This is a genomic window from Clostridium sp. (genome assembly GCF_036569345.1).
GTDB lineage: Bacteria > Bacillota > Clostridia > Clostridiales > Clostridiaceae > Clostridium_AD.
Genome location: NZ_DATCQT010000106.1, coordinates 1 through 47,664 on the forward strand (window position 1 = coordinate 1; position 47,664 = coordinate 47,664).

The 47,664-nt window shown below is 28.4% G+C and carries 48 protein-coding genes and 1 tRNA gene; 36 read left to right on the forward strand and 13 right to left on the reverse strand.

All coding sequences use genetic code 11. The annotated features are described in order from the left end of the window. The first annotated feature begins 644 nt into the window (after window positions 1-644). The 5 genes from VIM70_RS10615 (at window position 645) to VIM70_RS10635 (ending at window position 3,434) form a co-directional block, all read left to right on the forward strand. Complete coding sequence (locus VIM70_RS10615; protein ID WP_331945732.1) at window positions 645-938, forward strand: hypothetical protein; 294 nt, start codon at window positions 645-647, stop codon at window positions 936-938. A gap of 84 nt (window positions 939-1,022) precedes the next feature. Beyond that, window positions 1,023-1,208, forward strand: a complete 186-nt coding sequence (locus VIM70_RS10620; protein WP_331945733.1) for a hypothetical protein — start codon at window positions 1,023-1,025, stop codon at window positions 1,206-1,208. Between the two features lies 1 nt (window position 1,209). Then, window positions 1,210-1,518 carry a hypothetical protein gene (locus tag VIM70_RS10625; protein ID WP_331945734.1) on the forward strand — a complete coding sequence of 103 codons (309 nt, stop codon included), beginning with the start codon at window positions 1,210-1,212 and terminating at the stop codon, window positions 1,516-1,518. Between the two features lie 22 nt (window positions 1,519-1,540). Continuing rightward, window positions 1,541-1,762 carry a hypothetical protein gene (locus tag VIM70_RS10630; protein ID WP_331945735.1) on the forward strand — a complete coding sequence of 74 codons (222 nt, stop codon included), beginning with the start codon at window positions 1,541-1,543 and terminating at the stop codon, window positions 1,760-1,762. Between the two features lie 454 nt (window positions 1,763-2,216). Beyond that, a complete protein-coding gene (locus VIM70_RS10635) occupies window positions 2,217-3,434 on the forward strand; it encodes an HNH endonuclease (RefSeq protein ID WP_331945736.1) in 1,218 nt (405 codons plus the stop codon). A gap of 79 nt (window positions 3,435-3,513) precedes the next feature. On the opposite strand, the gene VIM70_RS10640 is transcribed toward VIM70_RS10635, so the two are convergent. Next, window positions 3,514-4,527 carry a helix-turn-helix transcriptional regulator gene (locus tag VIM70_RS10640; protein WP_331945737.1) on the reverse strand — a complete coding sequence of 338 codons (1,014 nt, stop codon included), beginning with the start codon at window positions 4,525-4,527 and terminating at the stop codon, window positions 3,514-3,516. Between the two features lie 293 nt (window positions 4,528-4,820). On the opposite strand from VIM70_RS10640, the gene VIM70_RS10645 reads away from it, so the two are divergent. The 3 genes from VIM70_RS10645 to VIM70_RS10655 all read left to right on the forward strand — a co-directional run bounded on the left by VIM70_RS10645 (window position 4,821) and on the right by VIM70_RS10655 (window position 7,922). Further along, on the forward strand, window positions 4,821-5,660 hold the full coding sequence (locus tag VIM70_RS10645; protein ID WP_331945738.1) for a hypothetical protein: 840 nt from the start codon (window positions 4,821-4,823) through the stop codon (window positions 5,658-5,660). Between the two features lie 470 nt (window positions 5,661-6,130). After that, on the forward strand, window positions 6,131-6,523 hold the full coding sequence (locus VIM70_RS10650) for a hypothetical protein (RefSeq protein ID WP_331945739.1): 393 nt from the start codon (window positions 6,131-6,133) through the stop codon (window positions 6,521-6,523). 283 nt (window positions 6,524-6,806) lie between these two features. After that, a complete protein-coding gene (locus VIM70_RS10655; RefSeq protein ID WP_331945741.1) occupies window positions 6,807-7,922 on the forward strand; it encodes a hypothetical protein in 1,116 nt (371 codons plus the stop codon). A 1,307-nt stretch (window positions 7,923-9,229) separates the two neighbouring features. Here VIM70_RS10655 and VIM70_RS10660 read toward each other — a convergent pair. The 3 genes from VIM70_RS10660 to VIM70_RS10670 form a co-directional block, all read right to left on the reverse strand. Continuing rightward, entirely contained in the window at window positions 9,230-10,246 is a 1,017-nt protein-coding gene (locus VIM70_RS10660) for a restriction endonuclease (RefSeq protein WP_331945742.1), read from the reverse strand. 142 nt (window positions 10,247-10,388) lie between these two features. After that, window positions 10,389-10,661, reverse strand: a complete 273-nt coding sequence (locus tag VIM70_RS10665; protein ID WP_331945743.1) for a hypothetical protein — start codon at window positions 10,659-10,661, stop codon at window positions 10,389-10,391. A gap of 53 nt (window positions 10,662-10,714) precedes the next feature. After that, window positions 10,715-11,344 (reverse strand): hypothetical protein, encoded by a 630-nt coding sequence (locus VIM70_RS10670; RefSeq protein WP_331945744.1) that lies wholly within the window; start codon window positions 11,342-11,344, stop codon window positions 10,715-10,717. A 333-nt stretch (window positions 11,345-11,677) separates the two neighbouring features. Here VIM70_RS10670 and VIM70_RS10675 point away from each other — a divergent pair, with 333 nt between their 5' ends. From VIM70_RS10675 to VIM70_RS10685, 3 genes are all read left to right on the forward strand, one after another. Further along, window positions 11,678-12,316 carry a recombinase family protein gene (locus VIM70_RS10675; RefSeq protein ID WP_331945745.1) on the forward strand — a complete coding sequence of 213 codons (639 nt, stop codon included), beginning with the start codon at window positions 11,678-11,680 and terminating at the stop codon, window positions 12,314-12,316. A 306-nt stretch (window positions 12,317-12,622) separates the two neighbouring features. Beyond that, complete coding sequence (locus tag VIM70_RS10680) at window positions 12,623-14,020, forward strand: KAP family P-loop NTPase fold protein (RefSeq protein WP_331945746.1); 1,398 nt, start codon at window positions 12,623-12,625, stop codon at window positions 14,018-14,020. A gap of 317 nt (window positions 14,021-14,337) precedes the next feature. Beyond that, window positions 14,338-15,168 carry a hypothetical protein gene (locus VIM70_RS10685; RefSeq protein WP_331945747.1) on the forward strand — a complete coding sequence of 277 codons (831 nt, stop codon included), beginning with the start codon at window positions 14,338-14,340 and terminating at the stop codon, window positions 15,166-15,168. 857 nt (window positions 15,169-16,025) lie between these two features. Here VIM70_RS10685 and VIM70_RS10690 read toward each other — a convergent pair. Next, the gene (locus tag VIM70_RS10690; RefSeq protein ID WP_331945748.1) at window positions 16,026-16,334 is read right to left on the reverse strand and encodes a hypothetical protein; all 309 of its coding nucleotides are present in this window, start codon (window positions 16,332-16,334) and stop codon (window positions 16,026-16,028) included. 558 nt (window positions 16,335-16,892) lie between these two features. Between VIM70_RS10690 and VIM70_RS10695 the strand changes: the two genes are divergently transcribed. Both VIM70_RS10695 and VIM70_RS10700 read left to right on the forward strand, forming a co-directional pair. Beyond that, a complete protein-coding gene (locus tag VIM70_RS10695) occupies window positions 16,893-17,300 on the forward strand; it encodes a 3'-5' exonuclease (RefSeq protein ID WP_331945779.1) in 408 nt (135 codons plus the stop codon). 39 nt (window positions 17,301-17,339) lie between these two features. After that, window positions 17,340-17,603 (forward strand): zinc ribbon domain-containing protein, encoded by a 264-nt coding sequence (locus VIM70_RS10700; protein WP_331945749.1) that lies wholly within the window; start codon window positions 17,340-17,342, stop codon window positions 17,601-17,603. A gap of 142 nt (window positions 17,604-17,745) precedes the next feature. Here VIM70_RS10700 and VIM70_RS10705 read toward each other — a convergent pair whose 3' ends face one another. The 3 genes from VIM70_RS10705 to VIM70_RS10715 form a co-directional block, all read right to left on the reverse strand. Then, complete coding sequence (locus VIM70_RS10705; protein WP_331945750.1) at window positions 17,746-18,090, reverse strand: hypothetical protein; 345 nt, start codon at window positions 18,088-18,090, stop codon at window positions 17,746-17,748. Between the two features lie 14 nt (window positions 18,091-18,104). After that, entirely contained in the window at window positions 18,105-18,305 is a 201-nt protein-coding gene (locus tag VIM70_RS10710; protein WP_331945751.1) for a hypothetical protein, read from the reverse strand. 233 nt (window positions 18,306-18,538) lie between these two features. Continuing rightward, window positions 18,539-18,736: a hypothetical protein gene (locus VIM70_RS10715; protein ID WP_331945752.1), complete on the reverse strand. Its 198-nt coding sequence runs from the start codon at window positions 18,734-18,736 to the stop codon at window positions 18,539-18,541. A 328-nt stretch (window positions 18,737-19,064) separates the two neighbouring features. Between VIM70_RS10715 and VIM70_RS10720 the strand changes: the two genes are divergently transcribed. The 5 genes from VIM70_RS10720 (at window position 19,065) to VIM70_RS10740 (ending at window position 25,543) form a co-directional block, all read left to right on the forward strand. Beyond that, window positions 19,065-19,364 (forward strand): hypothetical protein, encoded by a 300-nt coding sequence (locus VIM70_RS10720; RefSeq protein ID WP_331945753.1) that lies wholly within the window; start codon window positions 19,065-19,067, stop codon window positions 19,362-19,364. 126 nt (window positions 19,365-19,490) lie between these two features. Continuing rightward, the gene (locus tag VIM70_RS10725; RefSeq protein WP_331945754.1) at window positions 19,491-21,515 is read left to right on the forward strand and encodes a cell division protein FtsA; all 2,025 of its coding nucleotides are present in this window, start codon (window positions 19,491-19,493) and stop codon (window positions 21,513-21,515) included. 102 nt (window positions 21,516-21,617) lie between these two features. Then, a complete protein-coding gene (locus VIM70_RS10730) occupies window positions 21,618-22,775 on the forward strand; it encodes an amidohydrolase (protein ID WP_331945780.1) in 1,158 nt (385 codons plus the stop codon). 173 nt (window positions 22,776-22,948) lie between these two features. Then, window positions 22,949-23,902: an RluA family pseudouridine synthase gene (locus VIM70_RS10735; RefSeq protein ID WP_331945755.1), complete on the forward strand. Its 954-nt coding sequence runs from the start codon at window positions 22,949-22,951 to the stop codon at window positions 23,900-23,902. Window positions 23,903-23,914: 12 nt separating this feature from the next. Continuing rightward, window positions 23,915-25,543 carry a polysaccharide biosynthesis protein gene (locus tag VIM70_RS10740; protein ID WP_331945756.1) on the forward strand — a complete coding sequence of 543 codons (1,629 nt, stop codon included), beginning with the start codon at window positions 23,915-23,917 and terminating at the stop codon, window positions 25,541-25,543. 68 nt (window positions 25,544-25,611) lie between these two features. On the opposite strand, the gene spoVB is transcribed toward VIM70_RS10740, so the two are convergent. Continuing rightward, window positions 25,612-27,123: a stage V sporulation protein B gene (spoVB, locus tag VIM70_RS10745; protein WP_331945757.1), complete on the reverse strand. Its 1,512-nt coding sequence runs from the start codon at window positions 27,121-27,123 to the stop codon at window positions 25,612-25,614. Between the two features lie 222 nt (window positions 27,124-27,345). Between spoVB and VIM70_RS10750 the strand changes: the two genes are divergently transcribed. From VIM70_RS10750 to nadC, 8 genes are all read left to right on the forward strand, one after another. Continuing rightward, entirely contained in the window at window positions 27,346-28,644 is a 1,299-nt protein-coding gene (locus tag VIM70_RS10750; protein WP_331945758.1) for a hypothetical protein, read from the forward strand. Between the two features lie 85 nt (window positions 28,645-28,729). Next, complete coding sequence (locus tag VIM70_RS10755; protein WP_331945759.1) at window positions 28,730-29,431, forward strand: zinc dependent phospholipase C family protein; 702 nt, start codon at window positions 28,730-28,732, stop codon at window positions 29,429-29,431. A gap of 100 nt (window positions 29,432-29,531) precedes the next feature. Then, window positions 29,532-30,050, forward strand: coding sequence for a class I SAM-dependent methyltransferase (locus VIM70_RS10760; RefSeq protein WP_331945760.1), 519 nt, complete (start codon window positions 29,532-29,534; stop codon window positions 30,048-30,050). 99 nt (window positions 30,051-30,149) lie between these two features. After that, window positions 30,150-31,838, forward strand: a complete 1,689-nt coding sequence (locus VIM70_RS10765) for a B12-binding domain-containing radical SAM protein (RefSeq protein WP_331945761.1) — start codon at window positions 30,150-30,152, stop codon at window positions 31,836-31,838. Between the two features lie 149 nt (window positions 31,839-31,987). Beyond that, window positions 31,988-32,458 (forward strand): peptide deformylase, encoded by a 471-nt coding sequence (gene def / locus VIM70_RS10770; protein WP_331945762.1) that lies wholly within the window; start codon window positions 31,988-31,990, stop codon window positions 32,456-32,458. A 175-nt stretch (window positions 32,459-32,633) separates the two neighbouring features. Further along, window positions 32,634-33,542 carry a quinolinate synthase NadA gene (nadA, locus tag VIM70_RS10775; RefSeq protein WP_331945763.1) on the forward strand — a complete coding sequence of 303 codons (909 nt, stop codon included), beginning with the start codon at window positions 32,634-32,636 and terminating at the stop codon, window positions 33,540-33,542. A gap of 4 nt (window positions 33,543-33,546) precedes the next feature. Next, window positions 33,547-34,872 (forward strand): L-aspartate oxidase, encoded by a 1,326-nt coding sequence (locus VIM70_RS10780; RefSeq protein WP_331945764.1) that lies wholly within the window; start codon window positions 33,547-33,549, stop codon window positions 34,870-34,872. After that, window positions 34,853-35,689, forward strand: coding sequence for a carboxylating nicotinate-nucleotide diphosphorylase (gene nadC, locus VIM70_RS10785; RefSeq protein ID WP_331945765.1), 837 nt, complete (start codon window positions 34,853-34,855; stop codon window positions 35,687-35,689). The genes VIM70_RS10780 and nadC overlap by 20 nt, the downstream gene beginning before the upstream one ends. Window positions 35,690-35,900: 211 nt before the next feature. On the opposite strand, the gene VIM70_RS10790 is transcribed toward nadC, so the two are convergent. After that, window positions 35,901-36,737, reverse strand: coding sequence for an NAD(P)-dependent oxidoreductase (locus VIM70_RS10790; protein ID WP_331945766.1), 837 nt, complete (start codon window positions 36,735-36,737; stop codon window positions 35,901-35,903). A 343-nt stretch (window positions 36,738-37,080) separates the two neighbouring features. Here VIM70_RS10790 and VIM70_RS10795 point away from each other — a divergent pair, with 343 nt between their 5' ends. Continuing rightward, window positions 37,081-38,256, forward strand: a complete 1,176-nt coding sequence (locus VIM70_RS10795) for an FprA family A-type flavoprotein (protein WP_331945767.1) — start codon at window positions 37,081-37,083, stop codon at window positions 38,254-38,256. Window positions 38,257-38,475: 219 nt separating this feature from the next. Next, window positions 38,476-38,874, forward strand: a complete 399-nt coding sequence (locus VIM70_RS10800; protein ID WP_331945768.1) for a hypothetical protein — start codon at window positions 38,476-38,478, stop codon at window positions 38,872-38,874. Between the two features lie 29 nt (window positions 38,875-38,903). Here the strand turns inward: VIM70_RS10800 and VIM70_RS10805 are convergent, their stop codons facing one another. Beyond that, window positions 38,904-39,080 carry an aspartyl-phosphate phosphatase Spo0E family protein gene (locus VIM70_RS10805; protein WP_331945769.1) on the reverse strand — a complete coding sequence of 59 codons (177 nt, stop codon included), beginning with the start codon at window positions 39,078-39,080 and terminating at the stop codon, window positions 38,904-38,906. A gap of 337 nt (window positions 39,081-39,417) precedes the next feature. Here VIM70_RS10805 and VIM70_RS10810 point away from each other — a divergent pair, with 337 nt between their 5' ends. The 3 genes from VIM70_RS10810 to VIM70_RS10820 all read left to right on the forward strand — a co-directional run bounded on the left by VIM70_RS10810 (window position 39,418) and on the right by VIM70_RS10820 (window position 42,132). After that, on the forward strand, window positions 39,418-39,585 hold the full coding sequence (locus VIM70_RS10810; protein ID WP_331945770.1) for a DUF896 domain-containing protein: 168 nt from the start codon (window positions 39,418-39,420) through the stop codon (window positions 39,583-39,585). Window positions 39,586-39,651: 66 nt separating this feature from the next. After that, entirely contained in the window at window positions 39,652-40,575 is a 924-nt protein-coding gene (hprK, locus tag VIM70_RS10815) for an HPr(Ser) kinase/phosphatase (RefSeq protein WP_331945771.1), read from the forward strand. Between the two features lie 120 nt (window positions 40,576-40,695). Beyond that, window positions 40,696-42,132 (forward strand): aminopeptidase, encoded by a 1,437-nt coding sequence (locus VIM70_RS10820; protein WP_331945772.1) that lies wholly within the window; start codon window positions 40,696-40,698, stop codon window positions 42,130-42,132. A gap of 302 nt (window positions 42,133-42,434) precedes the next feature. On the opposite strand, the gene VIM70_RS10825 is transcribed toward VIM70_RS10820, so the two are convergent. After that, the gene (locus tag VIM70_RS10825) at window positions 42,435-43,268 is read right to left on the reverse strand and encodes a PHP domain-containing protein (protein WP_331945773.1); all 834 of its coding nucleotides are present in this window, start codon (window positions 43,266-43,268) and stop codon (window positions 42,435-42,437) included. Window positions 43,269-43,579: 311 nt separating this feature from the next. Here VIM70_RS10825 and VIM70_RS10830 point away from each other — a divergent pair, with 311 nt between their 5' ends. The 3 genes from VIM70_RS10830 to folK are packed head-to-tail and all read left to right on the forward strand — an operon-like array spanning window position 43,580 to window position 45,779. Further along, window positions 43,580-44,062: an HD domain-containing protein gene (locus tag VIM70_RS10830; protein WP_331945774.1), complete on the forward strand. Its 483-nt coding sequence runs from the start codon at window positions 43,580-43,582 to the stop codon at window positions 44,060-44,062. 58 nt (window positions 44,063-44,120) lie between these two features. Then, the gene (gene folP / locus VIM70_RS10835) at window positions 44,121-44,927 is read left to right on the forward strand and encodes a dihydropteroate synthase (protein ID WP_331945775.1); all 807 of its coding nucleotides are present in this window, start codon (window positions 44,121-44,123) and stop codon (window positions 44,925-44,927) included. 33 nt (window positions 44,928-44,960) lie between these two features. Then, window positions 44,961-45,779, forward strand: a complete 819-nt coding sequence (gene folK / locus VIM70_RS10840; RefSeq protein WP_331945776.1) for a 2-amino-4-hydroxy-6-hydroxymethyldihydropteridine diphosphokinase — start codon at window positions 44,961-44,963, stop codon at window positions 45,777-45,779. 112 nt (window positions 45,780-45,891) lie between these two features. Here folK and VIM70_RS10845 read toward each other — a convergent pair whose 3' ends face one another. Further along, on the reverse strand, window positions 45,892-46,377 hold the full coding sequence (locus VIM70_RS10845; protein ID WP_331945777.1) for a DUF4883 family protein: 486 nt from the start codon (window positions 46,375-46,377) through the stop codon (window positions 45,892-45,894). Window positions 46,378-46,563: 186 nt separating this feature from the next. On the opposite strand from VIM70_RS10845, the gene VIM70_RS10850 reads away from it, so the two are divergent. After that, window positions 46,564-47,376, forward strand: a complete 813-nt coding sequence (locus VIM70_RS10850) for an SGNH/GDSL hydrolase family protein (protein ID WP_331945778.1) — start codon at window positions 46,564-46,566, stop codon at window positions 47,374-47,376. A 99-nt stretch (window positions 47,377-47,475) separates the two neighbouring features. Next, window positions 47,476-47,562 (forward strand) — tRNA-Leu (locus VIM70_RS10855). The last annotated feature ends 102 nt before the right edge of the window (window positions 47,563-47,664 follow it).

Here is a 47,664-nt window from a genome sequence, read left to right on the forward strand (position 1 = left end):
TTGTTCATCACAGTCATTTATTAGTCTTTACCGGCCCAAGTTACCGATTAACACACTCAACCATGAATCCCCAGTAATGGGAATAAGGTGCTGGAAAAATTAAGTTCCGCAGTGCATGGTTTTTAGCTTGCCAAAAACAAATTATACATTTGGACTATTCATTACTAAAATTAAATCAAATATTTACTACGAAAACATTATAGGAATAAATGACTAATAGATAATAAGACAGTACACCACATAACGTACCTAAGTCTAACTTTGATGAAATCAATTAAAGTGTGAGGACGGCGAGTACGACAACTTTTGGGGCAACGCACATTTTGAAATAAAAAAGTGTGACCTCAGGTACATATAACTTTAGTATTATTATGACTAAAGTTATAGAATTATCTTAAAATAGTCAATAATGTTTTGAGTATGATTAACAATTATGTTACTTTTTATGTCTTATTTATCCCTATGCGAAACAACTGAAAAACAGGAGTGAAGACGTAGTAGTCTTAATCTCAGCAGAATAAGTTAGATTAGTTTAGAAGATGAGTAAAGTATCATATATAAGTTTTATATAATAGTTAATTGTAATCTTAAAATATTTAGAATAATCATTTATAAAGATAATTACTAAAGAGGAGTTGTTATTAATGAAAACATTATTATCATTTTTATTTTATCAAAAAATAACTAAAAGTAGCACTAAAAAATTTAAAAAGAACTTCAAGAAAAAAAATGCATCAAGCCTAATAATTTTAACAAATCTAGGAACAATAATTTACCTTGTTATCGAATTTATATTTAAAACAATTAGCTCTATTATTTCACCAAAAAAGATTATAGTTGAACCTAAAAATGTAGTTAATTTTAATAAGTATAAAATAGAAAAACTACAGAAGAAATCAAATGTCATTCAGTTTCCTAAAAAAGTTTCAAAAATTTAATGCATAGGTAACTCTATGCATCCCAAAGGATATATAAATAATGTAATCTTTGGAATGTGTAGAGTACCAGAGGAGGTATATTATATGGGAATAATAATAGGAATGGGTAGCTTATCAATAGCGAGTCGAATAGTTGCTATGATTCTCGGAAAAATGAATAAAGTGGACGATGCAAGTATGGTTGAAGTAGTTACAACAACACTCATGGTTGGAACAGTAGTAACAGCAGTCACAGGAGCATTTGCACAAGTTGCTAAATTAGGTAGATAAAATGGGACTAATATTATACGGAATGCTTATGGCTCATTTAGTTGGGTACAAGGATGAATATATGAGAATTGGAACTACATTTGCTACAACAATGATGGTTAAACTAGTAATAAAACAGGCAAACAAAGACCATGCAACAATGATTGGTCTTGGAGGGGGATTTTGTGTTATAAAAGATGTAGCAATATTACTAGAAAAAGTTACTAAAAAAGGATTTAATGTGTTAGGAACAAATAATGTTGGTGGGCAGAATGGAATAGTTGGAGATATGCTTAAAAATATCACAGAATTATTAGCACATGAGGAGTGATATATAGAGGAGTGATATATATATGAAGTTATTTAAAAAAGATAAGAGATTCCCACTTACAACTAAAGGAATAGAAGATATGTTTAAATATGAGAAAGATATAAAGATTAAAAAAATAAATGGTTATACTGGAATAGCAGTAATATTAGTATTATTTGGATTAGGCTTTTTAAGTAAAGAAATTTTTATGATAATGATAGCCACCAAGGGGTTAAATGGAATCACCGACATAATATTTAGATGATATTAAGGATAGAGAAATCTATCCTTTTCCTATTTAACTACAACATTACCTAATAATCGCTAAAGTGTTTTAGAAGGCACATATGGACGTCTGAATAGTATTATAGAAGGCTAACAATTGCATAAATATGGAATAAATCAATAACCATATGAACAGAACACTTTAAAACCAATTATAAGGCACTTTAATATTCCCATATAAACTTATACCTAGAAATTAGTTAGAACGATTTAGGGGGTAATTTGAATGCGTAATATTGATGATTTTTTAATAATGTTTTATTTTTTGAATATAAAAATACTTTAATATAAATAAAGGATATAATTGAATTTAGGTTTATATTCTTTTATAACGTTTAACGAGCCATTTATCACATATTTTATAAAGATGATACATAATACATAATAGTGATATATAATATTATTATAAATAAATGAGAGTAAGTGGTGAATATATGAATAATTATGCATTTAATGAATTTACAAATATAATTTTAAAGTTTACAAATGAACCCGATATAGAAAAAGCACTATATGTTTTAGCTAGAAAAGGACAAGTTGGGAGATTGAGCATGTCTAAAATAGACAATTCGAAATTTGCTGATGCTATATTGCGTTGCTTAGGAGATAGTGAATTTAATAAAGAAATTTACGATAGAAATGGTGTTGCTAAATATTTAATAAAATTTTTTAAAAATGAAGTTAGGTTTGGTGGGGGTGGGTTAGAAGGTTTTATGAAGCCGATAATTGAAGAAACAAAAATTATGGTTGAAGACTGCATAAAAAAATATGAAGACTACATGTATTCCGAATTTACTGAAAAACAAGTTAAAGAAGTTTTTATTAATAGAGTTATTTGGACAAAGGGAGAATACTCGGATTATTGCTTTGATAATCTTAATTTGAAAAACTCTAATGCTATACATAATACGTATGCATATAATATCTTTATAGATGAGTATAATAATAAGTTTAATACTACAATGGGAAAAGCCAGTGAAAGAACTCAGAAAAAAATAGAATTTGCAAATGAGAAATTTGATTATAAATTAGAGAAAATAATTTTAAATTTACAATTTAAGCATAATCAAAAATATATTGCCGAATATTTATACATACCGATTAGTTTATATAGAAGTATATTGAAAAATATGGACTTATTACGAGGACATAGGAAAATAAATCAAAGTAATATTGAAACATTAATATTGCTTGATAATGAAAATGCAATTATTAAAATACACATTGATATTACTCAATATGAAATAAGTGAAGTTGAAGCTTTAAACACAGAGATGTGTGAAAATATATCTGTAAAAGAAGGCATTAGAAAACAATGCATGCATAATAAAATTGAAAGAAATCCCAAGATTGTACAATTAGCAAAAGGCTATTTTAAAAAAAATAATGGGGGGATTTTATTCTGTGAAGTATGTGGTTTTAATTTTTATGAAAAATATGGTGAACTAGGGGAAGGATATATAGAAGCACATCACACAGAACCCCTAAATGAGAGAGAAGGAGAAACAGAAACGAATATAAGAGACTTTGACATGCTGTGTTCGTGCTGTCATCGCATGTTGCACAGGAAGTATCCATGTATAAAAATAGAAACTCTTAAAAAAATAGTAATGAAACAGAAAATAATAAAACAACAAAAGGTAGAAGGATAATTTAGTCCTCTACCTTTTCTTTATTTTAATCTCTACACAATATTATTGGCAACGCCTAAAGTTTTAATTTATCCTTTTATTAGAGAAGAAAATCCTCTTCTTTAGGTTTGCTATATTTATCAATTAATTGTCCTACATCATCAATAAACTCTTTTTTTCTAGCATTTGATAAATCCTTTAATTTAAAATATTCTAATTTCATAAGAGCATAAGTTAGGCTTTTGTTTTCAACTAGAGATTTACTCATGTTGGAAAATACGTCCAGACCATAGGGGCAGTTAAAATCTCTAAGAGTAGCAAAATGTTTAATAATTTGGATTATATATTTGTTGCAATCAGAATCTTCTTTTAATATAAGCGTATCAAGATCAATATTTTCAGACTTAGATTTTTTCACCCACTTATTTCGTTCTTCTAGTGTAAAGAATTTAAACTCTTTCAAATATTGGTCTGCTTTAAATAGAGCATCTGTAGAACTCATTTTTTCGATTTTGCAAATATTATATAATATCCCTCTCATATTTATTTTATTGATACTCTTTATTTTATTGTTTAATATATCATCAATGTAATTTTCTTTAAAAACAAATTTAATTGCAGTATGAATTCTTCCATCCTCGTAAACTTGAACCCATACCTTATTGTCTTTTAATTTAGTAAGTGTTTCAGTCGGAACATCTTCATTACTATTTATTAATTCACCTAACTGCCTAGTAGTTATATTCAATTCAGAAAGTTTAGTATTTAAAAAGTCTATTATTTGAGTTGTCATAGGAAATAACCTAAATTGGTATTCTAAATTAATTAACCATTCCTTTTGTTCTATATCTTGAGATGATAGTTTTATTTTATTCACATCAATTAAAGACATTAGGTAATCAAATATATCTTCTTCGGGTAAATTTATTATGCTTTTGAATATAGCATATAAAACACTTACGTCCATCGAGTTTATGGAACCACTTTCTATTTGTGATATATATGAAGCACTTTTATTAATATCTTTAGCTAATACATTACCTTGAATACCTCTCTTTTTTCGTTCTTCCTTAATTACATTTCTTAAAGTGTCATTAACTTGGATTATTGGCATATATTTTCACCTCTTAATCTAATTTATATTATTTATGTATATAATATCATCATATTCCAATAGTTAAGGAAAGTCAAAGTATTTTATAGAAAAATTCATAAAATAGTTATAACAACTATATTTTAACTGTTTAAAACTATAATTAATGAAAATAATTATATATTATTATAATTTTACTTAATTAAGTGTTGTAATTATAAAATATAGGGTGTATTATATGAATATGGAAATAAATCTAAATGTTTCCATAGTTTGGTCAACAAAAGTAAATTAAAAAAGGAGAGACAATAAAAATGAATAATGATTTAGTAGTTAAAAGTGAACATCAATCACAGATAGGGTTTTCAGATGAATTTAGTTATGGAGATGCTTTTATAAGGTATGAAATCACTAAAGACAATAAGCTTAATTTATATGTGGAAGATTGTGCAAAAGCATTAGGTGTTGTTAAAAATAGTAATTTAAAGGGTGGTTCTGAATCTGTAACTGTTAGATGGGACAGAGTTTATGATGACTTAGTGGGTGTAGAGAGAATTCCCACACTTGGGAATTTTACAAGTCTATCAAATGAAGAGAAAAAGACATTAAGAAATGAAATAAAAGCTATGACAATAACTGAAACACAATTGTATCTGTGGAGTTTTAGAGTAGATAGTGAACAAGGTAAAAAATTTAGAGAATGGTTGGCGATAACCGTTCTTCCCAATTTAAGAGAACATGGAATATATGTAGCTGGAATGGAGAAGATGACTCCTGAAGAAATAAAAAGAGTCACTGATGAAAGAATTGAAATGTATGTATTACGTAAGTTTGGAATAGGAATACGTAAGAGTTTAACTGATACAATAAAGAAAGTTTTGAACCCAGCCACATATGAAGGATATATTTATGCTAAATATACAAATATCGTCTATAATTCTTTATTAGGAATGGATTGTAAAGAATATAAAGAACTATTAGGACTAGATAAGAAAGATAGTTTAAGAGATAAATTTAGAGACTCTGGAAATGAAAAAGCTTTAAATAATATAGCTAAAGCTGAAGATTTTATGGGAAACTTAATGATGTCGGGAATAACAGATGAGATGATGTTAAAAGATTTAATAACTAATTGGTATTCAAAAATAGCATAAAAAACCAATGAAAACAGAACTAAGGGGGAAATAAAAATATTAACTGCAACTTTTTAAAATGAGGAACTTACTTTTATAATTGGACTAATGGAAATTAAGGAGGGAATATAAGAGAGTTGTTAATATTAATTAGTACAACACAAAAAAGCCAAGCATATATCCTTGACGAAAATTAATAAAAGTATAGACATATTTAATACAGGAGAGAATTGCAGTTCTTTCCTTATTATTACTATCTTTTAATTATAACCAAAATTCTAAACTTTATTCAAAACTACGAAAGGAGGTGAACAAAAACATTAATACATATACATAAGTGTAAAACAATAATAATGTATTGTCAATAAAATGTGAGTTTTAAATACTTATAAAAGGCTTAACTTGGTAATAGCAGTGACTTAAAGGCTTTGGAACGCTGGGAAACAGATTATTAAAATCAAAAATAAAATAAGGGAGGAGATTAAAATATTATGGAATTTGAATTTGTGAATATATGTAGAACTTCACCTGCAAAAAAAAGTGGAGAGCTTAAACTAAATGATATTATCGAAGTAAAGAAGGAGGATGGAGTATGTTATAGGATTTATTTAAATAACTCACCTCATTATGCGGAAGTTCCTACAAATAATATTATGCTATTTGAATTAAAATCTATGACTTGGACTTTAGATAATAAGGAAAGGAGCAGTAAGCTTGTAAAAAGCAATAGTGTCGAAAAAGGAACTGTTTATTTAAGTGATGTTTTAAAAAGGTTTGGTTATGACAATTTAGCGTTTGAAGTGTACCTTAATGTGACCAGTATTAGTAGAATATCAAATGACATGTATTACGAAAAAAGAAAAGAATACAAAGAAGTTTCCTAATAATAAAATGGATTTTAGAAGTAAGTAGGTATTATTGTAGATGTTGTAATTAGACATTAGAAGATTAAATACTACTTGATCAAGGGGAAGGTTAACTTTCCCCGTAGTTCATATCTGAAGTAAAAATAATATTCAACCATTTGGGGCAGTAGTTAACTAATTTTATTAAATATGAAAGGAACGTGATTAATAATGATAAATATAAAATATTATGGTGGGGGTGTAAACAATTACGAAAAATGAGAATATAGAATTAAATTTAAAGTATAAAAGTTATAAAGAGGTGTGTGAGGTATTAGATGAGAAAATTAAAAGTGGTTGCTCTAAGACTTCACAAATTGAAGAATGGAGCAGATATTTTAAAATAGAAAGAGATGGTAATGGATATATATTTACTGAAAAATATGACGTAGCTTTGAAAAAGATTGATAATCGTGGTTTAGCAGAAGGAAGTAGAAATAACAATAATTTATATGGCAAATACATTGAAAAATTAGTATTAGATTTATTAGTCCAAAAGTATCAAATCACAAAAGAGAGAAAAATATATTCAAGTAGAGATAAAATGTTAAGGTCGTTAGAAATGGTAAATGATAATTATTCCTTTGGCAAATTTAATCGAGCAGTATTAGGTAATTATATAAATGTTGATACTGATAATATTAAAGAATTTTATATGCTAAACAATAGAAATATGCTTGACTCAGTTGAAAGAGCATTTAATCAATTAGCAAATAAATGTTTAGTAAGTTGGAATATAGTTATGACAGTTGCCATTGACGTAAGTGAAGATGATATAATTATTCTTAATGAGGATAATCTATCCATAAAAAAGAATGAAGAACATAGAACAGCTAATGCAGAAGAAAGAGACACTATATTACATATGGAAAACAAGGTATTAGAAGAAATGGAACTGGAAAGTAAACAAGATGCAGTTCTGAAAGATAGATATAAAGAATTTAATGATAGAGTATGTGCTTTACTAAGAGAAAATACTAAAATATTATATTATTATAAGTCTTACGATGTGATATTTCATGAAAAAGTAATCCAAGAATTAGACAAAATTAACATTTGGATACTAGAGCAAGAGGAAAGGAGAGAAATTAAAATAACATTAAATGGTATTATATCTAATAATATAATTGAGAATGCAGAACATAGAAAATTAAAAGCATTAGAAACAAAAGAAACACTTACAGGAGATAAAAAAGAGAGATATATAGAAATGAAAACTGACCGTAGAATTGAAGATACATATGTTGAGGATAACAGTAAAATTATTGATGCTGTAATTAATTGTAAAAAAAAAGATATAACTAAACAAATGATTCAGAGTAATAAAGAAGATAAAGAAAGTAGACGTTTAGGAATAAAAAAAATTATGGATTTATAATAAAACTATATAAAAAAATTTGCCTATTATCAAACACCCTATATAATAATATATATTGGTAGGTTTGAAAATAGCCAACTTAATAAAAGAAAGTTTAAAGCTCTTGTTGGCAAACCCCTCCAAGATTATAAATATACGTAAACTTCTAAAAAATAAAATAAATTAATGTTATAGGACACCCTTCTTTTGGGTGGACTATAGCCATTGGTTACCTTGTGGCAACAAGGTAAGGTCTTGCTTTTGAACTTTACAAATATTATATACAAAATAAATACCGTTTTAATACTGACAAGATGACAATATAATGAAAAAAAAATTTATGATTTACAGCGTAGATAAGGTATTACTTTTTTGAGTAATGACATAGAGTTTAGATAGAATATGACGATATATCATGAGTTTCTTTAAGCATCTTAACATAAATATATGGAATTTTTAAAGGTGCTGTATGGTTGTAAAGTATAAAGCAATTAAAACAATACTTTTATTGTGAAGAGTTTCTTATTTTTAATATCGTATGCAATAAAGGAGAACTTGCAGTGATTTTAACTGTAGGTTCTTTTTTATTTTAGATTTGTTAGCATAATGATGTGGTCAAAATGCATATCTGAGTTATACCACGAAACAATTAATATAAATGCTATGATATAGGCTTAAAGTGCTGCTATGTAACGGTTATAAAGATATAATCAATATTATAATGATTAATATGAAATGTCCCTTAAATGGCTATATATAAGGTATACGTAATAATATTACGAGATACAATACGAGATGAATTTTTGTTTTGATTAGTTTATGAGAGTGTGAAGGAACATAAAGGTAAAAGAATATTGATGGAGAATATACCCGATCTTTCAAAAGAAAACAAAATGAATGTAAAAATAGAGGATATTTAAGTATTATATTTAATGTATAATAAAATAGTAATTTATTACAAAATTGAACTAATTTATTTGTAACTATTAAACGTTGAATTTAAGTATAAATTATTATTTAATTATTAGGGGGTAATTTATTTTGAATAAGAAAATTATAAGTTCACTTCTTACTGCTTTAATGATAGCACTCCCTCTAATATGGTTAAAATAGATATAATTTTCAATTTTATTCCCCCCTTATTTCCTTATAATAATAAGACCTCCGTAATCCTTTGTATAGTTATATTATACCATATTATTCTTGCTTTATAGCACCATTTAGTCTCACTGGGGTGTTACTTTGTAGCATTTAATATTAGGATTAAAAGTCTATTATGTTTTCTTAAAGTCCAAGTTTAGATATTATACATAACTTTGATATTAAATTTAGTTATTAGTATGTCTAAAACCGAGTCTCTCAGCCTCTTCTACTGTCCTAACATAACATTCGCCTTTGCCTTTCTTATTAACCTTAGTTCTGTCATATAGACCATCAAAAGGAAGATGATATATCTTATTTCCATTATTAGAAACATTGCATTTTATTGATGGATAGGTTCTATCTAATAGCTTCCCTTCTATAATTTCCACTTTTAAACTTCTTGCTACATCTTTTGCTACCTCAGAAAGTTGAGTTGATGTAATAAATACTGGATGAAGGAATATTTTTTTCTCCCCCTCTATCAGACTTATTTCATTATTTTTATCATTTTGATTTTTGTAGTAATTGGTGGATCCATTTAGGTGTTTAATATGTTTCTCATAGATTGTTTTCTCTTTACCCCAATACTTACATTGTATTAGCTCTATTAGATTTCCTTTCTTACATATTAGGTCAATTCCTTCGTCTTTAAGTCCCAAATTAATACCATGATACTCAACCTTAAAACCATTTTCTTCCCATAAGAATCCTATATAACGTTCATAAATTTTCCCTATCTCTTTATTATCTTTCCATTTACCGTTCCAATAAATATCAAGCATTTTCTGCAATCTTTCAGTTTCAGATATTTTAATATCTTTCAACGTTTTATTAATTATATTATGGTTATGCTGTACGCTTTGATTTTTAGATGTATTAATTTCTTTTGAAGATATATTATTTATATTAGGGTTTTTATTAAACTCATAATCCTTATTATTCAACATGAATTCATCTATATCTTCTACTCTTATAAAATTTCCGTTAAGGTCTTCTATAATTACAACTTTCCCAGTTACATAGTCTACTCTTGGTTTAGTATTTGAATATCTACTGGACTGTGGGTTTAATTTTTTAACTTTAGTAGCACATTTTTTAAAAATAGATTCTCTTATAAATATTATCCATAAATATATTAATACAGATATAATAAAAAAGAAAAAGATATTTTTTATAATAAAATCAATAATAACCATCCCCATAATAATAATTTTATAGAATAAAGTAGAGTTTAAGTATTTTACTTGACTCTATTATTCTATCATAAATTTCATCCAAATTTATCCTTTATTTATGATTTATGAAAATTCTATGCTTTTATTATCTACTTCACCTAACACTATATTAAATTTTGGCTATTTGTAATGTACCTAATGCCATTTTATTTAAAGGAATAAAATCTAAAGATAAAAAAGCATTAATTGTTGGAGTATTATCTGTAATGTTATTTTTTACAGGTGTGGGTATTTCTCCAAAAGCCCAAGTAAATTCAACTAATAAAAATTTTATTGTAAAAACAAATAAAACTGTACAACCTGAGAAAACTAAGGATTCTAAAGCAAGAAGTAAACTAATACCTAAGGCAGCGAATATCGCTATCAAAACAAGAAAAGCCACATGATGGATATTGCTTCCACTATATAGCTGAAGAGTTAATATTTCATCTTTAATTAATATTTAAATTCTTTAATCAACTTATCCATTGTCGTTCTTATATCCATTGCGTTAAGTCTAGATGTATAGTCTGTTTTGCATCTGTTGGAATGAACTAGATTTCTTGTATTTCTTGTATCATTCATAATCTTAGCTGTTGTTTCGTCAATATCCTTCAGACTAAGAGCAGATTCTATCAATGTGCAAAATTTATCATTTTTATTATATTTTGAAAATAGTATTCCTTCAAATATTGCTCCACACATTAACGAGTATGGTAACCAAGCATTATTATCAAAACATTTTTCTGAATCTTCATAAAACTCGCCTAACCTTTTTGCAAGAATTGAATCGCTTATTTTAGGGAAAAGCAAAGTATAATCTCGTATACCAAAGTAGTTAATTAATAAAGTATTCTCTTGCGACTGAGCCTGTTCAATACAAGTAGAATAGTCATAAGTAATAACCAACCTTGAATTTTCTATATCTAACTTATAATTGATGCCTTCTGTATGCGATAATCCACCAATAAATAATTCTGTGTAATTTATTGCGTAAGCAGGCAATAAATCAATTTTATATTCACAAGTACCATCATGTAAATCAATAAATTTATTTTCAAACAATTTAAATGTTGAACTTTTCATTATATCCACCTCAATTCTTTTTATATAATTACAATTATGTAATTATATAGTACACTTCTATAAATTCCTTCAAAGTCCTTTAATTTAATTAATAAACAAAATATTCATTTGGAGCATCTCCTATAAAGTATTTTATCTATCACAACAATTACCATTTATTTATGTCTATAAATCATATGATTTCATAGACATAAGAAAAGCAGAGATAACCATAGATTGAAGTAGCTAAATCATACTAATTTACTCTAACAAGTGTCTACGAAACTTGTATATGATTTCATAGACAGTTATAATGTAATCATAAGATAAATTAATGAAAGAGAGTGATTATATATGATATATGGATATATGCGAATAAGCACACAAAAGGAAAAGCAGACCACAGATAGGCAAAGAATAACACTTGTATCATATGCAAAAGAGAATGATTTTAAGTTTGATGAAATAGTTGAGGAGAGAGTAAGTGGAACAGTAAAGGCAGACCACAGGGAAGTGTTTAAGGATTTAAAAACTAAGACATTAAGAAAAGATGATATACTTATTATTACTGATTTAGATAGATTGGGTAGAGATGCAGATGATGTTATTGCAGAATTAAAGGATTTAAAATTCAAAGGCATCAGGGTTATTGCATTAGATATTCCATATATGAATGAATTTAAGAAGGCACAGGACAGTAGTATATATAACATGGTTGTTGATATTGTAATTACTTTAAAAGCACATATGGCACAGCAGGAGAGAGAGAAAACAGTTTCAAGAATTAATCAAGGACTAGCAGTTGCAAGAGCCAAGGGTACAAAATTAGGCAGACCACAAGTAGAACTACCAAAGGATTTTATTAAAGAGTATGAAAGATTAAAAGATGGTAAATATGGGGATATGACAGCAACAGGATTTGCAAAAATGATAGGAATAGGCAGAGCTACATTATACAAATATATAAAAATTCATGAAGCGGGAGAGGAATAAACCTCTTCTTTTTTTATTGATTATAAGGGGGGGGATATAAAACATTGCTGATTTATTAGACGTACACATATATAGGGTGAGTAGGTCAATCTCAATAAGATATAATTTCCGCAATAAAATAAGTATTTTAAAACTAATAAAAAGTTTTGAATTTTCCATAATTCAAAATGAAAATTCTTGGTTTTATTCAAAAATAAAAATTTCAATTATTAAATTTTCTATTACCTAAAACATTACTAATTTATGATATAATTACACATGTGTAAAATAATTATTATTTAAATGGTTAGGTAGGGGAGGACAAAGATGAGAATATACAAAGGTATAGAAATACCAGAAGATGATCCTTTTATAAATGATAAATTTCATAGAGAAGAATTTATTAATAATTTAATGTCAGTATTACATACATATGATTCTGGTTTAGTTTTATCTATTGATTCATCATGGGGGACTGGCAAAACTACTTTTATTAAAATGTGGGAAACTCATCTAAAAAATGATGCTGATTTCAAACCGATTTATTTTAATGCATGGGAAAACGATGATAGTCTAGATCCTTTAGTACCGCTAATTAGTTTAATGTCAGATGAATTAATTAGTGAAAATGGTACTAAATTTAAGGATTCAAAGTTATTTAAAATTGGTTCTAAGATAATAAAAAAAGGAGTTCCATCTCTTTTAAAAACAGCTACACATGGATTATTAGATTTATCTGAAATTAGTATAGGTAAGGATACAGAGAAAGAAATAGAAGGCTTTTCAACTAAGATTGGAGAAACAATATTTGATGACTATAAGGAAAAAAGCAGTTTAAAAAAACAGTTTAAGAAAGCTCTTATGGAATATCAACAAAGTATAAATAAAAAAGTTATAATTTTTATTGACGAGTTAGATAGGTGTAGACCTTTATATGCAATAGAAACATTAGAAAGAATAAAGCATTTCTTTGATTTGGACAACTTTATTTTTATTCTAGCTATGGATAAAACTCAATTGTCTCACTCAGTAAGCACAATATATGGAAATAACATGGATAGTATTGGTTATTTAAGACGATTTATTGATTTGGAATTTACACTTCCAGAACCAAATTTAGACGTGTATATAAATTATTTAATATCAGAATATAATTTTACCTTTATTAATATTGATTATTTTTGGAATCTATTGAAATCGATAAGTAAAAGTAAGAATACTTCATTGAGAAACTTAGATAAGCTATTTATTAATCTGAAAATTTTACTTCCTTTAGTAGATATTTTCAATAACGATAAAAAAACATTCACGGAATCTTATATATGTTTGGTGAGTAACATTTATATTTTCTTTATGCTTATAAAAATGCTTGAGCCTGATAGCTACAAGATTATTTTAGAACGAAAGTATAGCACTGAAGATATTCGTAACCTAGTTAATTTAATTGAAATTAATAAGCAACATTTTGAGATAAATAACTATAATGGGGATTTGATGCATCCATTTTATATAAATACAATATCTAAATTTTTGCTAATTCATCTAGCAGATGTAAATAATTTAAGTTTACAATCTGATAGAAATTCACAAAAATATATTATTGAATTTAATGTCGACCCATATACAGATATACCTAGAAAAATTAATTTATTATGTTTATGGAATAGTAAAAATCAATGTTCTATTATAAATAATTTTATGTTCACTAATAATGTGAAAATATAGTTTTAATAGAAATAAAAAATGTAGACCTGCTAAGTACACAGGCTTTATATGTTCAAAAACAAAATAGCAGGGCAATATTGATAGGAATGTAACATGAGGAGAATAAATCTTTTCTTTTTTATTTATTTTAATGGGCTTAGAGTTCATTTATTAATTAATTAGCATAGACATATATACCAGGAGTAGGTCAATCACAATAAAATATTGATTTTAAAGTAAATACCCATAAATGTGGTAGAATAGTAATAATAAGTTAAAAATTAACATTAAAAATTAGAAATGTAAATAGGAGCTACTAGTAAAAGGGGGAATCTTAAATGCCATATGATTTTGTGGGAGAAATTAAAAGCGTATTAAATTGTAATATATTTGATGAAGATGATTTTTTAATAACAAATTCAATTTCTGAGGATATTTATATAAAATATATTTATAGTAATAATAATTATAATTTTCATTTTAAAATACCTAGTAAAAAAGAAGAGGTCGCTGTTAATGATGGATTGTATAATACAGCGTTTCGACGGAGAAATGAATGGATTTATGTTTTTAGAGGTTCAATATCCCCAGGTAGATATAATATAATTGAAAACTTTAGCTTCCATGGTTTTGAAGATGTTAAAAAGGAAATAAAGTTATGGAAAAATTATTTACATGAAGAACTTGAAAAATTAATAACTAATTTTAAAAATACTGATACAACTCCGCATAAGAGCAATAAAGAATTTGATATATATATAAGTAGGTTTGATGATATAGAAAAACAAATAGATGAACAAATAGATGATAATGAAATGTTTTCACAAGAGGAAAAGGAATCTTTTAATGATAAATTAAATGAAATGCAAATTAAATTTGAGGAACAGTTAAAAGCTATTATATTAGATAAAAACAATTTAAAAATAGAGATAGATAAATTAAATGAAGATTTTTTAAAACTTAAAAGTTCATTAGAAATTATGTCAAAAAAGAATTGGTGTAGAAAGTTTGTTAGGAAAACAAAAGACTTTCTTAAAGATCCTAATAAGAGGGGTATTATGATTACGTTATTAAAATTCGGTGGAAAGTTTCTTGAACAGTTCAATATTAATATACCTCTTTTAGGAGAAGGTATAAAAGCAATAGAACAGATATCAGATTCTAAATAAAGAAGGCTGTGTATGTACCTATCATTTTGAGGGACTGCTAAATTTGGATTTAGAGACATTTAATAAAATATTGTGTAGTAAGAGAAGAACATGAAATTAAAATATAAGGGGTAACATATGTTTCTATTCACAGAAGAATTTCCAAGTTTACAATCGTATTGGCGTTCAATAATTCCTACCATCAACCAACGAAATCTATTATAATTTCCAAATAAAATGGTAAGATATAGCATAATTATTACTAAAACAAGTATATATTTAATAATAACATAAATATTATTGAAGTTATTTTTGTTAAAAAAAAGGTGGTTACATTATATGTAATTTATTAAAGATGGAAAATTAAGTGATACTATTCCTTCACTATTTGAATCAAAAATAGAAGATTTCAATCATATACTGAAAGGAAAAATTGAAGAATTATTAAGTTACATTGCTGAAAGTCATAATTTTTATGGAAGTGTAGTTGAAAATTTTAATTTATATTGGGAAAAGAACGGTAGTGACGAAAACCGTATCTTTTATTGTCAATTAAAGTAAAAAGATTGCAAAAAAACTTTTATTAAAAAATTGTGATGGTACGGGAGAAAAATGTGGGGGTTTTAGTAATTTCGAAAAATGTATGCTTCCAATTCCATGTCAAATTGATGATAATGGTTATAAATATTTTGAAGCAAAAGATGTACGATCTATAGATCAAATTATTAATGGTCTGAAGAAAATGGAAGAAGCTCCTGAATAGTTTAAGAAAGATTACGCAGAAGAAATCATATCTTTTTTGATATTTTAAATAACATGGTGAAATGTAATATAACAATTTTATAAAGACTGAAAAAAATGCAGGATATTTCCCTGCATTATTTACTAAATCCACTATAGTGATTAGTAATTAATAGTTTTCCAGACTTTGTGATAAAATATCTTTTTTCTGTTTTTTTACATTTACTCTTTAAAATTTGAATTAAGTTGATTTTATCAAGTTGAGTTAATGCTTTTCTTATGAATACTATATTTTTATTTTCAAGTTTGTTATGTAATTCTTTAATATTAAACCCTTTTTCAGTATTAACGTACAAAGTATCAAGAATTTTAAAAGCATATGGTTTCAATTTTTCATCAATATTATAAAATTGTTGAGTAAATAAATCCTCTTGTATTCCTTTCAAATTAAGCTCCTTATTTCTTGTTTAGATATTAATAAATATTCTTATATACTTTGTCCTAGTACAAATAAATACGTATATCTTATAAATATTATAAAAGAAGTAGATGAAATTCTACTTTATTTGTTCTTATACACTTGAAAAAGCCTATGGATTGGGATACACATATGGTAGAATACGGTTTTAGAACACTGTAGATGATAATAAAAATAGAACTTTTAAGAGGCGTAATATAGTAACTCAGTAACTCAGTTTTAAAGATACTTCATGGAAAGAAGTTTTTAGTTTTAGTTTTAGCAGAAATTTTGAATAATTAATAAAGTAGTGGATTTATAGATAAACAAAATTAACCTCAACTTAATGTTGGTTTTTTTCTTTTGTAGAATAAATGAAATATAGTTATATATATAAAACAATTCCAATAGACCATACATCAATTAATATGATATAATTTCAATTACAGATGAATGTATGGAGTAATATCTAGTTAGATAGATTGTATGTTTTCTAAAGCTAGCCATATCAAGGCTTGATGAGGCTTATATATCACTATAAAAACCAATTCATGGAGTAAAAGGTATGGAGTTTAAAAATGTATTCCTTATTAATTGTAATGAGGAGAATATCCCTCATGCAAATAGCATAGAAAATAACTTAGAGGAAGAAAGAAGACTATTCTATGTAGGAATTACAAGAGCCATTGATAATGTTTGGTTATGCATTTCTAAAAGTGTAAAAGGGAAAGTGAAAGAAACCTCACGATTTATTAAGGAATGTAATATTATAGGCGTAACTGGAATAAACTTACCTTTTAAAGAGGGGGATACGGTGCTTCATAAAAGTTTTGGAAGTGGAATAGTAATTTCCATTACAGATAAAGATTTAGAAATAAAGTTTGAGGGAGATATTATAAGGAAATTTGATACTAATGTATTGCATAATAACTCTTTGATTTCAAAGGTGGAATAAGGTAAAACGTAAGGAATAAATATTGGGAGGAAATGACCTATGCAAAATGATTATAAAAACTGTCAAAGTTGCGGAATGCCATTAAAGGGCGATAAAAAAGGTGGAGGAACTGAAGCAAATGGTAAGAAAAGTGGTATGTATTGCAGTCATTGCTACGAGAATGGAAAATTTACTTTACCCAATATAAATGTAGATGAGATGAAAGAAAGAGTAATTAATAAAATGATAGATATGAAATTTCCTAAATTTATGGCAAAATTTTTTGCAAGGAATATAGATAAATTAGAGAGATGGAAAAATTAATAACTTAAATAATTCTTATTAATGTGTTACCAGATCAACTTTAAATAATCCGTATCCAAGTAAGAAAGGATACGGATTTTTATATGCATAAGTTAATAAAGTAGTTTTATATTGAAATGATATGTGATTATTGTATAATCAATTATTTTGATGTATTATTTTTAATTTTATCTAACAAAACAATAACTTCTCCGAAACCTAAGAATGTAACCCCACTTACAAAAGAAGATACCATTATAGCTATGCCATATGTCCACCTTAAAGGATTTGGTTCTGTTAAAATAGAATATTCAGGATCTGGTGTTGTTAATGATAAACCTACTATAAGACCTATTAGTATACCTAATATTAATGTAGCTTTACCAATTGTTTTTAATGTACTACCTATCTTATTTTCACTGATAACAATTATGTTCTCATTATTATTAACTTCTACAGCATCCTCTGATTTTTCATTAACTCCTAAAATTTCATTTATGTCATTCATTTAAAGTCCCCCTATTATTTTTTTTGATTTGAATATAAAGCTATGAAGAAAATTAGAAGACATACATAACCAACTTCGTTTAAAACACTTAATAATCTACCTATATATATTGAATATTCCATAGTTCCCAATTCTGTTAATAAAAAATATAATTGCGCTAAAACAAATAATGCCGAACCAATAACTGCAAGGAAAGTTGCTCTTTTTAGTTTCATTAATTTCACCTCCTATCAATGAATAGACATTAGACAATAAGTTTCTTTGTTTGGAACTATCCTATATTATCACTTCTTATAAACCCTGTAAAACAATTTTAATTCTACGTTTACTATTAAATAACAATTCTTTAATTTCAAAAGCTTAAGGAGCTGTACCAAAATAGAATTTAAATTCTATTTTGGTACAGCTCCTTTTTTGTGAAAGCATTTGATTTTTAAAAATTGGTTTATTATAGACTACATTTGGTTTGATTGGTTTCGTCAAGTAAAGCTAATGTCTTGAAGCGTTGTTTTAATTTTTCTTTAAAATTAACATCCATATCAATTATATTTTCTTTTTTAGAAATCTTGCTTTTATTCATTATTTTATTTTTATCCATATATTCATATAGAAACATTTTTAATTTAATATCTCGGTTAGTTTTCATATTGGCCATCTCCTGAAAATTTAATTGGTGTTTTAAATTTATGTTATTCACTAATTATACACTAAGTGACACGAAACGACAAAACATTTATTTTTTTTTAGTTAATATATAAAGAAATCCGTATTTGCTTGAAAAAGTTAAATATTAATCACTTTTAGCTCTTTGCACTAATATTAGTAAAAGCTATTTGTAGTATGGACTCGTGAATTAAATAATATACCTTGTTGCAAGGTATAAGAACAACACATATAATGTAATTGTAAGAAAACATTTACATGGCATATAAAAAATATTATCAAAGTTGAGTGGTCATTAAGGAGGGGATTTAATGGTTGCCTTTAAGCAAATGTGGGAAGATGTTCGATTAATCTTGTCGAATGAAAAATATTTGGATATAGAAATTTTGGAGAGATTTAGTTGCGGATTTACAGTCAAAGAGCAGGACAATGTAATTTTTATTACAAGAGATGATTTTGTGGATTTTTGGTGTAAGTTATTATACTATAATGAATTATCAATAGAGCAAATTTTAAAAGATGATAAATCAAAACCAAAATATATTTATACTATTATAAAACAATTACCTTATATAGCGGAAAGTTCTGGGGTAATTAAGTTATTACAGTAGTTTTATTGAATGTTGCTATATAATGTTATATAATTTCAATAAGCTCACATTCTGAGAATAAGCTCATATTCATGGAATATGAGCTTAATAAATATTTTAATAATTTTGTGAAGAAGAGGTATAAAAATGGAAATCACAAATGTAAATGTGGAACAAATGATATTTGCTTTAGATATAGGAACAAGATCCATCATAGGGACAGTTGGAGTTATTCACGAGAAAAAATTTCAAGTTCTTTTTGAGAGTTATATAGAACATGAAGAAAGAGCTATGATTGATGGACAAATTCATGATATTCAATTGGTGGCTAGTGGAGTATTAAAGGTGAAAAAAGAATTGGAGGATAACCTAAATCTCTCATTGACTAAAGTAGCTATTGCGGCTGCTGGAAGGTTTTTAAGGACAACTACAATTAAATCTGAAATAGAGATAGATGATGATAAAGAAATCGATAGGGAAGTAATTAGAAGCTTAGAGCTTACTGCAGTTAAAATGGCGGAGGAGAAAGTTGCACGTACTTCGCGAGGTAAACTTTATTGCGTCGGTTATAGTGTGAAGAATTACTATTTAAATGGATATATAATAACAAATCTAAACTCCCATAAAGGAGAAAAGATTGCAGTGGAGATAATTGCCACCTTCCTTCCACGTTCAGTAGTTGATAGCCTTTATGCTGTTATGAATAAAGCTGGACTTGAGGTTGTAAGTTTAACACTAGAGCCAATAGCAGCAATGGAGGCAGCCGTGCCACAAAATTTGAGACTTTTAAATTTAGCTTTAGTGGATATTGGCGCAGGTACTTCTGATATTGCTATTAGTAGTAAGGACAGCATAAGCGCATATGGTATGGTGCCGATGGCTGGGGATGAGGTAACTGAAACAATAGCTCAAGCATATTTAGTTGATTTTAACACTGCTGAGAAAATAAAAAAGGAATGCTCGGGAAAAAATAAAATATTGTACATAGATGTTTTAGGACTTGAAAGCGAGATAGAGCCAGAGGAAATACTAAAAATAATTAATCCTGTAGTTATGAAGATTTCAGAAGAAATAGGTAATAGAATAATTGAATTAAATGGAGGCAAGGCTCCAAATGCTGTATTTCTTGTTGGAGGGGGAGCACATACACCTTTTATTAAAGAAAATATAGCTAAAATTTTAAACTTGCCAATTCAGCGAATTGCAATTAAAGGTAGGGAATCTGTAGCTGAATGTTTATGCGATGGTAAATTAGGATCAATTGGAGTTACAGTTTTAGGTATAGCATTAATATCAATAAAGAGATTAGGACATGATTTTGTAAATGTAACCATAAATGACAAGAGGGTAAGTCTTTTTAATGCACATAAACATACGGTTATGGACGTATTGGTTCAGGAAGGTATTAATCCGAAAATATTGATTGGAAAGAATGGGCCTAATATTAGGTTCAGTGTTAATGAAATAAAACGAGTGGCCTTTGGAAGTTTAGCTAAAGGGGCTGAAATTAAGATTAATAACTTACCTTGCAATATTGATTCGGATGTAGTTGAAGGTGACATTATTGAAGTTATTTTCTGCAAGGATGGAAAAAGTGCGGAGCCTAAAGTTATGGAGTATGTGAAGAACATTCAAGCAGTTAGTTTTTATATTGAGGATGTAATACATAATATGGAGCCGGCAGCATTCATTAATGGCGAAAGGGTATTAATAAATGCTACAATAAAAGAAGATGACGAGGTTATAATTAAATTTCCTACTTCTATTAATGAATATGCAAAATATTTTGGTGACAAATTTCCAGGTTCAACTTTTATAATGGGTAATGAAGATCTGCAAGAGGATTATATTATAAAAGAAGGGGATAGGATATATATAAAACATGTAAAAGTTAAAAAAGAAATAGCTAAAAAGGAAGCCCACATAGAAACAGAAAAAGAATTAGCCATAGGCAATGATAAAAAAGTGGTAGAAGTAAATATTGAAGTTAATAAAAAAAATATAACCCTTAAAAATAAAGAGAAATATGTATTTGTGGATATATTTGATTATGTACAATTTGATTTGACTATTTCAAAAGGAAACCTAATATTAATGATAAATGAAAGCAAAGCTAGTTATTATCAGCCTATAAAAGATGGAGATAAAATTGTGGTATATTGGGACAAATAGTATTAAGCTTTGTGAAACAAAATAGATAAGGTTAATATAGTAGCTAATTATTTTTAAAGATGAATTATAAATAAAGAGGTGTAATTATTGAATTTTTTAAATATGGCAAAAGTTATTGAGAGTGAATTGATAGACATAAGGCGTGATTTACATAAAAATCCAGAACTTGGGTTTGATTTATTTAGAACTTCACAAAAGGTAAAAGATTTTTTGTCAAAGGAAGGCATTGAATTTTATGAAGTAGCACAAACCGGAATCTGTGCTATTATTAGAGGAAATGGCGAAAAAACTATTGCTCTAAGAGCAGATATGGATGCACTTCCTTTGCAAGATAAAAAAATATGCGATTACTCATCTAGTATTAGTGGTAGAATGCATGCTTGTGGGCATGATGCTCATACCACTATACTTCTAGGGGCTGCAAAAATATTAAATAATATGAAAGGAAAAATTCCAGGAAATGTTAAATTGTTTTTTGAACCAGCAGAAGAAACTACTGGTGGGTCTCCTTTAATGATTAAAGAGGGAGTACTTGAAAATCCGAATGTGGATGCTGTTATTGGGCTTCATGTAGAAGAGTGGTTAGAAGCGGGAACTGTTGGTTTAAAAAGAGGAGTAGCATATGCCGCATCAAATCCATTTACTATAAAAATTATAGGAAAAGGGGGGCATGGTGCAAGTCCACATATGACTATAGATCCCATTGTAATAGCTAGCAACGTTATTGTAGCCCTTCAAACTATTGTAAGCCGTGAAATACCACCAACAGACCCTGCTGTAATCACTATTGGTTCCATTCATGGAGGCACAGCTCAAAATATTATACCAGAAGACGTTACAATAGAAGGAATTATTAGGACTATGAAGAGTGAACATAGGGAATATATAAAGACAAGATTAGTTCAAGTAGTAGAAGGTATAGTACAATCTATGAGAGGGAAATGTGAAATTAACATAGAAGAAAGTTATCCTTGCCTTTATAATAGTGATGAGCTTGCAGACATGTTTGAGGATAAGGCAAGTGAATTGATTGGTGAGAGCAATGTTTATAAATTAGATCAGCCTACAATGGGTGTGGAAAGTTTTGCTTATTTCTCTATGGAAAGACCATCTTTATTTTACTTTTTAGGAAGTGGGAACAAGGAGAAAGGTATAGTAAATCCTGCTCATGGAAGTTTATTTGACATAGACGAGAGCTGTTTATCTATAGGTGTAGCAATGCAATGTAAACTAGCTTATGAATTTTTGTTGAAATCTTAACACATATTAGTATATAATTGATGTTCGATGTAATTTTTTTAAATGCATTAAGATCTATTATTAAATAAAAGTATGGTTAATTATAAAATAAAATGTTTATTTATTATAAAATAAATTAGATTTAATTATTTAGGTCATACAACAATAGATAAAAGAGAACTAGGAGGATATGAATGAGGATAGAAATTGGAGCAAATGAAGCCGGACAACGAACAGATAAATTCATGAGAAAAGTACTTGGGGATGTGCCTTTAAGCAAAATATATAAGGCTTTTAGAAAAGGTGACATTAGGGTTAATGGTCTCAAAATTAAGGAAAAACACTCTTTAGCAATAGGTGATATTGTTGAAACAAAATATATTACCAGTGAGTTTAAAAAAGAGGAGTTTAAAAGAATTGATAATAATCTGAAAATAACTTTTGAGGATGCCAATATATTAATGGTTGAAAAATGGCCAGGAGTTTTAGTTCATTCTGATCAAAAGGATGGAGAAGCTACATTAGTAGATTATGTGCTTTCTTATTTGTTTGATAAAGGAGATTACAAACCAGAAAATGAAATAACATTTACACCAGCACCTTGTAATAGATTAGACAGAAATACTTCAGGTATAGTTATGTTTGGTAAAAACTTCAAATCTCTTAAACTTTTAAATGAGATGGTAAGAGAAAGAAATGTTGAAAAATATTATATGGCCTTAGTAAGAAATAGAATTAACGACGGAGTTTATGAGGGATATATATATAAAAATGAGGATGCAAATATATCACAGGTATTTGACACCCCAATGCCAGATACAAAAAAAATAGCAATGGAAGTTAAAAATATTCAAAGCTGTGGTTCATTTTCATTAATAGATATTAACCTTTTAACAGGAAGAAGCCATCAGCTTAGAGCACATTTAAGCCATTTGGGTAATGCTATTGTTGGTGATCCTAAATATGGAGATAAAAAAATGAATAGTTTCTTTATGAATAAATATGGTTTAGATTATCAATATTTATATGCATATAAGGCAATGTTTAAGAATTGCCCAGAGGAACTAGCTTATATGGAGAATAAAACTATTGCAGAGAGTTTACCACCAGTATTAAAAAAGATTAAAAGAGATGTATTTAAATTTTAAAGGGTGGGTTAAATGAGTGAAAAAATAGATTTTAAAAAACAATCTACTACAAAAGGATTTGCAATATTATCTGCAGCAACGTTTATGGTTAAGCTTTTATCTCTACTATATGTACCTTTTTTAAGAAAAATATTAGGAGGGTATGGGTACGGTGTATATTCCTCAGCATACACTATTTTTGTATATGTGTATATTTTGACAAATGCTGGTATTCCTGTGGCTATTTCTAAGATGGTATCAGAACTTATAGCTGTAGGAAATTACAAGGATGCCGTAAAAACTTTTAAAATAGCTAGATTTTTACTTTTAATATTAGGGATGACTATGTCGCTTTTAATGCTTATCCTCGTAGTACCTCTAGCTAATGCAACACACAGTGCTCCTGCTAAATTAGCAATTATGACATTAGCTCCAACTATTTTAATATCATCTGTATTATCAGCTTATAGAGGTTATTTTCAAGGAAGAGGGAATATGACTCCTACTGCTGTATCACAGGTATTTGAACAAATTGCAAATACTATATTTAGTTTAGTTTTTGCAGCGTGTTTTATAAAATATGGTATATCAGAAGGTGCGGCAGGTGGAACCATTGGAACATCTCTCGGGGCACTAGTCGCCGTAGTATATATGATTTACGCCTATGAAAAAAATAAGGTTTTTAGAGTTGCCAAAGGATACAATAAATTAGAAATTAAAAGATTTACTACTAAGAAAATAATAAAAAGATTATTAAGTTATGCTGTGCCAATGACAATATGTTTAGGACTACAACAGGCAGGTTTATTAATTGATTTATGGTTAGTTCAATCAAGAATGCTTGATTCTGGAATTGTTCAAAAACAAGTTACTGTTTTATGGGGGGTGCTAAGTCAAAATACAACATTAATAAATGTTCCTATAGCGATTATCTCGTCACTAGCCATAACTATTTTGCCTTCTATATCTAGTTTAATGGCAATTAAGGATAAAAAAGCTGTTCGATCTAAAATTAATTATGCTTTTAGGTTATGCTTTTTAGTAGCAGTACCTTCCGCAGTTGGACTTTCAGTTTTAGCTAAACCTTTAGTATATTTCATTCAATATGATTCTGACGTTTCAAGATTACTTACATATGGGTCGGTTGTAATAGTACTTATGGCTGTGGTTAGTATTCAAACTTCAATTCTACAAGGACTTGGAAAACTTTATTTAGTTACAGTTTATGCAGTGATTGGATTAATAGGGAAAATAATTATAAACTATATTTTTGTGGCCATCCCAAGTTTTAATATATTAGGTGCGGTTATGGCCAATGGAGTAAGTTTTGCCATACTTATGACATTGAACTATATTACTATGAACAAAGCATTAAAGGTTAAAATTAATCTATTTAAACACGCGATTAAACCAATAATAGCCTCGGGTGGCATGGCAATAGTTGCAATACTTATGTATAGTAACTTTGATTTTATATTTAGTTTTATTAAAGAAGGATATGTTGCTAATGCTTTAGCTATAATTGTTTCTATGACCTTAGCAATAGTTACTTATTTCTTCATATTAGTGCTCATAGGTGGGATAACTAAAGAGGATTTAGGGGTATTTCCACGTAAGATTACGAAACTTATACCTAAGTCTATGTTAAATAGAATTAGGTAGAAATTTAAACAAGTCTAAGGCTTATTAATAAAATGGTCGGTGCCAATGAACAACATCGATCATAATAATTAAGATTTAGACTTGTTAAAGTTTTTTGTTAGAAGTAGAGAAACTAATAATAGCGAGAAGCCAGAAGCAATTATTACTACGTTTTTAGTGATAAAAATAGAATCGGGTATAACATTATTTAAAATTCTTAATATGAAATATAAGAGTATGCTAAGACAAATATCCATTATGATTTCACTTATTGGAAACTGTATGTAACAGGATTTTTTAATTGAAAGAATATTCATAATAAAGCTTGCTATAGAGGTTATAAGAAGAGCTATGCCGTAACCTAAAATGTTTATACTTGGAATACCTAATAATACATATAACAAGATAAGTTCAAGAATAGAGGTCACTACAGAATTTATTAAAAGATCCTTTTGCCTCCCAAGTCCATTTAAGATTCCAAAGGTTGAACCAGACATATACATAAATGGTGCACTCAAAGCAGCAATACGTATATAAATGCCTAGGTCATATCTGTCAAAAAATAGTTTTCCCAAGGAGTCTCCTATACATAAACATATAATCATAGTTGAAACACCTAGTAAAAACGAAATTTTTATAACTTCTATGATTCTATGTTCTAAACTATTAAAATCATTTTTACTAATACTTTTAGAAATATCCGGAGTTAACATGGTTGCCATGGACATTACAATAATAAAAGGAAAAAACACAATGCTCATTGCCATACCTGAAAATTTACCTATTAAGGATAAGCTTTCGGTATACTCTAAACCTGCATAGACTAGTCTACCTGGTATAATTAATGTGGATAAGGCAGAAATCACTGTATTTAAAAAGCCATTTAAGCATAATGGGAATGAAACAACAAGTACATTAAATAAAAGTTGAGCTCTACCTTCAGTTTTCTTAAGAGTACCTTTAAATTTATTTTTACTTTTTTCATAGAAGGCGAATAGTAAAATAAAACTTATAAGTTCCCCAATGGATAAGGATATATATGTAGCAGTTACTGTAGCTGTTACATTTTTTAATGCAAAGAAATTTATTATTCCGAGTATTATGGCCATTCTTACAGTTTTTTCAACAATATCTATTATTGCAGGTACTTTAACATTAGAAATGCCGTAGAAATAACCCTTATATATAGAGGAAAGAGCAACAAAGATTAAAGCGGGGCAAATAACCCAAAGGGAGTATAGTGTTCTTTGATCTTTTATTATATATGTACTAATGTATGGTGAAAAAACAAAAACTAAAATTGTTATTATAATTGCAAATGCACAATCAAAAACTAGGGATGTATGTATAGTTTTGTTTAAGTTACCATAATCCTTTAATCCATAATAGGCTGAAGCTTCTTTTGAAATAGCTGTTACCATACCACCACAAATAAGGCAAATAAATAAATCGTAAATAGGCATTACTAAGCTATATAACCCCATGCCTTCTGCCCCTAATTTTTTTGAAAGTAAAATTGAAAACATAAATCTAAGTATTCCTGCTATTAAATTTGAAACTGTGAGTATTATTGAGTCTCTGTAGAAGTTATCTTTAATCAATGAAAGTGTCCCCCTTAATCTTAACGTTTATAGATAACAGTTATTAATAATTAGTATGTGAAGTTTTATGATTATATTCTTTAGGGGACATGAAAATATAAAATCATATTTGTTTTTAAATTAATAATGAAAAAATTACAATACTTTAATAGATATTAATACATATACTCTAATCTATATAAATATATATAAATTAGAGCATTTATAATTTAGGGGGGAAGTATGAAAAAGACCATTGGATTAATATTTATTCTAACTGCAATGGCTTTTGCACTATTTTCATTAAAAAGTTCGTTTAAAGAATATAAGGTTACAATGAAAACTGATGTTTTAAAATCACAAATTTTGTTGAAGGGATTAAGTAATGCAGTAGATTTTACTAAAGACAATGAAGGAAACTATTATGTAGCTTTCAAAGATAGAGTACAGTACATAGATAAAGCTGGCAGGGCTTATAATATATTTACAAATAAGAAGCTAAGTATAACAAGTTTGGATTATAACAATAAAATATTATATTATGCATCTGGTACCTTCGTATATTCATATAATATAATATCAAAAGAAAACAAAGAAATAATTAAGAATATACCTAATTATGGAGACTATAATAGTAGTTTGATTCGAATAAATGGGGATTACTTATTTGTGACAATAGGCGCCGCAACAAATTCAGGAGTGGTGGGTCCGGACAATAAGTGGCTAGATGATTTTCCTCAAAATCATGATATTTCTCCAAAGAGTTTAACTATAAAAGGGACTGGTTTTGGAGAGAATAAAACAGGAGCATTTGTTTCCTATCAAACTAGGAACTTGAAGGGACAAATGATAACCCAGCATTTGATTGGAAATTCATCAATAATAATTTATAATCTTAAAACTGGGACACAAGGAAACTTTGCTTGGGGTATAAGAAATATGAAGGGAATGGATTTTAACAGTGAAGGGAAATTATTGGTTAGTGTTGGAGGAATGGAGGATAGGGGATTAAGGCCCGTAAAGGGAGATAGCGATTATATATATCAAATCAAAAAAAATGCATGGTATGGTTTTCCAGATTATGCTGGAGGAGATCCAATAATATCACCTAAATTTAAAAATTCGTTGAATGCTTCAATACCATTTATTTTAGATAATCAACCTACAACAAATCCTCCTGCACCAATTTATCAACACAAAGCAGTGGATAGTTTAGTAAGTTTAGCAATTGATAAAACAGGAATATTAGGAGATACAGACTGTATATATTTCTATGAAAAGAATGATAATAGTATATATAGTTTGAAAAAAATCGGTGCACTTAAAGAAGTAGTAAAATTTGGAAATAATACAAATATATCTAGCATGAAATTTTTTAATGATTTAATTGTGTTGGATTCCAAAAGTGGATATCTAATTAGCATAAAGAAAAATGAGAACATTGATAACAGTAGGGTTATGCAGAGATTTACTTATTATTTATTAGTGATTGTGGTAACTCTAATAGTGAGTATACTTGCCGGTTTGAGCAAAAAGAACTAGAATATAGTAAGTAAATATTATTAAGAGAAATTCAAATATGTTTTTAAAGCATATTTAGCGTATACTAAAGTAAGAGGTGAACAGTTTGAAGAAAAGATTTGAATATACCTATGGAAAAACTTTAAAAGGATTAATGGTAACAATAAATCCAATCAAAAAAAAGATTATGAAAACTCATTGTATAGTTCATAAATTTATTAATATTCAAGCCATCGAAATATTGAAAAATCAGGGATACAGTGAAGTTCATAGTTTTTACAAAGGACATATAAATGAACTAAATAATGGGGTTACATGGGCAGATCAAGATTTTAAAAGCTCGAATCATTTTTATCATTATAGAAAGGGCACAGGTCTTTATGGATTTTCAAATGCCTTAGCTGAATTTGATAAATATTATAAATGTGCCCTAAGATTTATAGAAGCAGGGGATTCAAGGCAAGCACTGTTTTATTTTGGAGCAGCGTGTCATTTAGTACAAGATGCCACTGTGCCTCAACATGTAAACAATAAACTTTTAAAAAATCACAGGAACTTCGAGCTTTGGATTATAAGTAGATTAATGAGTGATTATTCTTTTCCTATCTATAATGAAATAATAAGACAGGATAATGTAGAAGACTATATAAAGAATAATGCTATATTTGCTAGTAACACTCATATTGCTAATGCAAACATAAAAAACAGGGAAGATAAATATAAGAAAGTATCTACCCTTATAGTTCAGAGAGCGCAAAAGACAACAGCAGGATTAATGCTAGATTTTTACAATGAAATTAAAAAATAATTCCTTTATTTTAAAGGAATTATTTTGTTTTTGAAGAATAAATAAAATAAAGTAAAAACTCATAAAATTTTATTATTCGCGGGGGGAGGGAGATTAGCAATTGAAAAGGGAGGTATTTATAAATTTAGAGAAAGAAATTTTCAAAGGTAATTTGTTAGATATAGGTTTTTCTAACCATGGAATTATATATAATATCTACAAACAATATAATGATGATAGCAGTAGTATAGATTATATAGAGGGTAAGGATGAAAAAAGAGCAATTGAAGAAGGGACATATGACAGCTGTGCACTGTTTTTTACTTTAAGTGATGTAAAATTCACGCAAAGTAAAAATAAATTGATTGGAGATATATATAAATATTTAAAAACAGATGGTTTGTTATATATATGGGATATAGATAAAGGGTTTGCTAAAATTTTTAATTCGAAAATAAAGATTGTGTTACCTGATAAGAACACAAAACAAATAAACAAAATAGACTTAAATATATTTAAAGATAGTTCTAAAGAAAACACAATGAAAATTTTATTGCCTTATTTTGAAATAGTAACACTTAAAAATTCAGACAATGTTTATTATATGATATGTAAGAAGAAAGGTTTAAAAAAAGCATAAAGATAGAGGGTATATGTTTATTATGCCCTCAGAATTTTTGGATGCAATTGAAGATTTGTGATAACATGTTTTATAGATGAGCTAAGAAAGGAAGTAAAAATGAAAGTATTGTTAGTTGGAGTAAATTCGAGGTTTACACATAGTAACCTTGCAATTAGATATTTAAAAGCCTTTACTGAGGATCTAAATTATGAATCTCTCATAAGAGAGTTTTCTATAAATGATAGAGTAGAAAGAATTGTACAAGAAATTATATCAGAGAAAGCAGATATAGTCGTTTTATCTTGTTACATATGGAATAAATATTATGTTAAACAGATATCTAATTTAATTAAACTTATAGATAATAATATAAAATTGTTATATGGAGGGCCAGAAGTATCCTTTGACAGTGAGAATTATTTAAAAGATAGTCTATCAGATTATTTAATTGAGGGAGAAGGAGAAGAAACCTTCAGAGAGTTTATAAAATGTATGATAGAGAATATTAGCCTTAAAGATGTTAAGGGCTTATACTATAAAGAAAATGGTCAAATATTTTATGGGGGAAAAAGAAAACTTATGGACATAAATACCATTGTGTTCCCCTACACTAAGGATGATGATTTAAACAATAAAATAATATATTATGAATCATCACGAGGATGTCCATTCAACTGCAAATACTGTCTTTCTTCAACTATACGTGGCGTTAGGTTTATGAATTTAGAAAGGGTTAAAAGGGATTTGAAATTTTTAATAGATAAAAAAGTGAAACTCATAAAATTTGTTGATAGGACTTTTAATTGCAACGATGAATTCGCTATGGGTATTTGGGGATATTTAATGAGTTTAGATATCGAAACCACTTTTCATTTTGAAATCTCAGCAGATATACTAAATGATAAGCAGCTTAAACTTTTAGAAAAAGCTCCTAAGGGTAGGTTCCAATTTGAAGTTGGAGTTCAGACTACAAATAATGAAGTATTAAAAAACATAAACAGATTCGTAGTTTTTGAGGATATAAAAAAGCAGGTTGTTCAGCTAAATAAGTATGGCAATATAAAGCAGCATCTAGATTTAATTGCAGGACTTCCAGGAGAAAATCTTGAATCATTTAAAAAATCTTTTAATGATTTGTACACAATAGAGCCGGATGAAATACAACTTGGATTCTTGAAAATATTAAAAGGGGCTCCTATGAAGGATGAAGTGAAAAAATGGGGAATGGTATATGCTCCATATCCACCTTATGAGATCTTAAAGACAAGTGATATAAGTTATGAGGAAATCATTCTTTTAAAAAGAGTTGAAGAGGTAGTGGATAAATACTATAATTCTGGTAAATTTAAAACTATATTAAAATACTTTATCCCTAATTTTGAAAATGTATTTGATTTTTATTTAAGCTTAGGTACGTTTTTTTATGATAAAGGATATCTAAGTAGAAGTATATCATCAGTGGATTATTATAAAATATTTTTAGAGTTTAATGAGCAGTATCTACACTTTGATAATAAAATTTTAAAAGAAATTGTTAAGTTTGATTATTTGGAGTTTAATAAGAAAAAATATATGCCTGACTTTCTTTTAAGAGATTCTAGTAAAAACTTTGAAAGATATCTAAAAGATTCTCAAAGAAAAGGTGATATAGAACTGCCTTACACGGATTATCATTTAGAGAATTTCAAGATAGACATTATTAAGTTTTTGGACAATGGACAAATAAGTGAAGGCGAATTTTATTTGATTTTTGATATGAGTGAAGCTGAAAGCATAACAGATATATCTTATTTTATTAATAAGTAAATTTGGTAAAAATAAGGTGTCTTTTAAGATACCTTATTTTTTTGTGAAAAATTAAGTTGATGAAATCAGTTATTTATATTAGAATATATGGTGTATATAATTAAAATTTATTGCGTAAGGCAATTAATATAAGAAAAAGGAGAATGAACATGGCAGTTAGAAAAATTTTGCAATATGGAGACAAACGTCTTAATACAATTTGCGAGAAGGTTGAAAAAATAGACAAAAGGATTTTAAACTTAATTGACGATATGATGGATACCCTTTATGAGGGTAATGGGATAGGCCTAGCCGCTCCTCAAATAGGTGTTTTAAAAAGAGTTATATTAATTGATTTAGGTGAAGAAGAGGAAGATCCAATAATTATTATAAATCCTAAAATTACAGCTCAGTCTGGTAATGAAAAGGATAATGAAGGTTGTCTAAGCTATTTGGGATATGAAGGTGAAGTATTTAGACCTACAAATGTTACTGTTGAAGGGATAAATATTAAAGGAAAACCAGTAACATATGAGGCTGAGGGGTTACTAGCAAGAGCCTTTTGTCATGAAATTGACCATTTAGATGGAATATTATATATGTCCAGAGCTGAGACAATGTATGAACTAATTCCGGAATAATAATATTATATTAGAAATGATGTTTAAAAGGCGTAGGGTATGATTACTAAAATCATACCCTACGCCTTTTTTATTTTTTTAACATATTGATATTTTAATAGACAAATGTTAATATAATATGGAATACTGGTGTATATACACTGGTATATGCATATAAAGAGAGGTGTATTGGCAAATGCAAGAGTTAAAAGAGAAGATTCAGCAATTGAAGGTAGAAAAAAATGCTTTGATTTTAGCACATTACTATCAAAACGATGATATTCAAGAGATAGCTGATTTTGTAGGAGATTCTTATTATCTTAGTAAAAAAGCCAAAGAATGTAACCAGCAGACTATAGTATTTTGTGGAGTAAAGTTTATGGCTGAGAGTGCAAAAATACTATCACCAGAAAAAACAGTGTTACTTCCCAATATAGAGGCTGGATGTACTATGGCAGATATGATTAATGGAGAAGATGTTCGGGAGCTTAAAGAGCAACACCCAAATGCAAAGGTTGTATGTTATATAAATTCCACAGCAGAAGTGAAAGCAGAAAGTGATATATGCTGTACTTCTTCAAATGCATTAAAAATAATTAATAACTTAAATAGTGATGAAATAATTTTTATACCAGATAAAAATTTAGGTGAATATATAAATGAAAAAGCTCATGTTAAGAACATGATTTTATGGAATGGTTTTTGTCGCGTACATGAATTTGTGAGTGCAGAAGAGATCATTGAAGTTAAAAACGCAGATAAACACATAAAAATATTAGTTCACCCAGAGTGTAATAGAGAAATTAGAAAATTAGCTGATTTTATAGGAAGCACTGGAGATATAATTAAATTTGCTACTCATGACGATGGAGAAAAATATATGATTGTGACAGAAGAAGGTATACTTTACGATTTAAAGAATAAAAATCCTAATAAGAAATTTATAACACCAAAGACACCTATGACATGTTGCAGTATGAAGAGAAATACTCTAGATGATGTTTACAAAAGTCTTCTTTATAAACAGCATGAAATAACGTTAGATGAAGATATAAGACAAGCGGCGCACAAATGTCTTAGTGTTATGCATGAAATGGCGAGGTGATTTTATGGAAATTTCTGTAGATGTCTTAATAGTTGGAACAGGGGCAGCTGGTTTGTATGCCGCATTAAATCTAGATGAAAACTTAAATATACTTTTAATAACTAAAGATTCGGTAGAAGAATGCAATACTTCTTTAGCTCAAGGAGGAATATCAGTAGCTAGAGATGAAAAGGATTTTGATCTATTTATACAAGATACACTAAAAGCAGGAAAATTTAAAAATTCCAAGCAAGCTGTAAAAACCTTAGTATATGAATCAATAGATAATATAAATAAAGTAAAAGATTATGGAGTTAGCTTTGAATTAGAAAATGGACAATTGAAATATACAAAGGAAGGTGCGCATAGTATCAATAGAATTGTTTATCATAAAGATGAAACTGGGAAAGAGCTTTTTCTATCTTTATTAGAGGTAATTAAAACTAAAAAAAATGTTAGAATATTTGAAAATACTACTTTGCTTGATATTATTATTGAAAACGATATATGTTGTGGAGGAATAGTCACAAAGGGCGAAGAGCGAATAAATATATATTCTAAAGAAACTATTTTAGCAACAGGTGGCATTGGAGGTCTATTTAGAAATTCAACTAACAGGAGAGGTTTAACTGGGGATGGAATAGCTATTGCACTAAGACATAATATTAAAACCTCTAATTTAGATTATGTGCAGTTTCACCCAACTGCGTTATACGACGAGAATGAGAATTGTGAGAAATTCCTTATATCGGAGTCACTAAGAGGTGAAGGTGCCAAACTTCTAAATCAGCAAGGCAAAAGATTCGTTGATGAACTTTTACCAAGAGATGTAGTTGCAAGGGCAGTTTACGATGAAGAAGAAAAGTCGAGTAAACCATTTGTGTTTTTGGATATTTCATTTAAGGGCAAGGAGTATATTATAAATAGGTTCCCAGGAATTTATAAAAGATGTTTGGAGAGCGGCATAGACATTACCAAAGATAAAATACCAGTAACACCAGTACAACATTATCATATGGGGGGAGTCGCTGTTGACCTATTTTCTAGAACATCTATGGAACATTTATTTGCTTGTGGTGAGGTGAGTTGCACAGGTGTACATGGAGCAAACAGGTTAGCAAGTAACTCATTACTAGAAGCCTTGGTTTTTTCTAGAAGGGCTTCTGAGTTTATAAATAAATCTATAAGTGATATTACTAATTTAAATTATAAAAATATTAATGCTTCAAACTATGAAAACATAAAGGACATAAACACCCTTAGAAATTATAGTGAAATTAATAAAACTATAATTATAGATAAATTTAAGAGAATGGGAGAGGGAATAAGGAATGAATTGGTTAATTATTGATAAGCTTATTATAGATGCAATAAAAGAAGATGTACCTCAAAACGATATTACAACTGAATTTATTATAAATGATGGATGTAATTGTAGTGTTGAGTTAATAGCTAAAGAAAATGGAGTAATTGCTGGACTTCCTGTATTTGGGAGGGTTTTTAAAATACTTGGTGAGGTTAATATAGAGTTTTTAAAACATGATGGAGATATAGTTACGGGTGGGGAGTGCATTGCAAAACTAAGTGGTAATACAAAACATATATTGACAGGTGAAAGAATTGCATTAAATTATCTTCAAAGAATGAGTGGCATTGCTACTTTAACTAAAACTTATGTAGATAAATTAGTTGGTAGTGGAGCTAAAATTTTGGATACAAGAAAAACTACACCTAACATGAGGATATTTGAAAAATATGCTGTAAAAATTGGTGGAGGTTGTAACCATAGATATAATCTCTCTGATAGTGTGCTGATAAAAGAAAACCATATAAGTGCTGCTGGAGGAATAAAAGAGGCAGTTAATATTATACGTGCAAATGTTTCATTTGTTAAAAAGATCGAAGTTGAAGTTGAATCTTTAAATCAAATTAATGAAGCTCTAGAAGTTAAGGTAGATATTATAATGCTGGATAACATGGACGAGCTAGATATGAAAAAAGCAGTAGAAATAATTAATAAAAAAGCAATAGTTGAAGCATCTGGAAATATAACACTTGATAATATTATGAGCGTAGCAAACTGCGGAGTTGATTATATATCTGTGGGAGCATTGACTCATTCTTTTAAAGCGTTAGATTTAAGTATGAAGAATTTAGTTAATAGATAATAAAGTATGGGAGCTCTCCTGCGTGCCTTGCAACCAAACTCGAAACATGAAATTTGATTAAGAAATTCTAATCTTTTGCAATAGAAAATGAAATATTTTTCTTGAATAATGCTAACAAAAGTATATATTGCTAGAATTACTTGGCGACGTGAACGCATTTCTAGCAATATATACTTTTCGTTATAGCATAATCTATAAAAACCTTTATTGTTTAAATCTCAAGACATTTATTAATATAAGATTTTAGTCTATCATTCCAAGATGGAATTTCAATATTAAGGGAATCTTTTATAAGAGTACTATCTACGCAGGTATATTTGGATTCTTTGATGATATTGGATAAAAGTTTATCTGAACTTACAATTAATGGAACGTTAAGATTACCAAATTCTATTATACTCTTTATTAACATTGATTTTGACAAATAGCCCTCATTAGTATAGTTATATATCCCATACTTATCAGTAGCTAGAAGTTTCTGAAGGACTGAAGTTAAATCTTCAATATGAGTTATACAAATAGTAGGATTTGAAAATAGATAAATTGATGTGTGTTTACCATTTATTAGTTTTCGCACAAAACAATCATTTCCACCAAATATGTTTGAGGTGCGGATAATAAAATATTTTTCACAAATAGTTTGGATTAATTCTTCCCCCCCTAATTTACTCTTGCTATATGTGTTTAATGGAGTACAGTCATTAACTTCCCTGTAGGGTGATGTTTTATTATCACCGTATACATCTGCATTAGACAGGTATATAAGGGGTATATTAAGCAAATTACAGCAATGAGAAATGTTTAAAGTTCCAATAGTGTTTACGCCATAGGCCAAAGCTTCATTGTACTCACAAATATATTTATTTGTTATAGCTGCTGTATGGATTACAGCGTCAGGCTTTAATAGATTCAGGGTTTTCTCAATAGCTATTTTATCTGTTACGTCAAGTTCATTTTTATCTAACCCATATATAGTATGCAATTTTGACAAGGCGCTACAAAAATAAGTTCCAATATTACCCTTTGCACCAGTTATTAGAATTTTCATAAATACCTCCTAAAAGTTCATGATATTATAGTATATGATGGTCAAACTTTATTATTAAAGAATTAGATAATTTGTTATGTGGAATTTTCAAGTATATAAAGTAAGGAAAATTAACTGATAAAGATTTGAGAGAATACTTTCATGTTTAAATGACAAACTATAAATTATGGAATCCGGAGAAATACATAAAAGATATTAACTAATAATTATTATTAGTTGAACGCTTTTGGTAAATGTGGTAAAATATATTATACATAAGATAATACATAAGATAATTAAAATCATATAAATATATATGCAGATAATTCTTTTCTACTAAGAGAGATATAAGGAGGATTTTAAAATGAAAACAACAAAATTAAAAGACAATATTTACTGGATTGGTGTAAATGACCCTAACCTTAAGGTATTTGACATTATAATGGAGACAAAGAAAGGAACTACATATAATTCATATTTAATTGATGATGAAAAAATTGCTATAATAGATGCTGTTAAGGATGGTTTTTTTGGAGAGTTTTTAGGCAAAATAAAAGGTATCATTGGAGAGAAAAAAGTTGATTACATAATTGTGCAACATACTGAACTCGACCATAGTGGTTCTTTAGGAAAGTTAATAGAAGCTTATCCTGAAGCTACTGTTGTTGGATCTAGAGCTGCTATAAAATATTTGGGACAGATTGCTAACAAAGAATTTAAAAGCATACCAGCAGGAGAAGACATCTCACTCGGTAAAAACACACTTCAATTTATTTCTGCACCAAATTTACACTGGCCTGATACAATGTTTACATATGTTAAGGAACAAAAAATATTATTTACTTGTGATGTAATGGGCTGTCACTATTCACCAGTTAAATGTATTACTGATGATTGCGCAGGTGATTATTTTGATGAAATGAAATACTATTTTGAGGTTATAATGGGGCCTTTTAAAAAGTTCGTAAATTCAGGACTGGATAAAATTAAAGACTTACAATTAGATATGGTAGCTCCAAGTCATGGTCCTATACATATAAATGATGTTAAAAAGTATATAGATCTTTATAGAGAATGGGCTAAAGTTTATGAGATAAAAGAAAAAAATGTTCAAATTTTTTATGTTTCCGCCTATAATAATACTAAAATTATGGGTGAATATTTAGCTAGGAAAATAAATAATGCTGGGGTAAAGGCTGAGGCTCATGAAATTACTTCTATGAATCTAAGTGATATTGTGGAATTGATTAATAAAGCCTCTGGTATTATGATTGGTTCTCCAACTATTAATCAAGATGCTGTAAAGCCTGCTTGGGATGTTCTATCTCTTGTATGCCCTATTATAAACAGAGGCAAAGCAGCAGCTGCTTTCGGTTCATATGGATGGAGTGGAGAAGGAACTCCTATGCTCACACAAAGATTAAAGTCACTGAAATTTAAAGTAGTAGAAGAAGGACTAAAATTCAATTTTGTTCCTAGTGACGAAGAATATGAGAAAGCAGACAAATTTGTGGAAGAGTATCTTCAAATTTTAAAATAAAGATACTTGATTTAAAATATTTTAATAATAAAAAAAGAAAATCTCACTTTAATAGTGAAATTTTTCTTTTTTTTTATACGAATTAAAAATATTTTAAATAAAGCGAATATAATAATTGATATATTAAATAATATTATTATAAAACAAATATATTTCAACGATTTTACATAATCATAAAATTAGGATTAATAATTTACAGACACTATGGAGGGGTTATATTTGAATAAACAATATATAATAAATTTTTTAAATAAAAATGGCCTAAGTGAGATAGCTGAAATTGAATATAAAAAGGAAACTATAGCTCTTAAATTTAAATATTATTATGATAATGTAGAAATTGAAGCGGCTACAGCTTATGCAAATGAAGAAGGAGATTTTAAACTGGAAAAAGAAGATTGGTATGAAGAATTTTTTCTGCCATATTTAAGTGATATTGCAGCAGATAATGTTGAAGATATTATGGAAGAATGTACTGAGAAACTTGATATTGAATATGAATTTATTGGGTGTGATATATCACAAGATGAATATGAATTTAATGAATTCGCAGTAGTTTTTTATTCTAAAGATGTTAATATGGAAATTGATGATATATTAATGGAATTAGATCTCTAAATTAATTGTTATGATGTTATGTGGATTTATTAAGCCACTTTTTTTAAAGTGGCTTTAATTTTCTGATATTTAACTATGACTTCATCTAGTTGTTGGCTGCATGATACAACTATTTTGTCTGTGGGTTTATTAAAATTCAACAGAAAATGTAAAATTGTTCTTAATGATTCTAATTCTTTTTTTAAAATTCTTAGTTTAATATTCATTTAATTTACCTCTTCTCCAGATTTTTGTTTTTGTGGAATAAATATATAATACCATATTATTCTATACATGTTAAATTTTTTATTAGTCATTAAAATATAAAAAATTACATAATAAACTATAATTTCTTTAAAAAAACAAGGATAATATGGTAAAATATACCAAGAAAACACATGGAGATGTTGAACGAACCTATTTGTAATTATATGTAAATGACGAAAAAGGTCTTAAATTTCTTGTGATATAATTATAAAAAGTAGCATATGTATGATTTCTATTTTTTATGTAAAAAACATTTTGCTATAATAAAAAAGTTGAAAATAGTATAGGAGTGGTAATATGAATATGGATGAATTAACGATCAGAGTAAATTGTCTTTATAAGAAAAGTAAAGAAGAGGGACTCACAGAGGAAGAGAAAATAGAGCAACAAGAATTAAGGCAAAAATATATTAACAATGTTAAAAGAAATTTCAAAGCACAATTAGATACAATTAAAAAAGTATAATAAATACATTAGAGACATTAACAAAATAAAAATAAATTTATAAAGTAATTGAAAGGGGGAGTTATAATGGCTGTTGTTACCATAGATGAATTAATAGAGCATTTTAATTTAGAAGTTCTAGTACAAGGAGACAAGAAGAAATTAATTACTGTTAGTGATTTTAATAGACCTGGTCTTCAAATTGCAGGATTTTACGAATATTTTGATAATACGAGAGTTCAATTAATAGGTATGGCAGAGTGGAGTTTTTTAGAATGCATGGAACCAGACCTTAGAAAGAAACGTTTAAACAAATATTTTAAATTAGACACACCCTGCGTTATATTAACTAGGTATTTGCAGCCTCACGCGGAAATTGTGAAGGCAGCCCAAGAAAATGGACGTTGGCTTCTACGAACAAAATCAATCTCCTCAAGATTTATTAGTAAGCTTACAAATTACTTGGATACTAAGCTAGCTCCAGAAACTAGGCTTCATGGTGTTCTAGTGGATGTCTATGGTATAGGAATATTATTGAGTGGAGAAAGTGGGATAGGTAAGAGTGAATGTGCTTTGGAGCTAATAAAGAGGGGCCATAGGCTGATTGCAGATGATGCAGTAGATATTAAAGAAATTGATGGTATGTTACTTGGACATTGTCCATACATAACTTCAGGCATGCTAGAGGTCAGAGGTATGGGGATAATAGATATCCCTGCAATTTACGGTATGAGTTCCGTTCTAAACACTAAGACTATTAGTTTGTTTATTTCACTTACTCAATGGGACGAGAGTGAAGAATATGATAGACTTGGTATAGATAATCAATTTATGGATATATTAAGTGTGCCTATTAGAAAAATAACATTGCCTATTAGGCCAGGTAGAAATATAGCAGTGATTATTGAAGCAGCTGCAGCTAATTACCGATATAGTTTAAATTCTAAGATAACACCTGTAGAAACTATAAATATGAGAATCGAGGAAGTAACTAAAGCACGTAATGAATAGGTGGAAAATGGATTAACAAGACAGTTAATTTTTTGAAAGAAGTTTTTATGTTTGTAATTTAAGGAAAAATTTAGTAAAATAGTAAACGTAGAAAATAATTATCATAGGGAGGAAAAAAATATGTCTGATGTTAAAAAAGTAGAGAAAATTACGCCTGTTGTTAAAGATCTAGAAAAAAAATATGAATTAGCTTGGGACAAATATAATAAAAGTGATCTTGAAAAAGTATTTTCACTATCTGACAATTATATAGATTTTATGTCAAAATGCAAAACTGAAAGAGAATGCGTTACTGAGTTTATTACTTTAGCTAAAAAAAATGGTTACAAAGACATTGAAACTTACATAAATAATGATACTAAATTAAAACCTGGTGATAAAGTTTATGCGAATAGCATGGGAAAAACTTTAGCATTATTTTTAATTGGGTCTGAGCCTATTGAAAAGGGTTTTAAAATTTTAGGTGCGCATGTTGACTCACCAAGATTAGATCTAAAACAAAATCCATTATATGAGGATTCAGATTTAGCATTAGCTAAAACACATTATTATGGTGGAATTAAAAAGTATCAATGGGTTACATTACCTTTAGCTATACATGGTGTTGTTGTTAAGAAAGATGGAACAGTAGTGAATGTAGTAATAGGAGAAGATGAAAAAGAACCAGTAGTTGGAATTTCAGATCTTTTAGTTCACTTGTCAGCAGAGCAAATGAAAAAGACTTTAGACAAAGGTATTGAAGGTGAAGATTTAAATGTATTCATGGGGAGTATACCAATCGAGGATAAAGATGCTAAAAACAGAGTTAAGTTAAATATATTAAGACTTTTAAACGCTAAATATGATATAGATGAAGAAGATTTCGTATCATCAGAACTCGAAGTAGTACCTGCAGGGCGAGCTAGAAACTATGGGCTAGATAATAGTATGGTTATGGCTTATGGTCAAGATGATAGAGTTTGTGCGTACACATCTTATGAAGCATTAATGAATATTAAGAAAACAGACAAAACTTGTATTGTTTTACTTGTTGATAAAGAAGAAGTTGGAAGTATTGGTGCAACAGGAATGCAATCAAAATTCTTTGAAAATACAATAGCAGAAATTGTTAACTTAACGGGTAAATATAGTGACTTAAAGGTGAGAAGGGCATTAGCAAATTCTAAAATGTTATCTTCAGACGTAAGTGCCGCATATGATCCAAACTTCCCATCAGTTATGGAAAAACGTAATGCTGCATATTTTGGAAAAGGAATAGTTTTAAATAAGTACACCGGAGCTCGCGGGAAAAGTGGATGCAACGATGCAAATCCAGAATTTATTGCGCAACTTAGAACTATAATGGATAAACATAACGTATCATGGCAAACATCAGAACTTGGAAAAGTGGACCAAGGCGGCGGCGGTACTATAGCTTATATTTTAGCTGAGTATGGTATGCAGGTTATTGATTCAGGAGTTGCTCTTCATAACATGCATGCGCCATGGGAAATTGCAAGTAAAGCAGATATATACGAAGCTCTTAAAGCTTATGAAGCTTTTCTATTAGAAATATAAAATAAGAAAGTGTATATTACTACAACTGCTTTTCACTGCGCTGAGTAATTCTAAGCTAATATTATGAAAAACACTAAAAAGTAAAAACTCGCTATCCCCTTAGTATTCCTCATGGGGGCACAACAATTCTCAATTGTTGTGTGCTCAAACATTTACTTTTCTTAACGTATCTTTCATAATATTAGCAAAGAATTGCTAACGCTTGTTCAAATGCATTTTACGTAATATATACTTTCTTTACCTCACTAAAAGAAAAATTTATATTTAGTAAATAAAAAAGGGGGATGTGAAGACATCCTCTTTTATGATTCTAATGCATTTACGAAGATATTTAGGTCCTCATGGCTTAAGAAAACTGAACCAACAAGACCGTGACCTGTGTCTGATGTTGAAATTCCATGAAAATCAGAACCTGCAGTAATAAACTTGCTATATTCTTTAGCTTTTAATTTTAGAAGAGTCTTTTGTTTTTTTGTGTTTATTGGATAAACTGCTTCAATGCCATCAAAATCAAAGCTTAACATCTCATCTATAGATGATTTTTTAATTAGTACGGGATGGGCAAGTACAACTAATGCATTAACTTTTTTTAATATATTTATACCATCAGCTGTTGAAATTCTTTTAATGTGCACATATGCAGGGCTATCGTTTGAAAGAAAATTATCAAATATATATTTCCAATCATATTTGTAACCAGCATTTATAATGGCTTTAGCTATATGGGGCCTGGCTATTACACCTTGAGCCACATCTAAAACATTTTGGTAATCTAATTTTATATTGAAAAATATATCTAGATTTTCTATTATTTTTTTTGCTCTAAATATTCTAAAATCATCTATATCCTTTAAGAAATTTTGAAAATCAACATCTTTATATTTATCATCTTTAAAATAACCTAAAATATGAATGCTCTCATTATTGTGGGTAGTAGATAGTTCTATACCAGGGATTACCCTTATATTTTCACTTATACCATCTTTAATTCCTTGTTCAACATTTAAAGTAGTATCATGATCTGTTATTGCAATAATATCTAAACCATTTAGAGAAGCTTCATGAATTAGTTCCTTAGGACTTAGTTTTCCATCAGATGCAGTTGTATGAAGATGGAAATCACCTCGATTGTACATATAATCACCTCAAATTTATTGTTTAACATAAAACACATTTAAATAACAAGTCAGTAAACTAGTCTATGCTAGACTCATTTATACTAGCCTAGTCTATACTAGACTCATCTATATACATGTGCCCAGTACTATTTTAACCAATATTGGTGAATATATAAAGGGGTTCTTAATAAATAATTATTATTTTGTAATTATGTCTAAAAGTAAAAATATTTAAATCTAAATGATTTTGTGCAAAATGTTTGATATAATATGTTATTATAAGCAATAAACACTACTCTAAAGAGGTGGAAATCATAAATAATAATTTAATGAATGATAAAATAAATCTTATTATCGAAAATCCTAGCTTTGTTTATAATTTAAAGAAGATAGGCGAATTAGAAAAACATAGAAAATTCTGCTTGCATGATATGCAACACTTTTTAGATGTGGCAAGACTTATGTATATAATGAGTTTAGAAAATAATTTTAAAACACCAAAATATATGATTTATGCAACTGCACTTTTGCATGATATAGGTCGTGGAGAGCAGTATGAAAATGGGACTCCACATCATATTGCTAGTCTGATTATTGCTAAAAAAATATTGCAGGAGTGCAAATATACTGATGGAGAAATAAATGAGATTATAGGGGCCATAAGCAATCATAGAAATGATTCTGAAGATTTTAATAGTTTAAGTGACATATTATATAAGTGTGACAAACTTTCAAGAAATTGTGTCCATTGCATTGCTATTGATGATTGTAAATGGCCCCAAGATAAGAGAAATTTGAAGATAACATATTGAAAAAAACAATTCATGATTTAAAGCGTGGATTGATTAAGACTTTTTTAGGAGGAAATTCATGAAAATAGGAAACCGAGATTTTGAAATTGGTAAGAGAACTTACATAATGGGAATTTTAAATATTACTCCTGATTCTTTTTCAGATGGAGGAAAATTTAATGATATAAGTGCAGCAATAAATCATGCAAAAAAAATGGTGGCTGAAGGAGTAGATATTATCGATATTGGAGGAGAATCTACAAGGCCTGGGCACTCATTAGTTAGTGAAGAAGAAGAAATTAAAAGAATAGTTCCAATAATAGAGGCTTTAAAGAAGGAACTGAGTGTTCCAATTTCTGTGGATACATATAAAGGTACGGTTGCAGAAATTGCAATTAAGGCAGGAGCAGATATGATTAATGATATATGGGGGTTTAAGAAGGACCCATACATGGCGATAGTTGCTGCCAAATATAATGTACCTTGTTGTTTAATGCATAATAGAGGCAATAAAATTTACAATAATTTAATTGAAGATGTATTAAAGGATTTAGAAGAAAGTATATCAATTGCACTAAAAGCAGGAGTTAAAAAAGAAAATATTATTTTGGACCCAGGCATCGGTTTTGCAAAAAGCTATGAGGATAATTTAAAAACTATTAATAACCTAGAAAAGCTGAATACATTAGGGTACCCAGTATTGCTTGGAACCTCAAGAAAATCTATGTTAGGATTTGCACAAGGATTAAATGTAGACAATAGGTTAGAGGGAACACTGGCAACTACAGCTATTGGGATAATGAAGGGTTGTGAATTTATAAGGGTGCATGATATAAAAGAAAATAAAAGGGTTTGTGTCTTATCAGATGCTATATTCAGAAGTTAAGGTAATACACTTAACTATAAAGGAGAAAATTCTATGGACAAAATGTACATTAAAGATTTAGAAGTTTACGCACACCATGGCGTGTTTCAAGAGGAAAAAACCTTGGGACAACGTTTCTTAATTTCATTGGAGCTTTTCCTTAGTTTAAGAGAAGCGGGCACCACTGATGATATAACAAAAACTGTTCATTATGGCGAGCTTTGCCAATTGGTGGAGAAAGAATTTACCAAGGAAAACTATGATTTAATAGAAAAAGCTACAGAAAAATTAGCTGAGTTTATACTCTTAAATTATGATTTAGTTCAAAGAGTAAAGGTTAAAATTAAAAAACCTTGGGCCCCTATTGGAAAGCCACTTAAATATGCAGCGGTAGAAATAGATAGAAAATGGCATATAACATATATTGGTGTGGGTTCAAATATGGGTGACAAAGAGAAAAATGTGAAAGATGCATTAGAGCTTATAAATAATTCTCATAATACTAAAATAACAAAAACATCAAAGTTTTATGAAACTAAGCCAGTAGGATATCTAAATCAAGAGGACTTCTTAAACTGTGTTGTTGAAGTGAAAACACTTTTGAGTCCATTAGAACTTGTAAGATCTCTGTTATCTATAGAAAAGGAATTAAAAAGGGAGAGAGTTATAAGATGGGGTCCTAGAACAATAGATTTGGATGTATTATTGTATGATAATGTTATTAGTTCTTTAGAAGAAATAATATTACCTCATCCAAGAATGCAGGAGCGAATGTTTGTTTTAGAGCCACTTTGCGATATAGCACCTTATGTTATACATCCGATTTTAAATAAAACTATAATTCAAATGAAGACAACGTTGCAAAATAATTAGGATTTTTAAATTGTTATTTTTATAGATGATTAAAAGGAAATAAAAGCATAAATACTTTTATTTCTTTTTTTATATATCGATAATTGGCTTAGATGGGTAAAAAACAAATGTTTTATTTAGGTATAAGGTATTTGCATAGTCCATAAAGATTATAGGCTTTGAACATTTTAGTTGTATCAATGTAATCCATGCTGTAATCACCATCCCAGGGGTATATTGAAATAGTTTTTTCGTTATAGATATTTATCATATATTTATTTTTACTAAAGGTTAAAAATATTTTATATATTGGTTTAGCTGGTAAGTTCGCGGGTTTATTTATGAAACTAGCATCATTTAATGAATTAAAAAAATTAGTAAATGTGGATAAATCCTCTTTAGAAAAATCTTCCTTCTTGTAAAAATTCATATATAGAGCATAAAGCTCAGTAGGTGGTTCTAGAGACAAATCCTTCATTAATAAATTGGTATAATAATAATTGGTTGGTTTACTTTTTATAAAAATGCTTTTATCAAAACTGTATTTACAGCCAAAGAGGCCTAAAGAAAAAAGCATACACATTATGAGTAAAATACATTTTTTTATATTAATACTCAAATAATCACATCCTTTAACGACATTTAAACAGTGTAGGTGATGATTTAACGCTCCTGTAAATAAAATATGTTGAACAATTATATTTTAGTACACAATACGAATATATGGCATGTTTTATTGTTGCTTAAGGAAATATTAGACAGTTATTAAATAGTTTGATACAATATTGCATGGGGGCGGAATACCATGGTAAATAATAGACACAGAGGTTTAAAAAAGTATATAGTATGTATTTTAGTAACATTTATTTGCACTATATTATTAGGAGCTTATATAGTAAGAGATTATAAAATAGGTCAAGAACAGAGCAAAGTAGCAATGGCATTAAACAGCAAACAAGAAGAGGCACGTATAAAAGTCTTAAAGATATATGATGGATTGGCGTTATCTACATTAGGAGATAGTATAACAAGGCAAGGCAAATGGCAACAATTTGTAGTATCAGAATTAGGATTTAGTAAGTTTAGTAATGAAGGTAAAAGTGGTACGACAGTAAGTGGAAGCTCTCAAAATGCTATGTGGCAAGATGCTCGAATAAATGAAATACCAAAAGGAAGCAATGTTATTTTATTTATGGGAGGAACAAATGATTGGGCGCAGAGCCTACCTTTGGGAAACATAGATAATACTGATACCAACACATTTTATGGAGCTTTGAATATTATTTATAGAAAATTAGTTTTAAGATTCCCAAACTCCGAAATAATATTTATGTCTACTACCTTTGGAATGTTGCCAAACCAAGGTGCATTTAAAGATAAAACTGGATTGGTAAATAATATTGGATTAATGAATATAGATTATGGGAAGGCAATAGGTCAATTTTCAATTGCTAAAAAAATTCCTTTTGTTGATTTAACTAATTGTTGGAATAAAGATAATATAACAAAGTATGTAACTAATGATAGTGGTGGTTATTTGCACCCTAATAAAGAAGGTGCTAATAAGATGGCTGAAGTTATTGTGAGTAGGTTGAGAGAAATTAAATTTATGAAATAATTGATTTTAAATAACTTGTTTGATAAATTAAAGCAAATAAGAATAATAAACAACTTGCAATAATTATATATATATGGTAAGATATTTTTTGTCAGACATGCCGAAGTGGTGGAACTGGCAGACGCGCTGGACTCAAAATCCAGAGGTGTAACAACCGTGCGGGTTCGATTCCCGCCTTCGGCACCAAAAGGCTTTCAAAGATTTCTTTGAAAGCCTTTTTTCATGCCCAAAACACTAGAATGGTGACTAAAAGGTGACTAGAATTTTAATTGTATTTAATATAAATAT

What these genes read in the sequence shown, in the direction of transcription:
- VIM70_RS10615 (WP_331945732.1), top strand. Translation starts at nt 645, where the DNA reads ATGAAAACATTATTATCATTTTTATTTTATCAAAAAATAACTAAAAGT.
- VIM70_RS10620 (WP_331945733.1), top strand. Translation starts at nt 1,023, where the DNA reads ATGGGAATAATAATAGGAATGGGTAGCTTATCAATAGCGAGTCGAATA.
- VIM70_RS10625 (WP_331945734.1), top strand. Translation starts at nt 1,210, where the DNA reads ATGGGACTAATATTATACGGAATGCTTATGGCTCATTTAGTTGGGTAC.
- VIM70_RS10630 (WP_331945735.1), top strand. Translation starts at nt 1,541, where the DNA reads ATGAAGTTATTTAAAAAAGATAAGAGATTCCCACTTACAACTAAAGGA.
- VIM70_RS10635 (WP_331945736.1), top strand. Translation starts at nt 2,217, where the DNA reads ATGAATAATTATGCATTTAATGAATTTACAAATATAATTTTAAAGTTT.
- VIM70_RS10640 (WP_331945737.1), bottom strand. Translation starts at nt 4,527, where the DNA reads ATGCCAATAATCCAAGTTAATGACACTTTAAGAAATGTAATTAAGGAA.
- VIM70_RS10645 (WP_331945738.1), top strand. Translation starts at nt 4,821, where the DNA reads ATGAATAATGATTTAGTAGTTAAAAGTGAACATCAATCACAGATAGGG.
- VIM70_RS10650 (WP_331945739.1), top strand. Translation starts at nt 6,131, where the DNA reads ATGGAATTTGAATTTGTGAATATATGTAGAACTTCACCTGCAAAAAAA.
- VIM70_RS10660 (WP_331945742.1), bottom strand. Translation starts at nt 10,246, where the DNA reads ATGGGGATGGTTATTATTGATTTTATTATAAAAAATATCTTTTTCTTT.
- VIM70_RS10670 (WP_331945744.1), bottom strand. Translation starts at nt 11,344, where the DNA reads ATGAAAAGTTCAACATTTAAATTGTTTGAAAATAAATTTATTGATTTA.
- VIM70_RS10675 (WP_331945745.1), top strand. Translation starts at nt 11,678, where the DNA reads ATGATATATGGATATATGCGAATAAGCACACAAAAGGAAAAGCAGACC.
- VIM70_RS10680 (WP_331945746.1), top strand. Translation starts at nt 12,623, where the DNA reads ATGAGAATATACAAAGGTATAGAAATACCAGAAGATGATCCTTTTATA.
- VIM70_RS10685 (WP_331945747.1), top strand. Translation starts at nt 14,338, where the DNA reads ATGCCATATGATTTTGTGGGAGAAATTAAAAGCGTATTAAATTGTAAT.
- VIM70_RS10700 (WP_331945749.1), top strand. Translation starts at nt 17,340, where the DNA reads ATGCAAAATGATTATAAAAACTGTCAAAGTTGCGGAATGCCATTAAAG.
- VIM70_RS10705 (WP_331945750.1), bottom strand. Translation starts at nt 18,090, where the DNA reads ATGAATGACATAAATGAAATTTTAGGAGTTAATGAAAAATCAGAGGAT.
- VIM70_RS10710 (WP_331945751.1), bottom strand. Translation starts at nt 18,305, where the DNA reads ATGAAACTAAAAAGAGCAACTTTCCTTGCAGTTATTGGTTCGGCATTA.
- VIM70_RS10715 (WP_331945752.1), bottom strand. Translation starts at nt 18,736, where the DNA reads ATGAAAACTAACCGAGATATTAAATTAAAAATGTTTCTATATGAATAT.
- VIM70_RS10720 (WP_331945753.1), top strand. Translation starts at nt 19,065, where the DNA reads ATGGTTGCCTTTAAGCAAATGTGGGAAGATGTTCGATTAATCTTGTCG.
- VIM70_RS10725 (WP_331945754.1), top strand. Translation starts at nt 19,491, where the DNA reads ATGGAAATCACAAATGTAAATGTGGAACAAATGATATTTGCTTTAGAT.
- VIM70_RS10730 (WP_331945780.1), top strand. Translation starts at nt 21,618, where the DNA reads ATGGCAAAAGTTATTGAGAGTGAATTGATAGACATAAGGCGTGATTTA.
- VIM70_RS10735 (WP_331945755.1), top strand. Translation starts at nt 22,949, where the DNA reads ATGAGGATAGAAATTGGAGCAAATGAAGCCGGACAACGAACAGATAAA.
- VIM70_RS10740 (WP_331945756.1), top strand. Translation starts at nt 23,915, where the DNA reads ATGAGTGAAAAAATAGATTTTAAAAAACAATCTACTACAAAAGGATTT.
- VIM70_RS10750 (WP_331945758.1), top strand. Translation starts at nt 27,346, where the DNA reads ATGAAAAAGACCATTGGATTAATATTTATTCTAACTGCAATGGCTTTT.
- VIM70_RS10765 (WP_331945761.1), top strand. Translation starts at nt 30,150, where the DNA reads ATGAAAGTATTGTTAGTTGGAGTAAATTCGAGGTTTACACATAGTAAC.
- def (WP_331945762.1), top strand. Translation starts at nt 31,988, where the DNA reads ATGGCAGTTAGAAAAATTTTGCAATATGGAGACAAACGTCTTAATACA.
- nadA (WP_331945763.1), top strand. Translation starts at nt 32,634, where the DNA reads ATGCAAGAGTTAAAAGAGAAGATTCAGCAATTGAAGGTAGAAAAAAAT.
- VIM70_RS10780 (WP_331945764.1), top strand. Translation starts at nt 33,547, where the DNA reads ATGGAAATTTCTGTAGATGTCTTAATAGTTGGAACAGGGGCAGCTGGT.
- nadC (WP_331945765.1), top strand. Translation starts at nt 34,853, where the DNA reads ATGAATTGGTTAATTATTGATAAGCTTATTATAGATGCAATAAAAGAA.
- VIM70_RS10790 (WP_331945766.1), bottom strand. Translation starts at nt 36,737, where the DNA reads ATGAAAATTCTAATAACTGGTGCAAAGGGTAATATTGGAACTTATTTT.
- VIM70_RS10795 (WP_331945767.1), top strand. Translation starts at nt 37,081, where the DNA reads ATGAAAACAACAAAATTAAAAGACAATATTTACTGGATTGGTGTAAAT.
- VIM70_RS10805 (WP_331945769.1), bottom strand. Translation starts at nt 39,080, where the DNA reads ATGAATATTAAACTAAGAATTTTAAAAAAAGAATTAGAATCATTAAGA.
- VIM70_RS10810 (WP_331945770.1), top strand. Translation starts at nt 39,418, where the DNA reads ATGAATATGGATGAATTAACGATCAGAGTAAATTGTCTTTATAAGAAA.
- hprK (WP_331945771.1), top strand. Translation starts at nt 39,652, where the DNA reads ATGGCTGTTGTTACCATAGATGAATTAATAGAGCATTTTAATTTAGAA.
- VIM70_RS10820 (WP_331945772.1), top strand. Translation starts at nt 40,696, where the DNA reads ATGTCTGATGTTAAAAAAGTAGAGAAAATTACGCCTGTTGTTAAAGAT.
- VIM70_RS10825 (WP_331945773.1), bottom strand. Translation starts at nt 43,268, where the DNA reads ATGTACAATCGAGGTGATTTCCATCTTCATACAACTGCATCTGATGGA.
- VIM70_RS10830 (WP_331945774.1), top strand. Translation starts at nt 43,580, where the DNA reads ATGAATGATAAAATAAATCTTATTATCGAAAATCCTAGCTTTGTTTAT.
- folP (WP_331945775.1), top strand. Translation starts at nt 44,121, where the DNA reads ATGAAAATAGGAAACCGAGATTTTGAAATTGGTAAGAGAACTTACATA.
- folK (WP_331945776.1), top strand. Translation starts at nt 44,961, where the DNA reads ATGGACAAAATGTACATTAAAGATTTAGAAGTTTACGCACACCATGGC.
- VIM70_RS10850 (WP_331945778.1), top strand. Translation starts at nt 46,564, where the DNA reads ATGGTAAATAATAGACACAGAGGTTTAAAAAAGTATATAGTATGTATT.